This window comes from Altibacter sp. (assembly GCF_019913785.1).
Lineage (GTDB): Bacteria > Bacteroidota > Bacteroidia > Flavobacteriales > Flavobacteriaceae > Altibacter.
In genome coordinates, this window is the sequence record NZ_JAIOHK010000031.1 from 1 (window position 1) to 57,671 (window position 57,671).

General features: G+C 40.0%; 57 protein-coding genes and 2 tRNA genes (1 of these 59 running past the window's edge). 30 read left to right on the top strand and 29 right to left on the bottom strand.

Features of this window, described 5'->3' with window-relative positions; translation table 11 throughout:
- Positions 1-711 precede the first annotated feature (711 nt).
- The 5 genes from thrS (at position 712) to K8F54_RS04360 (ending at position 5,066) form a co-directional block, all read left to right on the top strand.
- On the top strand, positions 712-2,658 hold the full coding sequence (thrS, locus tag K8F54_RS04340; RefSeq protein WP_290787550.1) for a threonine--tRNA ligase: 1,947 nt from the start codon (positions 712-714) through the stop codon (positions 2,656-2,658).
- A gap of 55 nt (positions 2,659-2,713) precedes the next feature.
- Positions 2,714-3,229 (top strand): translation initiation factor IF-3, encoded by a 516-nt coding sequence (gene infC / locus K8F54_RS04345; RefSeq protein WP_290787553.1) that lies wholly within the window; start codon positions 2,714-2,716, stop codon positions 3,227-3,229.
- An 88-nt stretch (positions 3,230-3,317) separates the two neighbouring features.
- Positions 3,318-3,515: a 50S ribosomal protein L35 gene (gene rpmI / locus K8F54_RS04350; protein ID WP_290787556.1), complete on the top strand. Its 198-nt coding sequence runs from the start codon at positions 3,318-3,320 to the stop codon at positions 3,513-3,515.
- Positions 3,516-3,638: 123 nt separating this feature from the next.
- A complete protein-coding gene (rplT, locus tag K8F54_RS04355) occupies positions 3,639-3,983 on the top strand; it encodes a 50S ribosomal protein L20 (protein WP_290787559.1) in 345 nt (114 codons plus the stop codon).
- A gap of 132 nt (positions 3,984-4,115) precedes the next feature.
- Positions 4,116-5,066, top strand: coding sequence for an OmpA family protein (locus K8F54_RS04360; protein ID WP_290787562.1), 951 nt, complete (start codon positions 4,116-4,118; stop codon positions 5,064-5,066).
- Here K8F54_RS04360 and K8F54_RS04365 read toward each other — a convergent pair.
- From K8F54_RS04365 to tgt, 6 genes are all read right to left on the bottom strand, one after another.
- Complete coding sequence (locus K8F54_RS04365; RefSeq protein WP_290787565.1) at positions 5,063-6,322, bottom strand: asparagine synthetase B; 1,260 nt, start codon at positions 6,320-6,322, stop codon at positions 5,063-5,065. The two genes, K8F54_RS04360 and K8F54_RS04365, sit on opposite strands and share 4 nt — an antisense overlap.
- A 108-nt stretch (positions 6,323-6,430) precedes the next feature.
- A complete protein-coding gene (gene dnaB, locus K8F54_RS04370; protein ID WP_290787568.1) occupies positions 6,431-7,987 on the bottom strand; it encodes a replicative DNA helicase in 1,557 nt (518 codons plus the stop codon).
- 166 nt (positions 7,988-8,153) lie between these two features.
- The gene (locus tag K8F54_RS04375) at positions 8,154-9,107 is read right to left on the bottom strand and encodes an acetyl-CoA carboxylase carboxyltransferase subunit alpha (protein WP_290787570.1); all 954 of its coding nucleotides are present in this window, start codon (positions 9,105-9,107) and stop codon (positions 8,154-8,156) included.
- Positions 9,108-9,161: 54 nt separating this feature from the next.
- Positions 9,162-10,064, bottom strand: a complete 903-nt coding sequence (locus tag K8F54_RS04380; protein ID WP_290787572.1) for a DMT family transporter — start codon at positions 10,062-10,064, stop codon at positions 9,162-9,164.
- On the bottom strand, positions 10,051-11,130 hold the full coding sequence (locus K8F54_RS04385; RefSeq protein WP_290787574.1) for an LptF/LptG family permease: 1,080 nt from the start codon (positions 11,128-11,130) through the stop codon (positions 10,051-10,053). The genes K8F54_RS04380 and K8F54_RS04385 overlap by 14 nt, the downstream gene beginning before the upstream one ends.
- A gap of 4 nt (positions 11,131-11,134) precedes the next feature.
- Positions 11,135-12,265, bottom strand: a complete 1,131-nt coding sequence (tgt, locus tag K8F54_RS04390; protein ID WP_290787575.1) for a tRNA guanosine(34) transglycosylase Tgt — start codon at positions 12,263-12,265, stop codon at positions 11,135-11,137.
- 175 nt (positions 12,266-12,440) lie between these two features.
- Here tgt and K8F54_RS04395 point away from each other — a divergent pair, with 175 nt between their 5' ends.
- Complete coding sequence (locus K8F54_RS04395; protein ID WP_290787578.1) at positions 12,441-13,286, top strand: transketolase; 846 nt, start codon at positions 12,441-12,443, stop codon at positions 13,284-13,286.
- A gap of 17 nt (positions 13,287-13,303) precedes the next feature.
- A complete protein-coding gene (locus K8F54_RS04400; RefSeq protein WP_290787581.1) occupies positions 13,304-14,257 on the top strand; it encodes a transketolase C-terminal domain-containing protein in 954 nt (317 codons plus the stop codon).
- Positions 14,258-14,345: 88 nt separating this feature from the next.
- On the opposite strand, the gene K8F54_RS04405 is transcribed toward K8F54_RS04400, so the two are convergent.
- Positions 14,346-15,344 (bottom strand): hypothetical protein, encoded by a 999-nt coding sequence (locus K8F54_RS04405; RefSeq protein ID WP_290787584.1) that lies wholly within the window; start codon positions 15,342-15,344, stop codon positions 14,346-14,348.
- A 79-nt stretch (positions 15,345-15,423) separates the two neighbouring features.
- Here K8F54_RS04405 and K8F54_RS04410 point away from each other — a divergent pair, with 79 nt between their 5' ends.
- Both K8F54_RS04410 and K8F54_RS04415 read left to right on the top strand, forming a co-directional pair.
- On the top strand, positions 15,424-15,798 hold the full coding sequence (locus tag K8F54_RS04410) for an RNA-binding S4 domain-containing protein (protein ID WP_290787588.1): 375 nt from the start codon (positions 15,424-15,426) through the stop codon (positions 15,796-15,798).
- Between the two features lie 38 nt (positions 15,799-15,836).
- Positions 15,837-16,340 carry a phosphoribosyltransferase family protein gene (locus tag K8F54_RS04415; RefSeq protein WP_290787593.1) on the top strand — a complete coding sequence of 168 codons (504 nt, stop codon included), beginning with the start codon at positions 15,837-15,839 and terminating at the stop codon, positions 16,338-16,340.
- Here the strand turns inward: K8F54_RS04415 and K8F54_RS04420 are convergent.
- Positions 16,332-16,865, bottom strand: coding sequence for a shikimate kinase (locus K8F54_RS04420; protein WP_290787596.1), 534 nt, complete (start codon positions 16,863-16,865; stop codon positions 16,332-16,334). The two genes, K8F54_RS04415 and K8F54_RS04420, sit on opposite strands and share 9 nt — an antisense overlap.
- A 118-nt stretch (positions 16,866-16,983) precedes the next feature.
- Between K8F54_RS04420 and K8F54_RS04425 the strand changes: the two genes are divergently transcribed.
- The 7 genes from K8F54_RS04425 (at position 16,984) to K8F54_RS04455 (ending at position 21,994) form a co-directional block, all read left to right on the top strand.
- A tRNA-Lys gene (locus tag K8F54_RS04425) sits at positions 16,984-17,059 on the top strand.
- Positions 17,060-17,141: 82 nt separating this feature from the next.
- A tRNA-Leu gene (locus K8F54_RS04430) sits at positions 17,142-17,224 on the top strand.
- A gap of 308 nt (positions 17,225-17,532) precedes the next feature.
- A complete protein-coding gene (locus tag K8F54_RS04435; RefSeq protein ID WP_290787599.1) occupies positions 17,533-18,444 on the top strand; it encodes a MerR family transcriptional regulator in 912 nt (303 codons plus the stop codon).
- 58 nt (positions 18,445-18,502) lie between these two features.
- Entirely contained in the window at positions 18,503-19,969 is a 1,467-nt protein-coding gene (gene crtI, locus K8F54_RS04440) for a phytoene desaturase family protein (RefSeq protein WP_290787602.1), read from the top strand.
- Positions 19,966-20,808, top strand: a complete 843-nt coding sequence (locus tag K8F54_RS04445; protein WP_290787605.1) for a phytoene/squalene synthase family protein — start codon at positions 19,966-19,968, stop codon at positions 20,806-20,808. Before crtI ends, K8F54_RS04445 begins: the two co-directional genes overlap by 4 nt.
- A 34-nt stretch (positions 20,809-20,842) precedes the next feature.
- Positions 20,843-21,292: a sterol desaturase family protein gene (locus K8F54_RS04450; RefSeq protein WP_290787608.1), complete on the top strand. Its 450-nt coding sequence runs from the start codon at positions 20,843-20,845 to the stop codon at positions 21,290-21,292.
- A 3-nt stretch (positions 21,293-21,295) separates the two neighbouring features.
- Positions 21,296-21,994, top strand: coding sequence for a lycopene cyclase domain-containing protein (locus tag K8F54_RS04455; protein ID WP_290787611.1), 699 nt, complete (start codon positions 21,296-21,298; stop codon positions 21,992-21,994).
- Here the strand turns inward: K8F54_RS04455 and K8F54_RS04460 are convergent.
- Positions 21,980-22,540, bottom strand: coding sequence for a TlpA disulfide reductase family protein (locus K8F54_RS04460; protein ID WP_290787614.1), 561 nt, complete (start codon positions 22,538-22,540; stop codon positions 21,980-21,982). The genes K8F54_RS04455 and K8F54_RS04460 overlap by 15 nt on opposite strands.
- A gap of 220 nt (positions 22,541-22,760) precedes the next feature.
- Here K8F54_RS04460 and K8F54_RS04465 point away from each other — a divergent pair, with 220 nt between their 5' ends.
- From K8F54_RS04465 to K8F54_RS04480, 4 genes are all read left to right on the top strand, one after another.
- Complete coding sequence (locus K8F54_RS04465) at positions 22,761-23,429, top strand: hypothetical protein (protein ID WP_290787617.1); 669 nt, start codon at positions 22,761-22,763, stop codon at positions 23,427-23,429.
- Between the two features lie 123 nt (positions 23,430-23,552).
- On the top strand, positions 23,553-24,914 hold the full coding sequence (locus K8F54_RS04470) for a Gfo/Idh/MocA family oxidoreductase (protein ID WP_290787619.1): 1,362 nt from the start codon (positions 23,553-23,555) through the stop codon (positions 24,912-24,914).
- A gap of 24 nt (positions 24,915-24,938) precedes the next feature.
- Positions 24,939-26,018, top strand: a complete 1,080-nt coding sequence (locus tag K8F54_RS04475) for a galactokinase family protein (RefSeq protein WP_290787622.1) — start codon at positions 24,939-24,941, stop codon at positions 26,016-26,018.
- Positions 26,011-26,841 (top strand): sugar phosphate nucleotidyltransferase, encoded by an 831-nt coding sequence (locus K8F54_RS04480; RefSeq protein ID WP_290787625.1) that lies wholly within the window; start codon positions 26,011-26,013, stop codon positions 26,839-26,841. The genes K8F54_RS04475 and K8F54_RS04480 overlap by 8 nt, the downstream gene beginning before the upstream one ends.
- A gap of 47 nt (positions 26,842-26,888) precedes the next feature.
- Here the strand turns inward: K8F54_RS04480 and K8F54_RS04485 are convergent, their stop codons facing one another.
- From K8F54_RS04485 to K8F54_RS04510, 6 genes are all read right to left on the bottom strand, one after another.
- Entirely contained in the window at positions 26,889-29,153 is a 2,265-nt protein-coding gene (locus tag K8F54_RS04485; RefSeq protein WP_290787628.1) for an aconitate hydratase, read from the bottom strand.
- Between the two features lie 172 nt (positions 29,154-29,325).
- Positions 29,326-30,468 (bottom strand): acyltransferase, encoded by a 1,143-nt coding sequence (locus K8F54_RS04490; RefSeq protein WP_290787631.1) that lies wholly within the window; start codon positions 30,466-30,468, stop codon positions 29,326-29,328.
- A gap of 37 nt (positions 30,469-30,505) precedes the next feature.
- Complete coding sequence (locus K8F54_RS04495) at positions 30,506-31,459, bottom strand: MoxR family ATPase (RefSeq protein WP_290787633.1); 954 nt, start codon at positions 31,457-31,459, stop codon at positions 30,506-30,508.
- A 14-nt stretch (positions 31,460-31,473) separates the two neighbouring features.
- Positions 31,474-32,922 carry a peptidylprolyl isomerase gene (locus K8F54_RS04500; protein WP_290787637.1) on the bottom strand — a complete coding sequence of 483 codons (1,449 nt, stop codon included), beginning with the start codon at positions 32,920-32,922 and terminating at the stop codon, positions 31,474-31,476.
- Positions 32,900-33,754, bottom strand: a complete 855-nt coding sequence (locus K8F54_RS04505; RefSeq protein ID WP_290787640.1) for a peptidyl-prolyl cis-trans isomerase — start codon at positions 33,752-33,754, stop codon at positions 32,900-32,902. Before K8F54_RS04505 ends, K8F54_RS04500 begins: the two co-directional genes overlap by 23 nt.
- Positions 33,754-35,715: a peptidylprolyl isomerase gene (locus K8F54_RS04510; RefSeq protein WP_290787644.1), complete on the bottom strand. Its 1,962-nt coding sequence runs from the start codon at positions 35,713-35,715 to the stop codon at positions 33,754-33,756. The genes K8F54_RS04505 and K8F54_RS04510 overlap by 1 nt, the downstream gene beginning before the upstream one ends.
- A 129-nt stretch (positions 35,716-35,844) precedes the next feature.
- On the opposite strand from K8F54_RS04510, the gene K8F54_RS04515 reads away from it, so the two are divergent.
- From K8F54_RS04515 to K8F54_RS04530, 4 genes are all read left to right on the top strand, one after another.
- Positions 35,845-36,423 carry an SRPBCC family protein gene (locus K8F54_RS04515; RefSeq protein ID WP_363299264.1) on the top strand — a complete coding sequence of 193 codons (579 nt, stop codon included), beginning with the start codon at positions 35,845-35,847 and terminating at the stop codon, positions 36,421-36,423.
- The gene (locus K8F54_RS04520) at positions 36,420-36,662 is read left to right on the top strand and encodes a hypothetical protein (RefSeq protein WP_290787647.1); all 243 of its coding nucleotides are present in this window, start codon (positions 36,420-36,422) and stop codon (positions 36,660-36,662) included. Before K8F54_RS04515 ends, K8F54_RS04520 begins: the two co-directional genes overlap by 4 nt.
- Positions 36,659-37,102 (top strand): DinB family protein, encoded by a 444-nt coding sequence (locus K8F54_RS04525; protein WP_290787650.1) that lies wholly within the window; start codon positions 36,659-36,661, stop codon positions 37,100-37,102. The genes K8F54_RS04520 and K8F54_RS04525 overlap by 4 nt, the downstream gene beginning before the upstream one ends.
- A gap of 94 nt (positions 37,103-37,196) precedes the next feature.
- A complete protein-coding gene (locus K8F54_RS04530) occupies positions 37,197-37,709 on the top strand; it encodes an OmpH family outer membrane protein (RefSeq protein ID WP_290787653.1) in 513 nt (170 codons plus the stop codon).
- A 35-nt stretch (positions 37,710-37,744) separates the two neighbouring features.
- Here K8F54_RS04530 and guaB read toward each other — a convergent pair whose 3' ends face one another.
- The 5 genes from guaB to K8F54_RS04555 all read right to left on the bottom strand — a co-directional run bounded on the left by guaB (position 37,745) and on the right by K8F54_RS04555 (position 42,069).
- The gene (gene guaB / locus K8F54_RS04535; RefSeq protein WP_290787656.1) at positions 37,745-39,217 is read right to left on the bottom strand and encodes an IMP dehydrogenase; all 1,473 of its coding nucleotides are present in this window, start codon (positions 39,215-39,217) and stop codon (positions 37,745-37,747) included.
- Between the two features lie 81 nt (positions 39,218-39,298).
- The gene (locus K8F54_RS04540) at positions 39,299-39,742 is read right to left on the bottom strand and encodes a hypothetical protein (protein ID WP_290787659.1); all 444 of its coding nucleotides are present in this window, start codon (positions 39,740-39,742) and stop codon (positions 39,299-39,301) included.
- Between the two features lie 25 nt (positions 39,743-39,767).
- Entirely contained in the window at positions 39,768-40,262 is a 495-nt protein-coding gene (locus K8F54_RS04545; RefSeq protein WP_290787661.1) for a hypothetical protein, read from the bottom strand.
- A complete protein-coding gene (locus tag K8F54_RS04550) occupies positions 40,262-40,792 on the bottom strand; it encodes an FMN-binding protein (RefSeq protein WP_290787663.1) in 531 nt (176 codons plus the stop codon). The genes K8F54_RS04545 and K8F54_RS04550 overlap by 1 nt, the downstream gene beginning before the upstream one ends.
- A 101-nt stretch (positions 40,793-40,893) precedes the next feature.
- Positions 40,894-42,069: a porin gene (locus tag K8F54_RS04555; protein WP_290787665.1), complete on the bottom strand. Its 1,176-nt coding sequence runs from the start codon at positions 42,067-42,069 to the stop codon at positions 40,894-40,896.
- 234 nt (positions 42,070-42,303) lie between these two features.
- Between K8F54_RS04555 and K8F54_RS04560 the strand changes: the two genes are divergently transcribed.
- Entirely contained in the window at positions 42,304-42,666 is a 363-nt protein-coding gene (locus K8F54_RS04560) for a hypothetical protein (protein WP_290787668.1), read from the top strand.
- Between the two features lie 108 nt (positions 42,667-42,774).
- On the top strand, positions 42,775-44,220 hold the full coding sequence (locus K8F54_RS04565; protein ID WP_290787671.1) for a T9SS type A sorting domain-containing protein: 1,446 nt from the start codon (positions 42,775-42,777) through the stop codon (positions 44,218-44,220).
- Here K8F54_RS04565 and K8F54_RS04570 read toward each other — a convergent pair.
- The 5 genes from K8F54_RS04570 to K8F54_RS04590 all read right to left on the bottom strand — a co-directional run bounded on the left by K8F54_RS04570 (position 44,217) and on the right by K8F54_RS04590 (position 48,858).
- Entirely contained in the window at positions 44,217-44,693 is a 477-nt protein-coding gene (locus tag K8F54_RS04570) for a heme-binding domain-containing protein (protein WP_290787674.1), read from the bottom strand. The genes K8F54_RS04565 and K8F54_RS04570 overlap by 4 nt on opposite strands.
- Before the next feature lie 3 nt (positions 44,694-44,696).
- Positions 44,697-46,238 carry a bifunctional metallophosphatase/5'-nucleotidase gene (locus tag K8F54_RS04575; protein WP_290787677.1) on the bottom strand — a complete coding sequence of 514 codons (1,542 nt, stop codon included), beginning with the start codon at positions 46,236-46,238 and terminating at the stop codon, positions 44,697-44,699.
- 1 nt (position 46,239) lies between these two features.
- A complete protein-coding gene (locus tag K8F54_RS04580; protein WP_290787681.1) occupies positions 46,240-47,103 on the bottom strand; it encodes a hydroxymethylglutaryl-CoA lyase in 864 nt (287 codons plus the stop codon).
- A 109-nt stretch (positions 47,104-47,212) separates the two neighbouring features.
- The gene (locus K8F54_RS04585) at positions 47,213-47,827 is read right to left on the bottom strand and encodes a LysE family translocator (protein WP_290787684.1); all 615 of its coding nucleotides are present in this window, start codon (positions 47,825-47,827) and stop codon (positions 47,213-47,215) included.
- A gap of 2 nt (positions 47,828-47,829) precedes the next feature.
- Positions 47,830-48,858, bottom strand: coding sequence for a quinone-dependent dihydroorotate dehydrogenase (locus tag K8F54_RS04590; RefSeq protein ID WP_290787687.1), 1,029 nt, complete (start codon positions 48,856-48,858; stop codon positions 47,830-47,832).
- An 88-nt stretch (positions 48,859-48,946) separates the two neighbouring features.
- On the opposite strand from K8F54_RS04590, the gene pepT reads away from it, so the two are divergent.
- Positions 48,947-50,185 (top strand): peptidase T, encoded by a 1,239-nt coding sequence (gene pepT / locus K8F54_RS04595; RefSeq protein ID WP_290787690.1) that lies wholly within the window; start codon positions 48,947-48,949, stop codon positions 50,183-50,185.
- Positions 50,186-50,261: 76 nt separating this feature from the next.
- Here the strand turns inward: pepT and yajC are convergent, their stop codons facing one another.
- The 4 genes from yajC to K8F54_RS04615 form a co-directional block, all read right to left on the bottom strand.
- Complete coding sequence (yajC, locus tag K8F54_RS04600) at positions 50,262-50,552, bottom strand: preprotein translocase subunit YajC (protein ID WP_290787693.1); 291 nt, start codon at positions 50,550-50,552, stop codon at positions 50,262-50,264.
- Between the two features lie 2 nt (positions 50,553-50,554).
- On the bottom strand, positions 50,555-51,040 hold the full coding sequence (locus K8F54_RS04605; protein WP_290787695.1) for a DUF1573 domain-containing protein: 486 nt from the start codon (positions 51,038-51,040) through the stop codon (positions 50,555-50,557).
- 53 nt (positions 51,041-51,093) lie between these two features.
- A complete protein-coding gene (gene nusB, locus K8F54_RS04610) occupies positions 51,094-52,038 on the bottom strand; it encodes a transcription antitermination factor NusB (RefSeq protein ID WP_290787698.1) in 945 nt (314 codons plus the stop codon).
- Between the two features lie 80 nt (positions 52,039-52,118).
- Positions 52,119-53,216, bottom strand: a complete 1,098-nt coding sequence (locus K8F54_RS04615; protein ID WP_290787701.1) for a Glu/Leu/Phe/Val dehydrogenase dimerization domain-containing protein — start codon at positions 53,214-53,216, stop codon at positions 52,119-52,121.
- 119 nt (positions 53,217-53,335) lie between these two features.
- Here K8F54_RS04615 and K8F54_RS04620 point away from each other — a divergent pair, with 119 nt between their 5' ends.
- The 3 genes from K8F54_RS04620 to K8F54_RS04630 all read left to right on the top strand — a co-directional run.
- Complete coding sequence (locus tag K8F54_RS04620) at positions 53,336-55,093, top strand: ABC transporter ATP-binding protein (protein ID WP_290787703.1); 1,758 nt, start codon at positions 53,336-53,338, stop codon at positions 55,091-55,093.
- 65 nt (positions 55,094-55,158) lie between these two features.
- Positions 55,159-55,557: a PUR family DNA/RNA-binding protein gene (locus tag K8F54_RS04625; protein WP_290787706.1), complete on the top strand. Its 399-nt coding sequence runs from the start codon at positions 55,159-55,161 to the stop codon at positions 55,555-55,557.
- A gap of 90 nt (positions 55,558-55,647) precedes the next feature.
- Positions 55,648-57,671, top strand: the 5' portion of a protein-coding gene (locus K8F54_RS04630; RefSeq protein ID WP_290787708.1) for a M14 family zinc carboxypeptidase. 496 nt of this gene lie beyond the right edge of the window; only the first 2,024 of its 2,520 coding nucleotides appear in the window; the start codon lies at positions 55,648-55,650; the stop codon falls past the right edge of the window.

Consider the following 57,671-nt stretch of genomic DNA (forward strand, 5'->3'; position numbering starts at 1 on the left):
TATATACGATTAACCGAAAAGCTCTACCTCAAAAAAATCTCAAGAATTCTTATCTTAGTTTAGTTTCAATATAGATCACAAACGTTTCCATTTGTAATCCATACGCTGTCAATTTCAATATTCCAATGAACTTATTTCGTATTCTTTTCTCACCTTCACGAATCATGTTTTATAGTCACTCATCGTTTTAGCGGGTGCAAATATACAACCTTTTTTTAACCTGCAATAGTTTTTAAAAATTATTTCAAGAAAAATTTCAGATCGTTTTATTTACTGCTTTTTCAAAACCTTATTTGTCCTCCAAAGCGGCTGCAAAGATACGCTGGTTTTCCACTTCCACAAGCTAAATCAATTCTTTTTTTGAAGTTATTTTCCTTCATTATACTAAGTCTTTGAAATGCTCATACTTAACAATAAAAATAATGCTGTCATCTATTATACCTTTATATATATACTATTTTTTTGCGCTAGGGATTGAGCGCATTTTGTATGAGCTCTCCCAATGCTAAATTGGGAAGCGAGAAGCGAAAGCCCGCCGTCCAGTGCTGCCGTCCAAAATACCAATAAACTTGATGAATGTTACTGCAGCATTGGAGGGAGCGCCCCTATTCAAAAAAGAAATATAATCCCCGCCTTCCATATTGTAAAACGCAGAAAGTCGTAGTATCTTTGCACCTGCTTGCCGGAAATGGCAGTTCTAAAAAATAATCTATGATCTCGATTAGCTTACCAGATGGAAGTGTAAAGCAATTTGATGCCGGAGTCACACCTATGGATGTGGCAAAAAGCATTAGTGAAGGCTTCGCAAGAAACGTGATTTCGGCTTCGTATAATTCGGAAACGGTGGAAACTTCAACGCCATTAACAACCGATGGCAGTCTGGTGTTGTATACCTGGAATAACGATGAGGGTAAAAAGGCGTTCTGGCATTCTTCTGCACATATCTTGGCACAGGCATTGGAGGAATTATTCCCGGGTATCAAATTAACCATTGGCCCGGCTATAGAAAATGGCTTTTATTACGATGTAGATTTTGGTGCTGAAATGATTTCTGAAAAAGACCTGCCAGCCATTGAAAAAAAGATGCTGGAAATTGCCCGAGGGAAATTCGAATTTTCCATGCGGGAGGCAACCAAAGCCGAAGCACTTGAGTACTATAAAAAGCAAGGAAACGAATACAAGGTTGAGCTTATTGAGAATCTGGAAGATGGCACTATCACCTTTTGTGATCACGCTACTTTTACCGATCTCTGCCGGGGTGGACACATTCCGCATACCGGTATCGTCAAGGCAGTTAAACTAATGAGTATTGCCGGAGCCTACTGGCGTGGTGATGAAAACAACAAACAGCTTACGCGTATTTATGGGATTAGTTTTCCGAAGCAAAAAGACTTGACCGAATACCTGGAATTATTAGAAGAAGCCAAAAAAAGAGACCACAGAAAGTTGGGGAAAGAGTTAGAATTGTTTACCTTCTCTGCAAAAGTAGGACAGGGATTGCCATTATGGCTACCTAAAGGAGCTGCTTTACGGGAGCGACTTGAGTCTTTTCTGAAAAAAGCGCAAAAGAAAGCGGGTTACGAAATGGTCGTTTCACCGCATATTGGTCAGAAGGAATTATATGTTACCTCGGGACATTTTGCCAAGTATGGGGAGGACAGTTTTCAGACTATAAAAACTCCGAACGAAGGTGAAGAGTTCATGTTAAAACCCATGAATTGTCCGCACCACTGTGAGATATACAAGAGTAAACCATGGTCGTATAAAGATTTGCCGAAACGATTTGCCGAATTTGGCACTGTTTATCGATACGAACAAAGTGGCGAATTACATGGGCTAACCCGAGTACGTGGCTTTACGCAGGACGATGCGCATTTGTTTTGTACGCCGGAGCAATTGGATCAAGAGTTTATGAACGTGATCGATCTGGTTTTATATGTTTTTGGATCCTTAGGATTTGAAAACTTTACAGCGCAGGTCTCTTTGAGAGATCCCGAGAAACCGGAAAAATATATTGGCAGTCTTGACAATTGGGAAAAGGCCGAAAATGCCATTATTAATGCAGCCAACGCCAAAGGCTTGAATTATACCATAGTTCCGGGTGAAGCAGCATTTTACGGTCCAAAATTGGACTTCATGGTAAAGGATGCACTGGGTAGAAGCTGGCAACTGGGTACCATACAGGTGGATTATAACCTTCCTGAGCGTTTTGAACTGGAATATAAAGGTAGTGATAACGAGATGCACCGTCCTATTATGATTCATCGGGCACCCTTCGGAAGTATGGAACGCTTTATTGCCATTTTACTGGAACATACCGGTGGTAATTTCCCCTTATGGTTAATGCCCGAACAGGTAGCTATCTTGTCATTGAGTGAAAAATATGAAAAATACGCTCAAAAAGTTTTAGATTTGCTTGAAAATGACGAAATTCGCGCCCTTGTAGACAATAGAAACGAGACTATTGGGAAGAAAATACGGGAGGCAGAAATGAACAAACTACCGTATATGTTGATTGTAGGAGAACAGGAAGAAAAAGACGGAACGGTTTCGGTAAGGAAGCACAGTGAAGGAGATTTGGGTAGTATGACGGTGGAGGCCTTTTCGGAAATGATAAAAGAAGAAATAAAAAAGAACACTATAGAGTTCAACGTTTAATTAAATATTTTTAGCCATAGCAATACGAAGAAAAAGAAGTCGAGGCCCTGCGAGGGTGATTAAAGAAGATCAGCACAATATTAATAGAAAGATACGTGCAGAAGAAGTACGTCTTGTTGGAGATAATGTAGAAATTGGAGTATATCCTCTTAAAAGAGCATTAGAAATCGCCGATGAGCAAGAACTGGATCTTGTAGAAATCTCTCCCAATGCGAACCCTCCGGTTTGTAAGGTTATGGATTATAAAAAATTCGTCTACGAGCAAAAGAAGCGCGAAAAGGCGATGAAATCTAAAGCGACCAAGGTGATCATAAAGGAAATTAGGTTTGGTCCTAATACCGATGATCACGACTATGAATTTAAAAAGAAACACGCCGAGAAATTTTTGAAAGATGGTGCCAAATTAAAGGCATACGTTTTCTTTAAAGGGCGTTCTATAATTTATAAAGACCAGGGCGAAATTTTATTGTTAAAATTAGCTCAGGAATTGGAAGACTACGGAAAGGTAGAACAAATGCCAAAATTAGAAGGAAAGCGAATGATTATGTTCATCGCACCTAAGAAAAAATAATGCTTCGACTACGCTCAGCAAGCTAGAGCAATATGTGTTGAAGAGAAAGATAATAAGAAAGCGAAGTAATAAATAAAAAGTAGGAAACATGCCGAAACAAAAAACAAAATCCAGTGCCAAGAAGCGTTTTAAGCTAACGGGAACGGGTAAAATCAAAAGAAAGCATGCGTTTAAAAGTCACATCTTAACAAAGAAGTCTAAAAAACGTAAGCTTGCATTGACTCATGATACTTTGGTACATGCAGCCGATGAGAGTAATGTTAAACAAATGCTTCGATTGAAGTAAGGGTTTAACCGGTTAAAACAAATTAATAACCCTGGAGTATGGCAAAATCTTTAAATAACTACGAAAGTAGCCTGAGATTTTAAAAGTGTTGAAAGACCGCCTGCTACAAAAAACAAGTAAATTATGCCAAGATCAGTAAATTCAGTTGCTTCAAGAGCCAGAAGAAAAAAGGTGATGAAGCAGGCCAAAGGTTACTTTGGAAGACGTAAAAATGTATGGACCGTTGCTAAGAACGCAGTGGAAAAAGCAATGTCGTATTCGTACAGAGACCGTCGCACAAAAAAGAGAAACTTTAGATCCTTATGGATTACCCGTATCAATGCGGGTGCACGCCAGCATGGAATGTCTTATTCTCAGTTTATGGGGAAACTAAAGGCTAATGATATCGAATTGAACCGTAAGGTCCTTGCCGATTTAGCCATGAACCACCCGGAAGCTTTTGAAGCTATCGTAAACAAAGTAAAATAAGATAATACTAACAAATTATTTCGCTTAAAAACCCGCTCAAATCGAGCGGGTTTTTTTTATGCACACCAGTCAAGACATTGGTACAACGATACTATACGACAAAGTTTGTGTATCTTAGTTAAAATCTTTACGATGAAACCTACCATCGTTTATATAGCTTGTTTTGTGTTTCTCCTTGGAAGTCCGCTACTGGCCCAAAAAGGAACAGGAAAGATGTATCGCATCGATCGGTACGAATCCATATACCTTCCCTTGGGTAAAATATCCTTTGCCGATACCATTATTCAATTTCGCTTAGGTGATCCAGGTCCGTTGGAAAAATATACCGATAGTCAGCAATGCCTACATGAACCTAATTATACCTATTATAAAAACCCCGACTTTTTGTCCTTGGGTTGTGGCGGAACCGTTACGGTTGGTTTTACCGATAATGGTTTTATGAACCTTCCCGGTAAAGATATTTATATTTTTGAAGTAGGACCATCGCGCGAAGCGGCCAAAGTAGAAATATCACAAGACGGAATCGAATGGATATACGGCGGAAAGATATCCGGTGGAAAATCAAGCATCGACCTGAGCGATGCAAATGTTCCTGCTGAAGTTGTATATTATTATTTACGTGTGACCGACCTGAAAGAGGTATGTAAAAGCAAGAGTGCGGGAGCCGATATCGATGCTATCGGCGCTATTAACAGTGTGATAAAACTAACCATCAATGCCGACGTGCTTTTCGATGTGGCCGAATTCAAACTGAAAGAATCGGCTTTTAAAACGTTGGACTCGCTCAGTAAGACCATTCAACAAGTGGATAAAGCGACTATTTTGATAGAAGGTCATACCGATGATGATGGCTCTGATGAATATAATTTAAATCTTTCGGAAAGCAGGTGTTACAGTGTGGTAGACAGAATCCGCGCTTTGTTGGGTTATGAAGCGCTATATGATTATGAAATCAAACCCTATGGTGAAAGTAGGCCCAGAGTTCCAAATGACACTCCGGAAAACAAACAAATTAATCGGCGGGTTGAAATTACTGTATTGCCTCCAAAAGATTATTTTGAAGGATTACAAAAAAAGAATTAGGTCTTTTGCTTTTTTTTCTTCGCAGCGGGGAATAACACATTGTTTAATATAAGTCGGTAGCCGGGAGAAGTGGGGTGTAAGGCCAATTCGGTTTTGGCATCTCCTACTCTGTGCTGATAGTCTTCGGGGTCATGCCCTCCGTAAAACGTAAAGAATCCCTTCCCCTTAATTCCGTGGATATATCGAGCTTCCCCATTCGATTTATTTTCACCCATGACCAATACGTTCGATTTTACCTGATCGCGATCATACGAAGTAGTTTGCCCCATAAATCCTTTAACGAGCGCTGTGTGATTTTGTACCAACATACAAGGAATGGGATCCCATTTGGCCGAATAATCCATCAACGAAAAATAATCAGTTTCCTTTGGAATACGCCGCTTGGTTGTCATGTCTATGGATGAAAATTCGTACTCCATCGGATTTCTTTCCAAAATAAAATTCTTAAAAGCAAAAGTTCGACTATAGTCAATTTTACTCTGGTAGCCTGGTTCACTTGGATCACCGTCGAACATGGGTTCGCAAATATCAACTCCTTCTGCTGCGAGGGCTATATCAAAACTATCGGTAGCACTACACATCGCAAACATAAATCCTCCGCCTATTACATAATCCCGTATTTTAAGGGCTACATCTCTTTTTGCTTCGGAAACTTTTGCGTAGCCCATTTTTGAAGCAAGTGCTTCGGCATTCTTCTTCTCTTCAATATACCAAGGCGCAAAGCGGTATGCCCGATAGAATTTTCCGTATTGTCCCGTAAAATCTTCATGGTGTAAGTGCAGCCAATCGTATAGTAATAATTGGTCTTCCATTACTTCTTCATCATAGACTATATCATAAGGGATTTCGGCATAGGTAAGTACCATGGTAACGGCATCGTCCCAGGGTTGATTCCCTTTTGGAGAATACACAGCAATTCTAGGTGCTTTTTCCAATGAAACCGCCTCCATATTTTGCGAAGGGCTACTAATTTCAGCTAGAATTTGTGCTGTTTTTGCATCGGAAAGGACTTCGAAGGAGACTCCGCGAATTTGGCATTCCTTACGAATATCTTCAGCATCGGGTAAAAGAAACGATCCACCCCTATAATTTAGCAACCACTGTACCTTTACCTGTCGCTCTAGCGTCCAATAGGTGATGCCATAGGCCTTTAAATGTTCTTTCTGACCTTCGGCATCCATAGGGATTAAAATATAGGAAGCGGAGGCTTGCATAGAGAAACACAGGACAAAAACAAGTAATATGATTTTATTCATTTTATAAATATAACTATTTCAAAAAGATTCCTGCCGTTGCAGGAATACTATAACGGCAAATTTTAAGCCACATTTGAATTGTATTTTTTTTAACGGAAACTTGTGTTTTTAGAAGGGTACATCGTCATCACCATCGGCAGATGATAAATCATCGTTCATAGTACTACCGAAGGCTTCCCCCGGAGAGGGTAAATGACTTGTCTTAAAGGTATCATCATTAGCTGCATCGTTCATACGTGAGTGGATCTCGGTTGGGAAATCGAAGGTTTCTAGGTTTTCAAATCTTCCTAAATGGCCCACAAATTTCAACTTTATTTCGTCCAATCCACCATTACGGTGTTTGGCAACAATAAATTCGGCTTGACCCGCAGTAGGTGTTCGCTCTTCATCATCCCATTCATCAATCTTATAATATTCGGGACGGTAAATAAACGAAACTATATCGGCATCCTGCTCGATGGCGCCCGATTCCCGAAGGTCGGACAATAAGGGGCGTTTGCTGCCACCACGAGTTTCTACCGCACGGGATAACTGCGACAAAGCGATCACAGGGACATTCAACTCCTTTGCCAAGGCTTTTAAGTTTCGTGAAATAGTCGATATTTCTTGCTCACGGTTACCACCTTTCTGACTACTACCCGCCGTCATTAATTGGAGGTAATCGATCATAATGAGTTTGATTCCGTGTTGCGATGACAATCTACGTGCTTTCGCTCGAAGATCGAAAATAGATAATGAGGGTGTATCATCAATAAAAAGCGGAGCCTTTTCCAAGCCCTTCACTTTTACATTGAGCTGTTCCCATTCGTGTTTCTCTAGGTTTCCGGTACGCAGCTTTTCTGAATTTAAACCGGTTTCCGAAGAAATCAAACGCGTGATTAATTGTACAGAAGACATTTCTAAGGAGAAGAATGCCACCGGAATATTATGTTCAACCGCAATATTACGTGCCATTGAGAGCGTTAATGCCGTTTTACCCATACCGGGACGAGCCGCAATAATAATCAAATCACTCGGCTGCCATCCTGAAGTTAATTTATCGACTTTGGTAAATCCTGATGGAATTCCAGAAAGACCTTCTTTATTGGCAATTTCTTCAATTCGCTTTTTGGCTTGAATTACTAAACTTTGTGCTGTTTCGGAAGAGCGCTTAATATTTCCTTGAGTAATATCGTATAATTTCGATTCGGCATTGTCGAGCAGGTCAAAAACGTCGGTAGTTTCATCGTAGGAGTCTTCAATAATTTCATTTGAAATCTTAATTAGACTTCGTTGAATGTATTTTTGAAGAATGATACGGGCGTGGAATTCAATATGTGCCGAAGAAGACACTTTTTGAGTTAATTGAACCAGGTAATATTCGCCTCCAACCCTATCGAGCTTTAGCTCCTTCTTTAATTGGGAAGAAACAGTTAATAAGTCGACCGGTTCGCTATTTTCGAATAAGGTATGTATGGCTTCAAAAATATGTTGGTGGGCTTCTTTGTAGAAGACTTCGGCGTGAAGAATATCGATAACCTCATCTACCCCTTTTTTATCAATCATCATTGCCCCTAACACAACTTCTTCTAAATCAGTAGCTTGCGGGGGTAATTTTCCCTTTTCAAGCGAAATCACTTGGGAAGTGCGCGCAGAATATGAAGTGTGAGGTTTCAATTTTTCCATTAGGCGAATGTAAAGAAAATGTTATGAGGAGCGACACTAAATAATAATTCGATGTTCACCGGTCATTAACATTTGAGCTGTTGACAACTTAATATTTTTGTTAATAAGGTACAAAAAAATCTGAAGCGAACACCTCAGATTTTTGAAAGGGTTGGTATTGCTGAAATTAGGATTTATAAACACCCATTTTCGAATATTTATCCATGCGTTTATCGACCAAATCTTTTGGTGATAAGTCTTTTAATTCGGCATATACTTTAGCGATCGCTTTAGCGACCGTGATATAGGTTTTTTCTCTATCACTGTGTGCACCTCCAAGGGGTTCTTTAACGATCTCATCAATTAATGTCAGCTTTTTCATATCGGTAGCGGTAAGTTTTAACGCTTCTGCTGCTTGCTCTTTAAATTCCCAGCTTCTCCAAAGAATAGAAGAACAACTTTCCGGAGAAATCACCGAATACCACGTATTCTCTAACATCAATACGCGATCTCCTACTCCTATTCCCAAGGCACCTCCACTGGCACCTTCTCCAATGATTACAACAATAATAGGGACTTTCAAGCGGGTCATTTCCAAAATGTTTCGGGCAATCGCCTCCCCTTGTCCGCGTTCTTCAGCTTCTAAGCCAGGAAAAGCACCCGGAGTATCGATCAGGGTAACAACAGGAACTCCAAATTTTTCGGCCGATTTCATAAGGCGAAGCGCTTTGCGATATCCTTCGGGATTTGCCATTCCAAAATTTCGGTATTGACGTGTCTTTGTATTGTACCCTTTTTGTTGTCCAATAAACATATAACTTTGATCACCAATTTTTCCGAGGCCACCAACCATAGCTTTATCATCCTTAAAATTTCGGTCTCCGTGTAGCTCTAAAAAGGAATCCCCACAGATGGCCTTGATATAGTCCATGGTATAGGGACGGTTGGGATGACGAGACAGCTGAACGCGCTGCCAAGGACTCAAATTCTTATAAATATCCTTTTTGGTTTCGGCGAGCTTTTTTTCAATCTGCTTACAGGTGTTTGATACATCTACATCACTCTCTTCTCCAATCTGGCAGGCTTTTTCGTATTGCTCCTGAAGTTCTTTAATAGGTAATTCAAAATCAAGATATTCCATAGGGATCTCTTTGAAAGTTTTTTTGGTCTAGCTCACAAAGATAAAACTTTGTTTTTAGGTATTGGTAAATCGTCTTTTTTTTCTTTCTAACTTCAGCTTGATAAAACCATTAACAATTACGGTAATCACAATAATTGCAGCACCATAATAGAATTGTAGACTCATATTTTCCTTTTCACCCAAGATTAGCAGCGCCAGAATAATTCCGTACACCGGTTCCATATTGATGGAAAGCATTACAGTGTAAGGGCTTATCCACTTCATGACATGTACCGAGGCGATAAAGGCATAGGCTGTACAGACGGATGCAAGTAATAGTAGAAAGATCCAATCGTTTGATGAGAGGATAAAAAATTCGGACGTATAGCTACCACTTAGGGCCAGATATATTGTAATACATAGCATTCCGAAGAACAATTCGTATAAAGAAATAGCTGAGGCTTGATATTTTACAGCAAACCTTCCATTTATCACTGAAAACAGGGCGCCTAAAAATGAGGAAGTCAATGCCAATATAATGCCCCATACATATTCGGTTTCCACATTAAATATGATGTAAAGGCCCAAGACGACTAGGAGTCCGAAGAACACTTCGTACCCAATTATCTTTCTTCGATACAGTAGAGGCTCCAATAAAGAAGTGAAAAAAGCCCCCGTGGACATAATAGCCAATGTGACCGACACATTGGAAGCCTTGATTGCTCCAAAGAAGGCCAACCAATGTAGCGCTATAATCAGGCCTGCGAGAAAAAACCCGGCCAGCGTTCTATACGAGAACCGCAGGTTAATTTTAGTCAGCCTTATATAGATATAAATAAATACAACCGCCAGCAGCATCCTATACCACACCAGGGGAATTGCATCTATGGATATAAGTGCTCCCAGAACAGCGGTAAAGCCCCAAATAAAAATTATGAAGTGTAAATGAAGGTAATTTAAAAGCTTATCGTTTCGCATTTCGAAGCAAGTATATGGCTAGTATACCAAAGATAATGTTTGGAAACCAAGTAGCAACAAAAGGTGAAAAACTACTTTGTTCGGCCATAGTACCAAAGATTTTATCGAAGAAGATAAAAACCATACCAATTCCAATCCCGATAGCTAGATTCACTCCCATCCCACCACGGCGTTTCATAGAAGAAACAGCCACAGCAATAATAGTTAAGATATAAGCCGAAACTGGTAAGCTCCAACGTTTATATCTCACTACTTCGTAACGGTTGATATAGGTAGAACCTCTCGCCTTCTCACGAGCAATAAAATCATTGAGTTCGGTAAAGTTCAAGGTTTCTGCAATGTATTCCACCGGAGTTAGATCTTCCAATTCGAAGCTGAAGGTTGTGTCGAGTTTTGCCTCATTTTGCAGGATATCTTCGTGTTCTCCAATAATTCGTTTGTTGTAGTTGAACAAGGTGTACGTGCTATCTTTCTCGTTATATTTAATACGCTTCGCATCGATTTTATACCTCATTTTGTTGTCTTCAAAATGCTCGAGCGTGAAGTTATTTCCCGACTTTTCGTGTACATTAAAGTAACTTACATAGATATAGTCATTGTCATTGATCTGTCTGTACACATTGTTCTGTTGCCTATCTTTTTTGTTATTCTTCAGATATTTAAAAGTAAACTCATTAAAGCCTTTACTAGCCATGGGTGCGAGATACATGCCCAAAATTAAGGCGCCTATGCACACGATGGTTGCCCCTATCATATAGGGCCGAAGAAATCTATAGTAGGAGACCCCACTACTTAAAAAAGCAATGACTTCGGTGTTATTTGCAAGTTTCGAAGTGAACCAGATGACTGATAGAAATAAAAAAAGGGGAAACAGCAGGTTGGCAAAATAGATGGTAAAGTCTAAATAGTATAAGGCTACTTCAAAAAAAGGAACTTCATTTGCCAATATCTTATCGATCTTTTCGGCCAAGTTCACTGTAATCCCAATAGGTATAAAAAGTAAAAGCAGCAGCAGAAATGTCCCTAAATACTTTCGTAAAATATATCTATCGAGTATACTGAGCATACAATTACAGGCGTTTATCCATTTGTTCGACCATGGTTTTCTTCCAGGAGGCAAAGTCTCCTGCTAAGATATGTTTTCTGGCTTCACGAACCAACCACAAGTAAAACCCTAGGTTGTGGATGGTCGCAATCTGCCGGCCTAGCATTTCATTCACAGTAAATAGATGACGTACGTATGCTTTGCTATAGGCTGAGTCTACCCATGTGATGTTCATTTCATCCAAGGCAGAAAAATCTGCCTCCCATTTCTTATTTTTAATATTTATAGTCCCGTGTGCTGTAAACAACATTCCATTCCTGCCATTTCTGGTGGGCATAACACAGTCAAACATATCTATTCCCAAGGCAATGTTTTCCAAAATATTGATCGGGGTTCCCACACCCATAAGATAACGCGGTTTATCCTCCGGAAGTATTTCGGTAACCACCGCGGTCATTTCGTACATTTCTTCTGCCGGCTCCCCAACCGAAAGGCCGCCAATAGCATTTCCTTCGGCTCCTACCGAAGCAATATATTCGGCAGACTGTTTTCGAAGGTCCTTATACGTACTTCCTTGTACAATTGGAAAAAAAGATTGTGAATAATCATATTTGTACGGCGTTTTCTCTAAATGTGTGATACAACGATCCAACCAACGGTGTGTCATATGCATAGATCGTTTGGCGTAGTTATAGTCACAGGGATACGGTGTACACTCGTCGAATGCCATAATAATATCGGCCCCAATGCTACGCTGTATTTCCATCACATTTTCGGGGGTAAACACGTGGTAGCTGCCATCGATATGCGACTTAAATTTAACGCCTTCCTCCTTTATTTTTCTATTGGCTGAAAGGGAATACACTTGATATCCGCCACTATCGGTAAGCAAGGGCCTGTCCCAATTCATGAACTTATGGAGACCTCCCGCCTTTTCCAGAATGTCGATTTGGGGCCTGAGATAAAGGTGATATGTATTTCCCAAAATAATATCGGGGTTGATGTCTTGGGTCAATTCACGTTGATGTACCCCTTTTACCGTGCCCACGGTGCCCACTGGCATAAAAATAGGGGTTTCGACCGCCCCGTGATCTAATGTAATTGTTCCTGCGCGGGCGCTGCTGTTGACGTCTTTACCTTCTAACTTGAATTGCATTCACTTCTTTTTCTGAAAGGGCAAAGATAAGTTTATAATTCTGAATGCCGCATTCTGATTTTAGAATTGAAACGCATGTTAACTAATATCCGCAATTCGTTAATAACTGCTGAAATTTCAACTTGTACCACCCTTTTAATTGACTTACTTTTGCCACATAAATTTACATTTCGACATGCCAAATACATCCAAGCTTAACGATTTAATAATCCAAGTTCGCAGAGATATTCTAAGACAAGTACATAAAGTGAATTCGGGTCATCCGGGAGGTTCCTTGGGCTGCACCGAATTTTTTGTTGCCTTGTTTCAAGTCCTTATGGACCGAAAAGAAGGATTTCATATGGACGGCATTGGAGAAGATATCTTCTTTTTATCGAACGGCCATATTTCACCTGTCTTTTATAGTGTTTTAGCACGTTCGGGTTATTTCCCTGTTGACGAATTAAACACCTTCAGATTGCTGAATTCACGTTTACAAGGGCATCCCACCACGCACGAGGGCTTGCCGGGTATACGCATCGCATCGGGTTCGCTGGGACAAGGGATTTCGGTATCCATTGGTGCCGCCGAAGCAAAAAAATTAAACAATGACAAGCATCTGGTGTATACACTCTGTGGTGATGGAGAATTGCAGGAAGGTCAGAACTGGGAGGCCATAATGTACGCAGCCGGTAATAAGGTTGACAACCTCATTGTAACTGTTGATCTCAACGGACAACAGATCGATGGGTCTACCGATACAGTGCTCCCACTGGGAAATGTACGAGCAAAATTTGAAGCATTCGGCTGGGAAGTACTCGATATTGAAAAAGGCAATGATCTGGAGGCCATCGTAAGCGGTATGCAGGCGGCAAAGGCAAAATCGGGTCACGGAAAGCCGGTATGTGTATTACTTCATACCATAATGGGGAACGGTGTAGATTTTATGATGCACACACATGCATGGCATGGCAAAGCTCCTAACGACGAACAATTAGCGATTGGATTAGCTCAAAATCCTGAAACAATTGGCGATTATTAATTTCTGAAAAAAATAGCATGAAAAAATATACAGATAGTGGTAAAAAGGATACGCGATCGGGATTTGGAGCGGGTCTTACTGAATTAGGTAAAACCAACGATCAGGTGGTGGCCCTTTGTGCAGACCTGACCGGCTCTTTAAAAATGGACGACTTTAAAGCCAACCATCCGGAACGCTTTTTTCAAGTGGGTATCGCCGAAGCCAATATGATGGGAATAGCTGCAGGAATGACGATTGGTGGAAAAATTCCTTTTACTGGAACCTTTGCTAATTTTTCTACCGGAAGGGTTTATGATCAGATTCGCCAAAGTATTGCCTATAGTCACAAGAATGTAAAAATATGTGCTTCGCATGCCGGACTCACCCTAGGTGAGGATGGAGCCACACATCAAATTCTTGAAGATATTGGCCTAATGAAAATGCTGCCCGGCATGACAGTGATCAATACCTGTGATTACAATCAGACCAAGGCAGCAACCATCGCTATTGCAAAACACAAAGGTCCGGTATATCTCCGCTTCGGGAGACCAAAAGTTGCCAACTTCACGCCCGAAGATCAATCCTTCGAAATTGGAAAAGCCGTTCATTTACAAGAGGGAACTGATGTAACCCTAATCGCCACCGGGCATTTGGTTTGGGAGGCATTGCAGGCTGCTGAAACACTTCAGAAGCAGGGAATCTCTGCCGATGTTCTAAACATTCATACCATAAAACCGTTAGACAATAAAGCGATTCTATCAAGCGTTAGTAAAACAGGATGCGTTGTCACCGCCGAAGAACACAATTATTTAGGCGGCCTTGGTGAAAGTGTATCCAGAGTTTTAGCCGAAAATACCCCGAGTCCACAAGAATTTATAGCTACACAAGACACCTTTGGCGAGTCCGGTACACCCGAACAGCTAATGGAAAAGTATGGTTTAAATGCCGAAGCAATCGTGAAAGCGGCACTAAAAGTGATTGCACGCAAGTAAATCTTTTTTTGCCATTGCCTCCGGTAAATCCAAATCAAAAAAAAGCCTCGCAGTTGCGAGGCTTTTTTATTTCAATTTAGTAAAGCGATTATATATTTTCATCTAAATAATCTGGTATACCATCGTTATTGGCATCCGTAAAAGTCACGGTGGTTATCGTAATTTTTCCGGTTGAATCATCGACTTCTCTTTTTACTTCTACTTCATCTTCGCCCAAAATTGGCTCAGGCTCTCCCTCATCTATAGTATACACAGTGACAACGATTTCATCTTTGGTAAGTCGTCCATCATTGTCGTCATCTACATCGGCAAAATTCGGATTTAAATCATTATCGGTATCATCGTCCTCTTCAAGTCCGTTCCCATTAATGTCTTCATATATCGAAGGAACACCATCGCCGTCTTGATCCCCTTGTTCGGCCTTGTAAAGTCGGAACGTAAATATTAATTGTGCATAAACGCCTATGCCGCTTCCAGGAGGAGGGCTTGAAAAGTATCCCAATCCCGAGGGAATAAATACGGCTCCTGCTCCATAATCTTCAAAGTCTACCGTTCCATCGGCATTGATTATTGGATCTCCAACTGCGGTTTTAAATTCAATCAGTGCATCCTGTAAACCATCAATAATTCCGGTTAGGTCAAATCGAACAGGTTCAACAGAGCCGTCAAACAGCACATTATCTAACTGCCTTCCCTCATAGGACATGGTCCCAATATCCGGAAACTGAATTTGCTTTCCTCCACCTTGTTTCGCTATTAAATAGTACAACGTATAGGTAACATCATCGTCTACTCTGTCTTGAACCGTTTTAGTTAAAACTTGATCTATTAATGGAGTCTTATTCGCATTGTCACCAATAAGGCTATCGAATCGAATAATATAATCGAAATCGGCCGATGGGTTTTCAAATTCTTCATAATTATAAAAATGGGTTTCCAAAAAGGCTTCAATACTGGCGGTAGCATCTATTGACTCTTCTCCCCGGTCCCTGGGCGGAATTCGTTCTACGCCATCATCTTTCTTACACGAATAGACAACTATTGCTAACAAAAATACCAAGGGCAATAAAAAATATGCTTTCTTCATTCTAAATTTTTTGATGGCGCAAGATACAATTTTCCGCTATTTTTGCTTTAAAGATTAACGTACTTTTAATGTTATTGGTATGAGAATAGATAAATACTTGTGGTGTATACGTTATTATAAAACCCGAAGTATTGCTACACAGGCATGCAAGAAAGGTGCAGTGCGTGTAAACAATGAAATTGTGAAGCCCTCCAGAGATGTCTATCCGGGAGATGCCATAGGTGTGCGTAGAGATCAGATTAATTATTCGCTCGAAGTCTTAGACCTTCCTGAAAGCAGATTAGGAGCCAAGTTGGTAGATATCTACCGAAAAGATACCACTCCAAAAGAAGCCTTTGAAAAATTGGATTTATTGAATTATTCTAAGGACTACTACCGCAAAAAAGGAATTGGTCGTCCTACCAAAAAGGACCGACGGGATCTGGAAGATTTTACAGACACTACAGATTCGTAAAAGCAACGGTATTTACTATCTTTGAAAAAACTTTCTTTATGACACAGACAAGCACTGTAATTTTAGACAAAAAGCAAATTGATCACAAGATCAAACGAATTGCCTATCAGGTCTATGAAACCAATGTCAATGAAAAAGAAGTTATTATTGCCGGAATTAGGGAAAATGGTTACTTGTTTGCCAAAAAATTGAAAGAAGCGGTCGAACATATTTCTCCTATCACAGTGCGCCTATGTGAAGTGATTATCGATAAAAAAAAACCTACCAATCCGATTATAACTTCTTTAAGACCGGAGGAATATCAAAATAAGTCACTGTTACTTGTGGACGATGTTTTGCATTCAGGCACCACGTTAATTTATGGAGTAAAACATTTTTTAGAAGTTCCATTAAAGCAATTTAAAACGGCAGTGTTGGTAGATCGAAATCACAAGAAATATCCTGTAAAAGCAGATTTTAAAGGTATTTCGCTGTCTACTTCCCTAAATGAGAATGTTTCGGTCATTTTTGAAAAGCATAAGGATCGCGCCGTTTTAGAATAATTTTACCACTATTTTTTCTATAATTTCTGAGACCGAGGCATGGTCTGTGTGAATGACGTAAGTCGCTTGATTGTAAAAGTGAGCCCGCTCGAATAGGTGTTTTCTAACAAAGTCTTTCATTTCATTTTCTGTTTCCAAATGACTAAGTAACGGCCGTTTTAATTTTTCATCAAAAAGTCGATGGGTAAGCGTATCCAATGAAGCCTTCAGGTAAACAATGATCACATGATCCTGTTTTAACAAAAATGCTAGGGTATCGCCATAACAAGGTGTCCCTCCACCGGTAGCGATTACGAGTTTTTCATCCGAATTGACAAGTTGCTTAATGAGTGTGTTTTCTTTTTTTCTGAAATATATCTCGCCCTTTGTTTGAAATAATTCCGGAATGCTACAACCTTCTCTTTTTTCTATTTCTGTATCCAGGTCTACAAAAGTGAATTGAATTGCTGAAGCTAATTCTACTCCAACAGAAGATTTTCCACTTCCCATATATCCAAATAACACTATTTTCAAGCCAGTTTCCATTGTACAAATATCTAAAAATACTGATACTTAGCAGGATTCTTTTTTTTTTACAATTAAATTATAAATTGGTTTGAAAAATAAATTTAATGATAGTATATTTGCACCCGCATTCAAGGAAGACCTGGTAGCTCAGTTGGTAGAGCACCTCCCTTTTAAGGAGGTGGTCCTGGGTTCGAGCCCCAGCCAGGTCACCAAAAAAAGTTAAACCCTTGGTTTAGCTTTTTTTTTGGCTTTATAATAGCTTATAAAAGCAGGTAAAGTAAGGTCAACACACCTACCCGGGTGCTGGAATTGGTAGACAGGCATGGTTGAGGGCCATGTGTCCTTTGGGCGTGTGGGTTCAAGTCCCATTCCGGGTACTTACAAAGTCATCTATTCACGGATGGCTTTTTTTGTACGCTTAAGTAAGCCCAAAGCGGGCGTGGCGAGCGGACAAAAGGCGTAAATTTTAGCACGCCTTTTGGCAGGGAGCCGTCTCTAAAAAACTGTCACAGCAAGGGATACAAGCTAATCATCAACACGGATGGCTTTTTTTGTACGCTTAAGTAAGCCCAAAGCGGGCGTGGCGTGCAAATGGATAATTCTGTTGAGTATTTTCAACTTCTTCTTCAACAGTTTAGCTCTTATTACATTTTTTTTAGTACTTTCCCCTCTATTTTGAACGCAAATGTCTGTAAAAACGCAGTTTAGTATAAAGGATCTGGAAAACCTCAGCAATGTCAAAGCACATACCATTCGTATTTGGGAAAAAAGATACAATCTACTGACTCCGAGTAGGACCGACACCAATATTAGAACGTACAATTTAGAGAATCTAAAAAAGCTACTTAACGTTACTTTTCTTTATAACAATGGTTTTAAGATCTCTAAAATTGCACAATTAAGCAACCTTCAACTTCAGGAACTTATTCAAAAAGAAGCCGTTGAGAGAGAAGGCGAAATTGCACAAAAAGTCTTTAAAATGGCTATGTTCGATTTTGATTATTTACGCTTTAACACAACTTTTCATCAACTTGCTGAAACCAAATCGTTTAGAGAGATTTTCTTTGATGTGTTCTTGCCCTTACTTTCTGATATTGGTTTACTATGGCAATCGGGCAGCATCGATCCGGCACACGAACGGTTTATTTCTGAATTGATCAAACAAAAGGTGATCCTTCAAATAGAAACGGCCCAACAAGAATTTCAGCAAAAAAATGATAGGATATTCGCCCTGTACTTGCCCTATCAGGAAATTCACGAAATAGGTTTGTTGTATTGTAATTTCGAAATCCTTTCAGCCGGATTTAAAACGATCTACTTAGGAAACAACATTCCAATGGACAGTCTGCATTATGTGCTTAAACACCATGAAAATGTAACCTTCCTGTCCTACTTTACAGTAGAACCACAATTGCAATCGCTCCAGGACTATTTGCACACCTTCGATACTGAGGTTTGTGGACACAAAAGCTGCTCGCTGTGGGCCATGGGAAACAAGACCAGAGAAATGGAATCAATCAAGTTGCCAAAATGTGTTCGGCTAATCCCAAATCTGAATACGCTTATCGATGCCCTAGAAACACTAAAATTTTCCTAAAATACAGTACTCTTTGCATTTTTGTTTAAATATATTCTATATTTGTTAAACAATTTAAATGAAAAATATCTCCATCATAGGATCCGGATTTTCTTCCCTTGCTGCTGCCTGCTATCTCGCGCAGGCAGGGCATAAGGTGACCGTATTCGAAAAAAACAACACTGTGGGTGGTCGTGCACGCCAATTAACACGCGATGGGTTTACTTTTGATATTGGTCCCTCCTGGTATTGGATGCCCGATGTTTTTGAACGTTTTTTTTCAGATTTCAATAAAAAAACAACCCATTATTACAAACTCACCAAGTTGAATCCGGCCTATACCGTTTTTTTCGGGAAGGATGAAACAATCACAATAGAAGACACGCTCGAAAAAATTTGTATCGCGTTTGAAAAAGAAGAATCCGGAAGCTCCATAAAGCTACGGAAATTTATGTCAGAAGCTTTGGACAATTATCAAATAGCCATCAAGGACCTTGTGTACCGCCCCGGAGTCTCACCTCTTGAATTGATCACTCCCCTAACCGTTAAAAAGATAGGGCAATTCTTTAGTACCGTCAGTAAGGAAGTCCGAAAAGAGTTCAAAAATCCAAAATTGATTTCTATTCTTGAATTCCCTGTACTTTTTTTAGGAGCAAAGCCATCTAAGACTCCTGCGTTCTACAGTTTTATGAATTATGCCGACTTCGGCTTAGGCACATTTTATCCGGAAAATGGCATGTATAGTGTCATTCAAGCCATGCAAGCCCTAGCAGAAGAACTGGGTGTTACGATTAAAACCAATCAAAAGGTCGAAAAGATTGTAGTGGAAGATAGAAACGCGGTAGGTCTAGTTATAAATGGAGATAGTTTGGCTTCAGATATAGTCGTGAGTGGCGCCGATTATCATCATACCGAATCCTTATTGGAGCCAAAATACCGGCAGTATTCAGAAGCTTATTGGAGCAGGAGAACCTTCGCTCCTTCTGCATTGCTCTTTTATGTAGGGTTCAGTAAAAAATTAAAAAATGTATCACATCACAGCCTGTTTTTTGATGTAGATTTTGAAGCGCATGCCAGAGATATTTACGATGCGCCTCAATGGCCGGAGGCTCCCTTATTCTACGCAAGCTTTCCGTCAATAACCGATACACATTGTGCCCCGGCCGATAACGAAGCTGGAATTTTTCTTATTCCCTTGGCTCCCGGACTAACAGACATCCAGGAAATACGAGAAGAATATTTCGAGAAAATTATGTCTAGATTCGAAAATATCACCAACCAAGAAGTAAATAATTACGTTATATTTAAGGAGTCTTTTTGTATAAATGACTTTATAGCCGACTATAATTCATATAAGGGAAACGCATATGGATTGGCAAACACACTAATGCAAACTGCTTTTTTACGCCCCAAGTTAAAAAGTAAAAAAGTACGTAATATGTTTTTTACCGGTCAGTTGAGCGTTCCCGGCCCAGGCGTACCACCTTCGCTCATATCGGGAAAGTTGGTAGCCGGATTAATACAAAAAGAAATAACAACATCGTGAAAGCATTATTCGACATCGTATCTCAAACTTGTAGTAAGAAGGTGACGCACACCTACAGTACATCCTTTTCGATGGCTACCAAAATGTTGGCACCATCGATCCGGCAGGATATTTACAATATTTATGGATTCGTGCGTTTGGCAGATGAAATTGTGGATTCGTTTCATGATTATGACAAAGAAACGCTCTTTAATCGTTTTGAAAACGATCTTCAATTGGCGCTTTCAGAAAGGATAAGCCTGAATCCTATTTTAAATTCATTTCAACATACAGTACATACGTACGAAATAGGAGATGAATTGATCAACGCCTTTATGCGAAGCATGCGTTTCGATCTTACTAAAAATGAATACCACACCGATGCAGAATACAACGAGTATATTTACGGCTCGGCAAATGTAGTAGGACTTATGTGCCTCAAAGTATTTGTAAAAGGCGATCTCAATAAATATGAACAATTAAAGGAAGCGGCCATGCATTTGGGGTCTGCTTTTCAGAAAGTAAACTTTTTACGAGACCTCAAAGAAGACTTCGAAGGACTAAGCAGAACCTATTTCCCCAACACAAATTTGGCTGCCCTAGATGAAGCGTCCAAAGAAGCTATCATCCAGGATATAGAAACCGATTTTAAAATTGGGTACCAAGGTATCTTACAGTTACCCGCTGAAGCAAAGTTGGGAGTATATATGGCCTATCGTTATTACCGGCGGTTACTTAGAAAATTACATCGCACACCGGCCATCGATATTAAAAACACCCGGATTAGAGTACCTAACTACGAAAAGGTGGGTCTCTTAACCCGAAGTTATGTAAAATATCAGTTGAATTTGGTGAAATAATAGTGCTCTAAAAAATTTGATTTAAGAAAACAGTATGACTACTTTTTTTTGGATATTAATCTTTTTAACCACCTACTGCGTGATGGAGTTTATGGCGTGGTTTAGTCATAAATATATCATGCACGGATTTTTATGGAAATTACACAAGGACCACCATCATAAAGGGCACAGCAGTTGGTGGGAACGCAATGACCTGTTTTTTGTCTTTTATGCTGCCGTAAGTATTGGCTGTTTTATAGGATGGAATTACTATGGATTCTGGGCGGGATTGCCCATTGGTTTAGGTATTTTTGCGTACGGAAGCACCTATTTTATAGTACACGATATTTTTATCCACCAGCGGTTTAAGTTTTTTAGAAATGCAAACAATTGGTATGCAAGGGGAATAAGACGTGCACACAAAATGCATCACAAGCATCTCGGAAAAGAAAATGGTGAGTGCTTTGGAATGCTGTTTCCTCCTTTAAAATATTTCAAAAAATAATTCATGAAATATCTATATCTGTATATAAATATAGGTTCGATTATAATCCCTTTTCTTTTTAGTTTTCATCCAAAACTTAGGTTCTATAAAAAATGGAGGTCACTGTTTCCGGCGATTGCCATTATGATGGTGATCTTTATCGCATGGGATGTTATATTCACGCAGCAAGGTATTTGGGGGTTTAATGAAGATTATATTTCGGGAATCTACGTATTCAACTTGCCATTGGAAGAATGGCTTTTCTTTATTTGTATTCCCTACGCCTGTATTTTTACACATGAGTCTCTGCAACAAATATTTCCAAACTTTTTATTTTCTGAAAAGAGTACAAATATAATCTACATAACGCTCCTTACCACGCTGATACTAGTATTATGGTATGTATACGATCGTTGGTATACGCTTGTTAATTTCGCGTATGCCATTATTTTATTGGGAATTGTTTACAACATAAATAGGAAATTATTGCAAGTATTTATTCCAACTTTTTTAATCATACTGCTGCCCTTTTTTATTGTAAATGGCATCCTTACCGGAAGTGGTTTAGAAGTTCCTGTTGTTTGGTACAACAATGCCGAAAATCTTGGCATACGATTGGGCACCATTCCAATTGAAGATGCCATCTATGCCTTTAGTATGTTACTCACCGTTTTAGTATTGACCGAATACTTTGAGAAGAAAAAGCAATCACTGAAGCAGTAGGTTATCTATCGTCTTCAAGACTTTTTCACTAGACCAATTGGCCACACCGGTTTTTTTAATAACAATTTCCCCCTCTTTAGAAATTAAATAGGTAGTAGGAAGTGTTTGTGTTTGCAACTCCTTTGGAGGCCAGTGGGACGATATGTATACCGGAAAAGTATATCCCGTATTCTGAAGAAATTTTTTGGCCACCACCGCTTCTTCCGATGTGACGAAGTAGAAATCAACGCGATCTCCATACCTTTCATACAAGGTTTGAAGCGACGGCATTTCAGCTACGCATGGCGGACACCAGCTAGCCCAATAATTGACAAGCACCACCCTTCCTTCAGATTGAGAAAAAGCTACCTTGTTTCCCTCCAAAGATGCCAACTCCCATGTGTAATTAGCAATAGTCTCTCTTTCATCCTTATCAATTTCGGAAGGAGCCATAGAAATAAAGCGCTGTAAGAACACTTGTACGGGTACTCTGATTTGAGGAATCAAAACAACCAGTAGTATCACAACAAATACAATATCAATCCAATTCTTTTTTAGAAAATTCATCTATTTATTGAATTTGAAAATAGCCTTGAAAAGATATGAAATCTCTGCCCAACTCTGCGGTAAATTCATTTTAGAATTCAACAATAGTATTGAAAGCACTTAACAAAATAATAAGTCAAAATTTAAAAAAATGTGTCTTTCGTCGATATAATTTGTTTTTTGTAGTATTATTCTTACTTTTATCCCACTCCCCAAATTTATATACGTAAATCTATGTATTATGAATTTGAAATTTTGTTACCTACTTATGCTCCTATCAACTACCATCTATTCACAAGTTGGAGTTGGGACCACCGCACCTACGTCAACTCTCGACATCAATGGTAATCTAAAAATAAGATCCGTTACAGAGGAAACCACTTTAAGCAATATTAAAGACTCTATTCTTGTTGTTAGCAGTAGTTATGTAAAATCCATTCCTGCTACTTCCGTGATTGACGTCGCTCTTCCTACAACCGTAAAAGGATCATTTTCAAGCGCCGGTCTTATCAATTTATCGTTGTTAAGTGGGACACAAATAATTCCTTTTGACAGTGAGGATTTTGATACAAATAATGAATACAATACCACCACCTATACCTATACAGCAAAACAAGATGGAATCTACCAAATTGATGTTCAGATTGAAGCAAATAGCACGATTGGAATAGCCACAAACTTTGGGGTAATGATTCTTAAAAATGGAACTACCATTAGCAGAAACAGTTTCGCCAATATTGGCGTATTAGGGGTCAATGTAACACCACCCGTGCGACAGAACAGTACCCTTGTAGCACTTACCGTAGGTGATACCATTCAGTTTCAGATAGAGGGTAGTATTGCTCTTGGATCGGTGGATCTCTTGGGATCCTTTGAGGATAGTTCGTTCAGTATCTATCAGATTCGATAACTGCGCGATTCAAATTTTAAATGGCAAAACCTTTCGGAGAATTCCGGAAGGTTTTTAATTTTTAATACAATTCTTTACGTCATTTATTTGGTTAATTTTGTAAGACAACTAAATTAGAAACCCATGAGCTCAAGACGAGATTTTGTAAAGAAAACTGCAATTCTAGGAACCGGTATAGCCTTATCGCCACAACTTACCTTCGGCTCAGGTTTTAACACTTCAAAGGAAAAATTAAATATAGGACTAATAGGTGTTGGTCTAAGGGGGACAAACCACTTAAACAATGTTCTACTTCGCGATGACGTAAACGTAGTGGCTATATGTGATATCGATGAACGCAGAAACACCATAGCCCTCGAAATGATATCGAAGGCCGATCAAAAAAAACCAAAGGTATTTAGCAGTAATGAATATGCGTACAAAGACCTCTTAGCACTAGCCGAAGTCGATGCTGTGATCATTTCTACACCCTGGCTTTGGCACGCCCGTATGGCCAAGGATGCCATGGTTGCAGGAAAATACACCGGATTGGAAGTTTCGGCCGCTAATACCATGGAAGAGTGTTGGGACTTGGTGAATCTTCACGAACAGACCGGTTCTCATCTAATGATCCTCGAAAATGTTTGCTATCGAAGAGATATTATGGCGGTGCTCAATATGGTGCGCCAAAATATGTTTGGAGAATTGCTACATTTCAGATGTGGCTACCAACACGATCTGCGCTTTGTAAAATTTAATGATGGTAAAACGGCCTACGGTCTTGGCGTAGAGTTTGGTGAAAAAGGAATCTCCGAATCGGCCTGGAGGACACAGCATTCCCTACTTCGAAATGCCGATGTCTATCCTACACACGGAGTGGGACCCATCGCTGTTATGTGTGATATCAACAGAGGTAACCGTTTTGTCTCTATGACCTCCATGGCGACCAAAGGAGTTGGTTTACACAACTATATTGTAAAGCACGGCGGGAAGGACCATCCCAATGCCAAACTAAAGTTTAAACAAGGTGATATCATCACTTCGATGATCGAAACGGCCAAGGGTGAGACCATCATCGTCACACACGATTGCAACTCCCCTCGCCCCTATTCACTAGGCTTCCGAGTACAAGGAAGTGAAGGCATCTGGGAAGTGGATGGAAACCGAATTTATATAGAAGATAAAACCTCGAAACCCCATCAATGGGACGAAGCCACCGAATGGCTGACAAAATACGACCATCCGCTTTGGCAGAAATATGGCAAAAAGGCCATGGGTGCCGGACATGGAGGAATGGATTTCTTCGTAATTCACGCCTTTGTGGAATCGGCCAAGCAGAATATTGCGCCACCCCTAGACGTGTACGACGCAGCAGCCTGGAGTGCCATAACACCTTTATCCGAAGCATCCATAGCCAACAATGGAGAACCACAGGATTTTCCCGATTTTACACGTGGAAATTGGGTAAAACGCAAGCCTTATAACTGGATCAAAGACAGCTATTAGATTTTGACCCCTTCTGAAAAAAAAGTGATTGCTATTACCGCTCCCGCAAGAATTTGTCTTTTTGGCGACCATCAGGATTATCTAGGGCTTCCAGTCATTGCCGGTGCAATTGACAAGCAGATTACACTAACCGCAGCACCAAATTTAAAAGATGAGATAGAAATTTCGATGCCCGATATTGATGCCTATAGAATTATTCCAATTTCTGAAACTTTTGAAAACCTAGCGCCCAGAGATTATTTTGCTTCGGGTATTCGTGTTGTACAGCGCTACGGATGTGTACCTTCCCATGGATACCACATAACTATTACCGGAAACGTACCTATAAATTCAGGCGTTTCCAGTTCGTCCGCCATGGTGGTTGCCTGGATTCATTTTTTGCTGAAGGCTTTTGGAAGCGACCAAACTTTTTCTCCGGCTTTCATCGCCAAACTGGCACATGAAGCCGAAGTCCTTGAACACAACGAACCCGGGGGTAAGATGGATCAGTACAGCATCAGTCTTGGCAATATTATCTATATGGAAACAGGGGTTTCCTTTACACACAAAACAATTGGACATTCGATGGAAGGACTTATTTTGGCCGATTCCGGTGTTAAAAAGGAAACCTTGCAGGTCCTTTCCGAAGCAAAGAACAACGCTTTAGCTGCGATTGATCTGGTGCGTCAAAATGTACCCGACTTTCAGTTAGAAAAAATAAAACCGGAAGAAGTGCTCGCCTATAATGCGTTTATACCAAATCACTTACAGCCGTACTTTTACGCCGCAGTACAGAATCATGCCATCACTCAAAATGCCTTGATCGAATTTGAAGAAGAAACCATCGATTTAAAAAAAATAGGGCAACTTATGTCGCAACACCATGACATTCTAAAAGATATTTTACACATTACGGTGCCCAAGATCGATGCCATGATCGATGCGGCTTTGAAGGCCGGCGCTTACGGAGCTAAGATTGTAGGTTCAGGTGGAGGCGGCAGTATCATTGTTTTGGCGGCTCCTGAAAACATAAGCCCTATCTGCAATGCCATTCTAAAAACCGGTGCCAAAGCAGCCTATCCGGTTAGGGTTTCTGAAGGCACTCAATTTAAGGACCATGACTGAAACACTAATCATACTAGCGGCAGGGGCTTCTTCGAGAATGAAGCAATCACTCAGCGATGCCTCTCTTGGGAATATAAAAAGTAAGGCATTAATCTCACTGGGGAAAGACAACCAACCCCTGTTAGATTATTTGTTGCTGAATGCACAAAAAGCCGGATACAGCACCATTTATTTGGTCGTTGGGGAAGCCGCCGAGGCGTTTAAAAAATACTACGAAAACAACTCATATTTTTCTGAATTGACCATCCGCTTTGCTACGCAACATATTCCGAATGAGCGATCAAAACCCTTCGGCACGGCTGATGCGGTCTTGCAAACACTGGAGCAATTTCCGGAATTACAGCGACAAACTTTTTCGGTTTGTAATGCAGATAATTTGTATTCTTCCGAAGCGCTTGAGGCAGTTCGAAGAACGGACAGCCCTCAGGCCTTTATTAGCTATGATCGCAACGGATTGCAATTTTCTACTGAGCGAATTTCGGCATTTGCCTTGGTAATTTTAGATCCCGGAAGTTATCTGACACATATTGTTGAGAAACCAAATCCTTCAGAATTAGAACCGTACCGACAGCTAGATGGCAGCTTTCGGGTGAGCATGAATTTGTGGAAGTTGGATGGTGCAAAAATATATCCCTTTTTGAAGAATTGCCCCGTACATCGGGAACGGAATGAAAAAGAATTGCCAACTGCCATTTTAAATATGATTCGTGATTATCCGAAATCAGTCTTGGCGATTCCTTTTAACGAACATGTCCCCGACCTTACTTCAATAGAAGACATCGCAGTTTTAAAAAAATACATAGACGATCACTTTTCTTCATAAAAAAACCCCTGTGAAAACAGAGGCTTTTGTCTCGATGCGATTTCAGGTTACGCATTTTCCTTTTTAATCAGATTCAAGGCGGAACCTTCTCTATACCATTCAATTTGAGATAAATTATAGGTATGATTTGCCATAATGGTATCCTTACTTCCGTCCTTATGCACCACTTCTATAGTCAATGGCTTATTCGGTGCAAAAAATGCAATATCCACAAAGTTAAAGGTATCGTCTTCCTGAATCTTGTCGTAGTCGGCCTCATTGGCAAAGGTGAGTCCGAGCATCCCTTGTTTCTTTAAATTGGTCTCATGGATACGTGCAAACGATTTTGCCAAAACAGCAGCCACTCCTAAGAAGCGCGGTTGCATGGCGGCATGCTCTCTGGAAGATCCTTCCCCATAGTTATGATCACCCACAACAATGGTTTTAATTCCCTTGGCCTTGTATTCACGTTGCACATCGGGAACACCGCCGTATTCACCCGTCAACTGATTCTTCACAAAATTTGTTTTCTTATTATAGGCATTAACGGCCCCAATAAGTGTGTTGTTGGCAATATTGTCCAAATGACCTCTAAAACGCAACCAGGGTCCGGCCATAGAGATGTGATCTGTGGTACATTTGCCGAAGGCCTTTATAAGTAATTTCACTCCTTGCAATTCGGCATCTTTGATGGGAACAAAAGGCGCTAATAACTGTAACCGCTCCGACGTGGTACTTACCTTCACTTGGATACCGCTTCCGTCGGCTACAGGTGCTAGATAACCGGCATCTTCAACTTCGAAACCTTTTGGAGGTAGTTCGATTCCACGAGGTTCCTCCAGCTTCACTTCCTGTCCGTCTTCGTTTAACAATGTATCGTTCATAGGGTCGAAATCCAATCGCCCAGAAATTGCAATAGCTGCCACCATTTCGGGCGAACCTACAAAGGCATGGGTGTTAGGGTTTCCATCGGCACGTTTGGAAAAGTTTCGGTTAAAGGAATGCACAATGGTATTCTTTTCATCTCCCTTTCTATCACTTCTGTCCCACTGTCCTATACAAGGTCCGCAGGCGTTGGTAAAGATGGTCGCACCTAAATTTTCGAATACGTCCAACAAACCGTCACGCTCGGCTGTAAAGCGAATCTGTTCAGATCCCGGGTTAATACCGAAATCACTTTTCGGCTTTAGTTTCTTATCAATGGCCTGTTGCGCAATAGACGCGGCACGTGTTAGATCTTCATACGAAGAATTGGTACAGGATCCTATCAATCCCCAATCCACTTTTAAAGGCCAATCGTTTTTACGGGCCTTCTCGCCTAATTGCCCTACCGGAGTTGCAAGATCGGGCGTAAAAGGTCCGTTTAAATGTGGTCGTAATTCGGAAAGGTTGATCTCGATCACCTGATCGAAATAGGTTTCAGGATTTGCATATACTTCGTCATCACCGGTCAAGTATTTTCTAATTTTATTGGCTTCATCGGCAATTTCGGCTCTATCGGTAGCGCGTAAAAAACGTTCCATCGCATCGTCGTATCCGAAGGTGGAAGTGGTCGCTCCTATTTCGGCACCCATATTACAAATCGTTCCTTTTCCGGTACACGACAAGTTTTTTGCTCCTGGGCCAAAATATTCGACGATAGCTCCGGTTCCCCCTTTCACGGTTAGTATCCCTGCTACCTTGAGTATAACATCCTTGGAGGCCGTCCAGCCGCTTAATTCTCCTGTCAATTTAACCCCAATGAGCTTCGGGAATTTCAATTCCCACGCCATACCAGCCATTACATCTACAGCATCTGCACCTCCAACTCCAATCGCTACCATTCCGAGACCACCGGCATTTACCGTATGCGAATCGGTTCCTATCATCATGCCCCCCGGAAAGGCGTAATTCTCCAACACTACTTGGTGGATAATTCCTGCTCCCGGTTTCCAGAAACCAATTCCGTATTTGTTGGACACTGATTCCAGAAAATCGAAGACTTCATTGCTCGTTTCATTGGCGCGCTTTAGATCGGCAGTGGCCCCTTGCTTCGCCTGGATTAGGTGATCACAATGTACAGTGGTGGGTACGGCTACCTTATCTTTTCCGGCCTGCATAAATTGCAGCAAGGCCATTTGAGCCGTCGCATCCTGACAGGCAATTCGATCAGGGGCAAAATCTACATAGTCCTTCCCTCGTGTAAATGCCTTGGTTGGCATTCCATCCCAAAGGTGATTATACAGTATTTTTTCTGAAAGCGTAAGTGGTCTCCCAACAATTTCGCGTGCCTTATCTACTCGCTCGGCCATTTGGGCGTAGACCTTTTTTATCATGTCAATATCGAATGCCATAGTTGAATTTTTATGTTTTTAAGGTTCAGCGAAAGTACAAAATTTTAGATTAATTCAAAAATGTTTAATAAATATCCGTAATCACTGATTATATTTTATTAAATATCAATTTTTATTGCATTTTTTTAATGATTATTTAATTTTTGATATGCTAAATTATGAAATTCTGAATTTAGCTTCTTCCCAATAATCGCTTCATTTTGGGTGAATCGCGCAAATCGGTTAGGGGTTTCTCAAAGTAGACATACAAAAGGTAGGATAGTAGGATGGTAATACCCCAATACAAGAACGTATAGGCCCATAAGGACAGTCCGCGCAATTCTTCAGAAGGAAAGATCGCTTTTAACGAATGTAAAATAATGGTATAGTGTAATAAATACAATGAATAAGATATAAGACTGATGGTCGTGATAAACTTTACAAGCGGCTTGAAAGTCATTTCCAAAGTATCTAAATACGGGATAAGGCATGCAATTGCAATTGAATTCAGCGGTAAATAAAAGATAATCATAAAGGCGGGAGCTTCTCCTACTGTTAAACCTAAGGGAACTCTGAATATATGGAGTACGAAGATACATACAAGCCCCACCAGTAGTATATGTCGCTTATGATCGATAAGCCAAGCATGGTATTTATCATACAAATAGCGTAGCAAAAAGCCATAATACACCACGTCCAACCGGTAGATTAAAACCTTTCTAATGGACTCGTTCCAGTCCACAATATCGGTTAAGGTATCATTATAGTAGAAATGTATTTTTGTAAGTATAAAACAAAGAATGATAAAAAGGGTCACATACAAAAAGAAGGCCTCTCTGTTTTTCTTCGGAAATAATTTAATCAGCCCATACAGCAGGAACGGCCCAAGTATATATGAGAATTGTTCTACTGCCAAACTCCACGATACTCTGTAGAAAGGCAAAGAGGTGTCTGTTACATTCTGAAGATATAAAAAATACTTGTACAGCTTTTGCGGTAATTCTCCATATATACTGTACCACACAACAACATTCACTATGAGTAAAAGATAGTAATTTGGAAAGGTGCGAAACCAACGTCGGAAAAGAAATGTTTTAATTGACGAAAATGAAAAATCGGGCTTTTGGATTTCCCGAAGGATGATCTTCCCAATTAAAAATCCACTTATTATAAAAAAGACCTCAACCCCTATGGTTCCACTTAGCCGCATCGCATAATCGACCACTTTTGGATAGTGATCACTAATCCATCTTGTATGTGCAAACAATACCAATAAAATAGCAATGGTTCGGGCTAGATCAAGACCAACGTTGCGCTTTTTATTGCTAATGTTCATATACTGAAACTAGTTTACAGCAGATGAAGTTACTAAATTAATACAAGCTTTGGATAATTTCTTCGATGGTCAAGCCTTCGGCTTCGGCCTTGTAGTTTTTAATGAGTCGGTGGCGAAGAATCCCAATGGCTACTTTTTGAACATCGGCAATATCTGGTGAAAATTTGCCGTGCAATGCTGCATGCGCTTTTGCCCCTAAGATAAGGTTCTGCGAAGCCCGCGGACCAGCGCCCCAATCGATATAATTTTTAACCATTTCGGGTGCGGCCTGACTCTTAGGTCTGGTTTTACCTACCAGGGTCACAGCGTATTCTACCACATTATCGGCTACCGGTATCCTTCGGATTAGTTGTTGGAATCTGATAATTTCTTCAGAAGAAAATAATGGATTTACAGTCGCCGTCTCCCCTGAAGTAGTTGTTTTAACCACTTCAACCTCTTCCGAAAAAGAAGGGTAATCCAAATTCACGGCAAACATGAATCTATCTAGTTGTGCTTCGGGCAAGGGGTAAGTTCCCTCCTGTTCAATAGGGTTTTGGGTAGCCAATACAAAGTAAGGAAGGTCCAGTTTATAGTGATTCCCCGCAATGGTCACCGCGCGTTCCTGCATGGCTTCCAATAAGGCGGCCTGTGTTTTAGGGGGCGTACGGTTTATCTCATCGGCCAAGATAATATTGGCGAATATGGGCCCTTTAATAAATTTGAAATGTCTGTTCTCATCCAGAATCTCAGATCCTAGGATATCACTGGGCATGAGGTCGGGAGTAAATTGAATTCGTTTAAACTTGAGCCCCAGTGCCTCAGCCACCGTATTGACCAAGAGCGTTTTTGCCAATCCGGGAACCCCAATTAGAAGAGCATGTCCGCCCGAAAAAATTGAAAGCAATACCTGTTCGACTACGTCGTCCTGACCAACAATTACCTTTTTAATTTCCTGCCGTAGGGCATTGTATTTTTCGACTAGTTGTTCGACTGCTGCTACGTCTGACATAGGGTATGAATTTATTATTTTTTAAGCCAATTGCTAGAAAACTCGCAATCCTGATAATCTTCGTTTACGTTGATGTAGGTATCTTTAATTTTCTTATCCTGCCAGATCCCAATGGCCTTAATTTGTTTTTCCTTTAATGCCAGTTCTTTAATTTTTTCATAGTCCTTCACATAGTCGGATGGATGCTCTTCCAATCGGTTGGTCACGGTTAAGATCTTAAAACTGCTTTTTCCCGTATAGTCCCTGTCTGTATAAATTTTTGTGACTTCCCCTGGCTTTAAATTGTATACCTGGCCACTAAGCGTAGGATCCATTTTGGTAAGATCGAATTTGGTATCTCCGGTAACGGGGTTCACCAACTGTCCTCCATTGTTACGGGTTTCTATATCATCGGAATTCATTTTGGCAGCTTCGGAAAACGTAATTTCACCACTTACAATCTTTTCGCGAAGCTTTTCCACTTTAGTCCGAGCTGCATCAATTGATTCTTGGGAAACTTCAGGAAAAATAATCACGTGACGCACATCAATCTCCTGACCTCTAATTTTTTCGACGTACACGATATGCCATCCAAATTCGGTTTCGAAAGGTTCGCTCACTTCTCCTTCTAACAATGAAAATGCCTGGTCTTTAAACTCTTTGGCAAAGGGTGAATTTCGGCGAATGCCTGCTATCAATCCTCCTTTTGCTGCGCTCCCGTCTTTCGAATACAAAACGGCCTTGGTCGCAAAGCTGGCCCCATTTTCTACCACATCGGCCCGCATTTGGCTGAGTCGATCGATTACTTTTTTCTTTGCTTCTTCGGTCACTTCGGGTTCAATAACAATTTGCGCCACTTCCACCTCGGCACTAAATACAGGACGGTCGTCTTCGGGGATAGAGTAAAAGAACTCGCGCACCTCTTCGGGGGTAACCTCTACATTTTCAACAACTTTACGCTGCATCTCACTGGCGAGTCGGAGCGTTTTATTCACATCAAATAAATCCTTCCGAAGTTCATCTATATTGTCTTTTCTATAGTAACTAGCTACTTTTTCTTCACTGCCCAACTCACTTATCATATACTGAAGCTGTTGCTCGATCTGTGAATTAATTTCGGCATCCGGCACCAAGATACTATCTATCTTGGCCTGATGTGCGTACAGTTTATCCTCCAACAACTTTCCGAATAATTGACACCGCGTAATACCGTCGGTTGAAATGCCCTGGGCATCCAATTCTAAATAACTCTTATCGATATCGCTATCCAATATTACATAGTCCCCCACTACAGCGCTCACCCCTTCCGCTTTATAACGCTTAAATGGCAATATCGTGTCTTTCTGAACCACACTGTCCATTTCGGCTTCATTGCCTTTGGCAACACCCGTACTGTCAACAACAACTACCTCTTGCGATAAACCGACTAAGTGAGTAGCAATACATAAAAGGAAAAGGAAACTAGTGCGGTGTATAGGTTTCAAACTTCTTATTTTTAATAGCATCTTTTGTAATATCTTTTTCTAGTTTTTTTATAAGTTCCAGCTTTCTTTTGTTCAGAATAATCTGTTTTATAGTAGGTTCTATATGCGAAAGCGGGGCAATATCGTTTGGTTTAAGGATATCTTCAATTTTCACCAAATATACTCCTAATGAATCTTGTAATTGTGTAAAATTAGATTTTTTTAACACTTGGTCACTGTTGTCTTTTAATACAGTTAAGGTGCTTACCAGCGCCTCTCTTTTTACCCAAATGGAATCGTTGAAATTGAATTCTTTAAACTGAATACTAAGGGTGCTTAATTCGGTTTTGTCCTTATCGTTAAAGCGATCTAACAGTTGCCTAGCTTTCGCAATATTCGAATAGTTTGGATCCACCCATATGTAACGCACCTTTACCAGATCATCTCTCAATTTAAAATTCTCCTTGTTTAAATCGTAGAAATCTTGCAATTCACGAACAGAAACAGTGCTATCCAATTGCTTGGAAACAATGACTCCTTTATAGGCTTCGGTATACAGATCGTCCTTGTATTCCTTTACCAATTTATCGTAGGCGGCTAATTTTTCCTCCGAAAGATTTATTCTCGCCTGATCAATAAGTAATTGCTGAGTCGCCCAACGATTTATAAAATTGTTGATAATCAGAGTGCTGTCCTCTTTGGTGGTGTTTTCAGAAATGAGCGATTTTATATCATCCTCATACAAATAACTGTCATTGACCCTGGCAATTGGAGTCTTCTCCGGATCCTGTTTAAAATACTCACAGGAGCATAAGAATAGCAGACAGCTAATGTATGTGAGTACATACCGCATTAGGAATTCAATTCTTTAATTACTTTTTTCAAAACTTTTTTGTGCACTTCTACCTGATGTTTATTACGCAAATCCTGTATCCAGTTTTCTTCCAGATAATTTTGGTAGTTGCTTAGTACCTTACCTCGCACTTCGTCCAGTGTTTTCAAGCTTGGTGGAATCACTTCCCGTACTTGAACAATGACAAAGGAGTCTCCTACCGTATGCATTTTTGAAACGCCGCTAACTGCCTGAAATTCTTCCGGCAATTCCTTGCTGTCAATTTCAAACACACCATTCGAGATAATAACGTTTACCTTGTCTGAATTATTTAATTGTTTCTTGATCTCTTCTTCGGTCTTGCCCTGCTTTAATAATTCGGACACCTGATTTGCCATACTTGCATCGGTGGTCGAGACGATCATGGCATCCACTCGTTTTTTCCAGGTGTATTGATCCTTTATTGAATTGTAATAGGTCTGTAATCCTATGGAGTCGTTCTTGGCCTTATTCCAAATATTTTTATTCATCACATCGAAAATGAGTAAGCCATCACGATACTCGCTAATGATGGCCGCATAGTCTTCGTTCTCAAATTCCAATCGATCTCGATAGTATTTTTTTAGCTCCAAAGTTTCAAACTCATCGAACATTCCTGCAATCAAACCTTCCTTGGTTTTATACACTTGAGATTTACGTTGACGGTCACTTATATAAGCCGCAAAATCACTAAATTTAAGAGTGCGATCCCCTATTTTAAAAAGGGTCTTGTCTTTTGAAGGCGTTAAGGTGTCATAGACCCATTTTCTCTGAAGTACTTCATCACTTAAAAAAGCTTGAAAAAATGACTTGTAGGCTTCGTTTACCTGATATCCGTATTTTTCTTTAATCTTCTTATTTACCTTACTCGTCATTACCTTAGAGCGAGTGGCATCCTGAACTCGTTTCAGCAACATGTCCTTTTGCGCCTCATAGGTTGGCTCACTATGAAGCTCATCTAAGCGAATAATATGCCAGCCAAAACTGGTTTTTATCGGTTTGGATAACTCTCCCGGCTTTGTCAGTTGGTACGCTGCCTCTTCAAACTCGGTAGAACGCAAGTCTCCCTTACGGAATTTGCCCAATTTTCCGCCAACCTTACCCGAATTTTTATCGTCCGAATATTGTTGCGCCAAGTTTTCAAACGACTCCCCCTGTTGAATCAGTGCATATATTTCCTTAATGCGTTCTTCAGGATTAAAGGTGCGGGTGTCGTCTTCTTTATCGGAAATCATAATGTGTGAAACCGAAATCTCGGGAGCTCGCATTCTGCGATCGTTCACTTTGATGATATGGTAGCCGAATTGAGTTCTAACAATTTCTGAAATTTCACCCACCGGCGTATTGTACGCCATGGTTTCGAAGGGATATACCAATGCAAAAACCGAAAAATACCCCAATTCCCCGGCATGTTCCTTGGCGGTGGGTTCCTCGGAAGTTTCCTTAGCAAGCTTCGTAAAGTCCTCTCCTTTTAGCGCTCTATCACGAATGACCTTAATTTTATTATACGCCTTCAGGGTGTCCTGAGGCAAATCATCGTAGGTAGACAACACCAAAATATGCGAAGCATCTATCTCTTCCAAGCCTCTTTGGTAAGCTTCCAGAGCTAAATCTTCGGCTACTTTGTCTTCGTATAGGTAATTTCGGGACAACTGTTCCTGATATTGTGAAAACTCCTTTTTGTAATTTGCATCTTGATGGAGATTCTGCGCATAGGCCTCGGCAATTTTCAATTTATAGTCTATGAAAAGTTGTAAATAACTCTCCACATTCTTTTGAGACTCATCTTGCACCAAATTGAGGTTCTTTTTGTACACTCGTTTAAACTCCGATGCATATACAGGAGTATCATTTACCGTTAGTAAAACATCTTTTTTCTTTTGTGCAACCGCAGCAAACGAAATGGTAAATAACAATAGAAGGGACGCTATTTTCTTATACATTTTTGAATTTGTTTTTTTTTAAAGGATTCTGGCAAAAATAACAAAAACCAATCGTTAAACAAGTGTGTTGCGTTAAGGTTTTTAGCTGCTCTATAGTGTGTAATTTGGCTTCGGAAATACTCCAGAAAAATGTACCTTGCATATATAAAAGAATTTAATTCTGAAATGAGCCATTACAAAAAGATGGCGGTCACCAATATATTCCATGGCGAATCACAGCTGATGGTTTTATATATTCAAAAAGAACTGATGAAATATACCTGCGAAATGAGCATAAACCTGCCTCGCGAAGAAGTTATCAAAAAATTGGACAATCCAGAAAACATGAAACACTGGCAACGCGGACTGGTAGGTTATGAATTTTTAAGTGGCACTCCTGGAAGTGAGGGAGCCAAAATGAAGCTCGAATACAAGATGGGAAAACGTGAAATGGTACTAACAGAGACCATTATTAAAAATAAATTCCCGGAAGAATTTCACGCCACCTATGACACCAAAGGAGTCCACAATATTCAATACAATTATTTTCACCCTACCGAAAATAATACCACCAAATGGGTTTCGGAAGCCGAATTCCACTTTAAGGGGCTTGGGATGAAATTGATGTCGTGGCTTATGCCTTCTGCCTTTAAAAAGCAATCGATGACGTATTTAAAGGACTTTAAAAATTTTGCTGAAAATGGAACTTCTGTATTAGATAGTAAATGAAAGAACGCGTAAAACTAATTTGGGATTTTCGCGGACCGAATGCCTTTCCCATTGCACAGCATCACGCCAAGCATTTGGGAGAATTCGCCCAGGCCGAGGGTTTGCAACATTCGATTACGGGCAGCGAACAACTTGCCGAAATGTACGCTATCGCTTTTCTGGTCGTAGAAAAAGTACATATGCATGCCTTGAGAGAAAAATTAAAACCCAATAGAGGACAATTATATACCGAGAAATGAAAGACTTCTTTATTGAAAAATTTCAATATAATTTCGACAGCAATCAGCGTATGATTAACTGTATGGAAGCCAACTCAAAGGCCTATACCCAAAGAGCACAAGATTTAATAGGCCATACCTTCAATGCACATCATATATGGAACTGTCGTATTTTAGGGCAAACACCCAAACAAACAGTTTGGGAGGTGTTTCAACTTAAAGATTTACACCAAATGAATACGGCTACCAATAATCAAAGCATGGATATTCTTTCCTCCTTTGAGCTTACAAAGATAACCGAGTATACAAATACCCGCGGACAATCCTACTCAAATAGGGTTGATGATATCCTCTATCATATAATTAATCATAGCACCTATCATCGCGGACAGCTTATGACCGAACTAAAGCAACATGGCGTCATTCCTATTAGCACCGATTATATATTTTTTAAGCGGTAATTTCTGTTCAAAAATGCTAACATCTTGTTATATAGTGAACTAATTTTGATATTTTTTTGTAGTATTGCAGCCCAATAAAACAACAAGAGAACTCATGAGAATTTTAGCGATTTTATTTTTATTTATTTCTTTTTCAGCATTTTCACAAACAAAGGTAGGTACGGTAGATGTGGATTTTATTCTGTCTAAAATGCCCGAAATACCCTCGGTTCAAAAACAGGTAGAAGATTATGGAAAAGAACTAGATGCAGATTTCAAGAAGAATTTGGAAGCTTACGACGCACTGGTAAAGGCGTATACCGAAGGAGAGGCCGGACTTACTATTGCCCAGAAAAAGACCAAGCAAGAAGAAATTATTGCTGCTGAAAACGATTTAAACAAAATTCAACAAAACGGGTCAAAACTGATGAACATCAAACGAGATGAATTGTTGCGCCCGTTGTATCAAAAAATAGGGGTTTCCTTAGAGAAAATTGCCAAAGCCGAAGGATATACACAGGTGCTTCAGTTGGACAATTCGGTTGTATATGCCGATAATACCTACGACCTTACCCTAACGATATTAAAAGATTTGGGAATTACCATAGAAGAAGAGACAAAACAGTAATTCTTTGTTAAAAAAAAGCCAGATAGGAGCGCCAATTATCTCGAATAATTTGGTGCTTCTTTGGTTATGGTCACATCGTGTGGATGACTCTCATGAATACCGGAAGCGGTAATCTTAATGAATTTTCCGGTCTCTTTTAAGGTATGGATATCCTTGGCTCCGCAATAGCCCATTCCGGCACGTAAACCACCGATAAACTGTGTCATGCTTTCTACGAGGTCTCCCTTATAAGGAACACGACCCACAATCCCTTCAGGAACCAACTTTTTAATGTCGTCTTCCACATCTTGGAAATAACGATCCTTTGACCCTTGTTTCATGGCCTCAACCGATCCCATTCCTCTATACGACTTAAATTTACGTCCTTCATAAATAATGGTCTCTCCGGGTGATTCTTTGGTACCGGCTAAAAGAGAACCCAGCATCACACAATCGGCTCCAGCTGCAATGGCCTTTGGAATATCTCCTGTATACCGTATACCGCCATCGGCAATTACCGGCACTCCACTCCCTTTAATCGCTGCGGCGACTTCAAGTACCGCAGAAAATTGTGGAAACCCAACTCCGGCAACAACACGGGTGGTACAAATAGATCCGGGACCAATCCCCACTTTTACCGCATCGGCTCCCGCTTTTACGAGATATTTTGCCGCTTCGGCCGTGGCTATATTTCCTACGATCACATCTAATTTTGGGAATTTCTTTTTCACTTCTTTGAGTACGCTCACTACTCCTTTGGTATGACCATGCGCTGTATCGATAATCACGGCATCCACCTGTGCATTTACTAGAGCTTCGGCTCGCGCGACAGCATCACCGGTAACTCCCAAAGCCGCAGCCACTCGTAACCTACCGAATTCATCCTTATTGGCTATAGGCTTTTGCGTGATTTTTGTAATATCTCGAAACGTAATCAAGCCTAAAAGCATTCCTTCTTCATTTACAACAGGAAGCTTTTCAATCTTATTCTTCTGAAGAATGATCTCTGCTTCTTTCAATGAGGTTCCCTGGGCAACTGTGACCAGATTTTTTTCGGTCATAACTTCACTCAAGGGCCGACTGAAATTCTTTTCGAAACGAAGGTCTCTATTGGTGACAATACCTATTAACTTTCCTTTGCCATCGGTAATTGGAATACCGCCGATGCTATATTCACGCATGGTGCTTTGCGCATCGCCAACCGTAGCTGTTTTTGGCAAGGTAACCGGATCTTGAATCATACCGCTTTCGGCGCGTTTTACCTTACGCACCTCGGCAGCCTGATTTTCGATGCTCATGTTCTTGTGCAATACTCCAATGCCGCCTTCGCGTGCCATTGCAATGGCCATAGCGCTTTCGGTCACCGTATCCATTGCCGCTGAAGCAATAGGAACATTGAGCCAAATATTTCGGCTAAACTGAGTTTTGATAGAAACTTCGCGTGGTAATACTTCAGAATAGGCAGGCACTAAAAGTACGTCGTCGTAAGTAAGGCCTTCTCCAAGAATTTTGTCGATGTGTGCAGTCATTGCAATTAAAATTAACTTCCGAAGCACCGAAAGTGGTTACTGTTTAATTGCGTGCAAATGTACAACTATTAAATGAGACCTTTATAAGTTTCTTTTGGTAAAACCTTTCGGAATAAATAGTTTTTCTGAATCGTAAAAACTAATATAGACCAAAATAGGTTGTTTCAAATTGCCGTATACCACCTCGTATACATCGACCAAGGCCACGCCGTCAAAGCCATTTTCACTGTCGTATTCACAACAACTCCCTCTCCTGTGAAATGTAACCACTTCCCCCCTGGGTCCGGCCAATGATGATAAATACCTTCGCTGATTTTCGGCACTGCGTCCGCCTACCATCACCGGATATTCACCAGATAGACCATAAGCCTCGTTCTCAGCATATTCGGTGACATCAAAAAAGGGTTCGTAATGATCAGAGGTTTCGGTGGCGTTGGTACTACTGCTTAAAATGACCGGGCTTTTTTTTGCACCACAAGAAGTTAACAGGAGCCCAAGTACTAGTGTAGATATTAGTTTTTTCACGGGATGGCTTTTCCCAAAGTTAGGGTTATTTCTTCTTTCGAAAAAACAATTGTTGTAAAACAGCCCCGGCTCCAATAAAATAAACAGCCGTCATCAAAATCCCCGATATCACAACAACATATTTCATCCACAGCATCCCCTTCCACATCAAATAAATACCACCAAAGGTTAAAACAATCGAAAAGAAAGGTTCGATCATTAAAAAGGATTTCAGTTTTTGAGGTAAAGAAGTAATGGCCAGTAATCCCCCTAAAAAAAAGAAGATAAAGGAAACTGAGAGCACATGCGTATGTAATATGGTGAGCATCTCACGATCTCCTTTTTCAAATTTCATCACTTGTACATCCTCCATATCCTCATTCCCCAGATAGTTTTCTACAAGTCCGTCGGGGGTAGCCGATTCTGTTTGACGCACAAATAAAAGTCCGGTAATGTATCCTATTGTTAGTACAATAACAAAGGCGGCAATAAACAGTTTTATATGCTTCGGAAAACTATGGATGAGGCCATGCAATTGCATTATAAGACGTTTTGTTGTTGCAGTATGGCAACACTTTGAAGCAAATCATTCATCGCCTTGGTCATGGATCGAACAGAGATCGTTGCGCCACTGATGGGTATGATATCCTGATTGTATTTCAGTTCCTTCGAACGCGTTGTAACACCTTCAAATTGTTGTAACCATCGTCTGCTACTAATCTCACCTCCGTATTCCTCACGGTAGACCAATACTTTACTTTTGGTGATGATAAGGTCTTTGTCGAACAATACCAAATAATCGAAGGTGGCAGTTTTACTGGGTGCATTCCCAATATAGGCATAGCCCAAAAAAGTTCCTTTGGAGGTAATCTTGATGAGATTTCCATCGCTAAATTCAGATAGTGTTTTAGCATTTAATTCTTTCGAAATAAGAATTGTTTCTTTTTCAAAATGATCGGTGCCGTAAAACGCAGCAATTACTTTATCCGCCTTTTTTACAATGTTGGAGGGAATTGTAAAGGCCGAAGCTAAAACTCCGATTACTAAAAGGATACTAATTTTGCGAATCATATTGCAAAGGTATTTATTTGGGTTGGTTCTTCATGAAAAAATACCCAAAACCTCTTGCGATTCCACAAGAGGTCTTGTGGCTAACTAACACTTATGGTTTCTTAAAACCATACTCCTATTCCAAAATTGAGTTGGTCATCGACATTACCGCCTTCAACTTTGTTATCTTTAAATTGATAATCTCCTTTTATTACAACGCCAGGTGCTATATGATAGCTCAGGCCGGTGGTGATGTCGGTTCTGTTATAGGCATCATTGGCTACTAGATTGCCATCGGTATTGGCATGGGTATCGTAATTCTCATAACGCGCGAAGGCGAATAATTTTTGCTTTGCTGAAAGCGGTAAGATATTATAGGCAACTTCCCCGTAATACCCCATTAGCGCGCTTCCCAAATCTTTTCCGGTCAATGCGTTGTACGCCTCTGTGTCATTCAAGGCAGCATAGATAAACTCGGCTCTTGCTGTAAATTTCTTAAAGGCATAACGCGCATCGAAACCTACCATGGAGATCCCGATTACGGCGCCGTCTAATGCCTCTATCTCATCTTCTGCCTGTGTCTTACCAAAATACCCCGCCAATCCGAAGCGAAAACCCGGAATTCCGTAATAGTCAACCTTGGTAGAAAGCGTAGGTGTATCAACTGTAGATTGAATCCCTTTTTGACGTCCCCCACGTAGCCCACTAGAACCACTTAATTTTCCAACAGCACCACCTTCGCCGTCGGAAACGGTCGATTTAAAACCATTGAAGATATAGGCTTGATATCCCAAAGAAAGGTCGGGAAACCGTCCGGTAACCCCTACCCCAATTTCTCTCCATGTAGTAGGAACGATACTATTTGCGACCGCAGGTCGCTCTGTACCGTTAAAAGTGGTTGGTTCGTGGTATTCATTGATAATCCCCATAGGCACCAACATCAACCCTCCTCGAAGGCTCACATTATCACTTACAGCATAATTTACAAAGGCTTGTTCTACGAACACCTCTTCTACATGTTCAATTTCAATTTCTGAAACAAACTGAGTTCGTTCATTGAATTTATACCCTAAAAGCAGCACTAAGCGTTGTACGTCTAACTCGCCGTTATCTCCTTCGGGTTGGTTGTAAGTAATTTCGCCATAGGCACCTATGGTCACTGCATTACCGGTACTATTAGAAAGAATTTTTTGAGCTGAATTTTGTTGTTGTGAACTTGAAGAAATGGAGTCCTTGGCTGTCTGTGCAAAGGAAAAAGTTGCAAATAACAAGGCAGAAATAATTGATAGTTTTTTCATGTATTTTTATTTAGACTGAATATAAATAGTTGATTAATTCGGCGTCAAAAGTAATACTGAAAACAGATTCTGACAAGTTTATTTAGAACAATTTCAAATAAAATTAATATCTTTCTGAAGCACAATTATTTAGAAGACATATTTAGCTGTCCTTTATATTGAAGTCGAGGTACCGTGTCCCATTTGATGGGACATGTACTAAATTTGTGGCATACTCACTTTGGGAGTCCATAAATGAATGAAGGAGGGTTTGCTGAATATGTAAATGGCTCAAACGGTCATACTTGTGGAGATTATATTAATGATACTCCTGCAGCTCCTGGATTATATATTGGGCCATATGGATTTAATGTAGATGAAGATTGTAATTATGATCCACAATATTTTCCTGTAAATCCACCATTAGATCCACTTGGAATGGAATATAATCCTGACACCTACAACTATATGAGTTTTTCAAATTTCTCTTGTATGGGTAATTTTACATATGGACAATCCAAATTAATGAAAGGAGCAATATTATTCTTACCTCATTTTAGTACTATAAAATTAACTGATTTTAATTATAAATCATTAGATAGATTATTCAGTGGATAGTTGCGGTCGTACATATACCTCTTTACAGTACTGATCCAATTTAATAGAAAAAATGTATAACTTTAGCATACAGTGTTTTTAGCGTTGTATGTTATTAAAAGTAAGATTATGAAACAAATTATACTTATTTTTTGTTTTTTGTTTCTGAAATATGGTTTCGCCCAATACACTCAAATTCCCGATACTAATTTTGAGCAGGCTTTGATTGATTTAGGGATAGATAATGATGGGTTGAACGGACAGTTTTTAACGGCTAACGCCATTGGGATTACTACTCTAAACGTAGATGAAAAGAACATTTCCGATCTAACAGGAATTGAAGCTTTCATAGATTTGGAACAACTTTTTGCAGCTAGCAATAATTTAGAGAGTATAGATTTGTCATTAGTGCCTATTGACTTATTCACGCTAGATTTATTCAATAACAATTTATCAGAAATCGATTTAAGTTATGTTCCTCAAATAGTCAACTTATATCTTGGGAGTAATAATTTTACTAGTATCGACGCTTCAAATTTGTCCAATCTATTTATTTTTCATCTTTCTAATCAAAATATTACCAATTTGAATTTAACAAATTGTACAAATTTATTCTCTTTGGGATGTGTTGAAACATCACTCCAATATATAGACCTTACAACGTGTAGTAATTTGGCTTATCTTACGGCACATAGTTCTCAACTAACTTCTCTGGATTTATCAGGCAATCAAGAAATAGAAGAAATTCATTGCTATAATAATCCTTTAACCAGTATCAATCTTCCAAATAATCCAAATTTGGAATATTTGGGAATTGGCGACACATTGCTTACTTCTTTGGATTTAACAAATTGTCCTGGATTGATTGATCTAAGGTATGCAAATATGTTATTTACTCAGCTGGATCTTAGTAATAATGGTAATCTGGAGGTATTATTGGGACCAAATTCACAGCTTACATCTTTAGATACGTCGCAAAACCCTAGTTTAAGAAATATATGGTTGGCAAACAATAACATTGGCGGATCGTTGAATTTTAATAATAATCCCCTATTAGTGGACGCCATATTGGATCGAAATGTATTTGAAGAAGCTGATTTTTCACAAAACCCATTGCTTGAACATGTAGCAATTGATGATAATCCGAATTTACAGTTTGTAAATATGCAAAATGGGTTTAACGAAGATTTAATTGTTTTTGTAGCAATTGATTGTCCGGCCTTAAGCTGTGTAGTTGTTGATGATCCTTTGGCGGCTAATGATAATATGTATGTAGACCCTCATACCACGCTTGTTGGGAATATAGAAGATTGTGACAATCTCTCAATAGGTGAGAATGAACTCCAAAACCTTTTTAGCATCTACCCAAATCCTGTGAAAGATGTACTTACTATTAAAAGTGATTCATCTCATGAAATAACTTTTCTTACTATCTTTAATTTGTTAGGAGAAATGATTCTTTCTAAAACTGAGAACTTCAATCAAATTGACCTCTCATCTTTAAGAAGCGGCGTTTACTTTCTAAAAGTGAATACTGATGCAGGGATTATTACTATGAAATTGGTAAAAAATTAGTTAGAAGACATATTTAGCTGTCCTTTATATTGAAGTCGGGCAACCGTGGCCCATTGTAGGAGCAGCACCTTATCATCCTCGGCTAGATCTCCGTGAATCCAGGTATACGAATCCAATGGCATGTTTCCTTTCTTAACCTCTTCGATTAATTCTTCTAATTTATGGTCCTTCTTTTTAATCGAATAACTCTCCCATTTAGACACATTAAATTTGCCGCCCGCGTGTTTGATATGATCGGCCAACCAATATGAAAAGGGTGCAATTTCAGCATACCAAGGATATTGGGTTTGATCACTGTGACAATCATAACAATTCTCCTTTAATATGGAGGCCACATGTACCGAAGGCTTTGTTTCATTTTCAAAGGCCATGACTGTTTCATAGCCCGCGTTGTTCTTTTCGGGTCGGATGAACTGCATTACCACTAGTGCTAAAAGACCCAGTAGTAATATAAATTTGATTATTTTTTTCATAGGTTACTTTTTTAGGGATTTCAGATATAAAATTACCGCTTTTCTAATATCATACGCCGCTTCTTCTTTGGTAGGCTCATATACTTTTAAGATTCCTTCATTCTCCTGTGTTAAAAATGGGATATCGTATCCCTTCAGTAAAAAATCACTAAATGCCACGGTGTAGGTTTGTGATGCATCAATTGGAATTCCATCAATTAACCAACGACCTCGCGATCCTTCCCTAATATTAAATCGTTGCAAATAAGCCCCTGTTCCACTGCTTGCCTTTCCAAAATCCAATACTCTTATCAATAAGTCACCGGTAATATCGGCATGTACCACCGTACCTCCAAAAGGGAGTACTCGAAAGATATCGAGACTCGTGACTTCACCTTCCAACATATCATCCAAACGAATGGACCCGCCGTTTACTACGGCAGCAACTACATTTTTATCAAATGAAAGTGCCATGGCGTGGGTAATGATATCGCCAAGATTGGTTTGTATTCCTCTGTTCGCACTATCAGTTCCATCCAAAGGCGGATCTGCATAATAAATCACCTCATTGGGATCGGAAATCACCTCTTCAATCTTGCTTGCCAAAATCGAATTCCATCGTTTCACAATGGCATCGATCTCAGGCTGAGAAGCAATTCGCTCGTCAATAGGCATTAGGTGAGAATCTATCGCCAACTCCTTTGTAAGCGTATTATATGTAAGGGTATGAATATAAATAGTCTTCGCATTGGCATCGGCTTTTGCAATCACACCTTGCTCCGTAGGGATCAACATACTGTTGTGTTCATGCCCCCCCATGATGAGTTGAAGACCGGGTAATCGCTTTGCCAACTCCTTGTCTTCCGATACTTTAATATGAGTTAGCCCTATGACCACATCGGTGTTCAATTCCAGCAGATTGTAAGCTCTGGTGGCCTCAATATATATATCCCCATAGTGCACAAAATCCTGAGGATTTGAGGGTAAGGTAACACTAAAAAAACCGAGGTTTATCTGGGTTCCATCTGCATCTTCCAGAGATATGGTATACGTATCGGGTATATAAATATGTCCCTTATTATTCTGAATTGTAAACGGCACGATATCTTCTTCCACAACCCGCCTCACATTGGCCGAAGTCCATGGAAACTTCGATTCGTCCAATCTTTTTTGAAGCGCCTCTTCCCCAATATCAAATTCGTGATTCCCGAAAGTGACCAAGTCAAAATTCATGGCGTTCATCACCTCGATCATTTGACGTCCTGCTATTCGCTCTCCTTGATATTTTATAGTACCCAATAAGGACGGATTTAAAAAATCACCTGCCATAAAAAGCAGGGTGTTCGGATTCTCTTTTGCAATAGAATCTCGCACATGAGCCACCCGTGCCATCCCGCCATATTTACCACCACTTAAGGGGGCTATTTCATAAACATCGTTTAATTGAATTAGTTTAAGCGTGATAATACCATCCTCCTTGTTGGGGTTTTCTACAACAGCTTGTTTGGGTTTACAACCTGTTATAAAAAGGACAATTAGCAATGTAAGTTGAAGTATTCGTTTCATATTAATGGTATTTGGTAAATATTTTTGTAGCCTCATTATGGGCACTTTCAAATGACATGGAGTTGATATTACTTGCTACTTTCTCGGCAGTAAAATAACTCAGCATTTTTTCGGTGGGCATGTTCCCCGTGAGTTCATCCTTTGCCATGGGACATCCTCCAAATCCTTGAATAGCGCCATCAAACCTTCTGCAACCCGCCTTGAAGGCTGCATCTATTTTTTCATGCCAGGCAGTTGGGGTTGTATGTAAATGTGCCCCAAATTCGATATGTGGATACTTCGGAATTAAATTCGAAAATAAATACGTAATTATTTCGGGTGTTGAAGTGCCAACCGTATCACTTAATGACAGGATCTTAACACCCATGTCCGAAAGCGTTTCGGTCCATTCGCCCACAATATTGACATTCCAAGGGTCGCCATAGGGATTCCCGAATCCCATGGACAAATAAGCCACCACCTCTTTACTATTTTTTTCAGCTAGGTGTAAAATCTCATGAAGCACCTCTATTGACTGTGCAATCGTTTTATGAGTATTTCGCATCTGAAAGTTTTCAGAAATTGAAAAAGGATATCCCAAATAATGAATTTCGGGGTGTACAACCGCCTCCTCTGTTCCTCGTACATTTGCCACAATGGCCAATAATTTACTTTCGGTGGCAGACAAATCCAACTGAGACAACACTTTTGCTGTATCCTGCATTTGTGGAATGGCCTTGGGAGACACAAAGCTACCAAAGTCAATCGTGTCAAAACCACAGCGCAATAGTGCCTGTATGTATTGTACTTTTTCTCCGGTAGGAATCCAATCCTTAATGCCTTGCATGGCATCTCTGGGACATTCTATCAGTTTTACTTTTTGCATTAGCGTAAAGATAGTATTTCTCTGTTTACTTCTGAAAGCTTTTTAAGGCTTCTAAATCGCTCTTTTTATCCATAGATCCCCAAACATTGCGTACGGTATAGTGCCGCCTTTAGGGAATTAAGATATACACGGCGATGCCCACAAAGACCAAAATCTGAAGCCATTTTAAAACAACACCCACCGATTTACGGGTCTTCAAATAATTAGAAATACTGCCCGCCAACAAGGCAATGGAACTGAAGGTTATAAAAGAAACCACCATGAATGTCCCACCGAGAATATAAAATTGAAGTATCGTATTTCCATTGGGATCCCATAAAAAAGCAGGGAAAAAAGCGAGAAAAAAGATGAGTACCTTCGGATTTACCAAATTCATGATCACACCGATTTTGTACAATTCCCAATATGTTTTTTTATGGGTATTGCCCCCTATTGAAATCGTGGCGTCGCTTCTAAAAACGCTATAAGCCAGATATAATAAATACAAGGCCCCCAGTACTTTTAAGGCGTAAAACAAGCCGTCTGAAGCGGCAATTAACGCAGACAGTCCGAAAGCCAAGAGCGTGGTGTGCACAATACAACCGCTTATCAATCCTGCGGTAGTGGCAATCCCACTTCTACTCCCGTTTGCTAAGGATTGGGTAAGGACATAAATATTATCGGGGCCGGGAGATAGCGCCAATGCCAAAGTTGCTGCCATGAATAAGTAAAGACTTTCGAGCATTCTTATTCCTTTTTCAACAGTGCCTTATTAATATTTTTTATAAGTTTCGGGCCTTCATAAATAAACCCTGTGTATAATTGTACCAAACTCGCTCCTGCGTGCAATTTTTCCAAAGCATCCTCAGGACTGTGAATGCCACCTACCCCAATAATAGGAAAGGCATGGTTACTTTTTTCAGAAAGAAACCCAATTATTTCGGTGGCGCGATTTGTTAACGGTTTACCGCTTAGCCCCCCCATTTCATCTCTATTTTCAGAAACAAGGCCGTCTCGAGTGATGGTGGTATTAGTAGCTATTACACCGTCAATTTTTGTTTCTGAAACAATTTCTATAATATCTAGTAATTGCTCATTGGTCAAATCGGGAGCAATTTTTAAAAGAATGGGCTTCCTTTTTAATTTCTCGGCGTTTTTATTCTGAAGTGTTTGTAGCAATTTGGTAAGTGGTTCCTTATCCTGAAGCGCTCGCAGGTTGGGAGTATTGGGGGAACTCACATTAACCACAAAATAGTCCACATGGTCAAATAGCGCTTCAAAGCAGATGAGATAGTCGTTCACCGCGGCTTCGTTGGGCGTAGCTTTGTTCTTGCCAATATTGCCCCCTATAAGCACATGCCCTCTTCCTTTTGTATTTTTTTTCAAACGTGCAACGGCTTCAACAACGCCGCCGTTATTAAAACCCATACGGTTTATCAAAGCCGAATCCTCCTTCAGCCGAAACAATCTTTTTTTGGGATTCCCGGCCTGTGGCTTCGGCGTCAACGTTCCTATTTCAATAAACCCGAAGCCAAAATTGGATAATTCCTTGAACAATTTCGCATCCTTGTCGAAACCTGCGGCAAGACCTACCGGATTTGGAAATTTAAGTCCGAAAAGTTCGCGTTCCAGTTTTGGATTGTTAACTTTATACAGTTTTCTGAAAAGTCCCCCAAAACCAATTTTATGTAAAAAACGAAGCATCGAAAATGTGAAGTAATGGATCTTTTCCGGGTCGAAAAGGTATAGGATAGGTCTAATTATTACTTTGTACATATGCTTCTGAAATCTTTTGCAAAAATAGTATTAAACTGTGTAATTGTTATTTTGAATATGTTTTAATTTGTACCGAAATTGATTTATTATGATCGAAAAACAACACCTTATAGACCGATTTGTACGCTACGTAACCGTGGATACCGAGAGCGATCCCGAAAGTGACACTACGCCAAGCAGTGCAAAACAATGGGATCTGGCCAATGCTTTGGTCGAAGAGTTGAAGCAAATTGGGATGCAGGAAGTCACTATTGATGAGAACGCATACATCATGGCCACCTTACCCAGTAATATAGCAGATGAAGTTCCTGTAATTGGTTTTATTTCACACTTCGACACTACCCCCGACTTTACGGGTGCCAATGTAAAGCCGCAGATTATAGAAAATTACGACGGCAAGGACATTGTCTTAAATGAAGCCGAAGACATCGTACTATCACCCGATCTTTTTGAAGATCTATTACTCTATAAAGGTAAGACCTTAATTACCACCGATGGCACTACTTTATTGGGAGCCGATGATAAGGCAGGGATCGCCGAAATTATTTCGGCTATGGAGTACCTTATCAATCATCCGGAAATAAAACACGGAAAAATTAGAGTAGGCTTTACGCCCGATGAAGAAATTGGCCGCGGGGCGCATAAATTCGATGTGAAAAAATTTGGTGCCGATTGGGCTTATACCATGGATGGTAGCCAGATTGGCGAATTGGAATATGAAAATTTCAATGCGGCCGGAGCCGTTGTAACCATTAAAGGCAAGATCGTGCATCCGGGATATGCCAAGGGCAAGATGATCAATAGTATGTATATCGCGACCGAATTTATTAACTCCTTACCCCGATTGGAAACCCCGGAACATACCGAAGGTCGCCAAGGTTTCTTTCATCTCTACAGCCTTAACGGAGGTGTTGACAATACCAAATTGCAATATATTATTAGAGATCACGATAAAGGTCATTTTGAGGCGCGTAAAAAAATGATACTACAATTGGCTGAAGAACTAAACGAACAATATGAAAAGGAGATCATCACGGTTGAAATAAAGGACCAGTATTATAATATGCGCGAAAAGATTGAACCCGTGATGCATATTGTTGATATAGCTGAAAAAGCGATGAAAATGGCCGGAATAGAACCTATCATTAAACCCATTAGAGGAGGAACTGATGGTTCTCAATTGAGTTTTATGGGCTTACCCTGCCCAAATATTTTTGCCGGGGGCCATAATTTTCACGGTCGCTACGAATATGTCCCGGTAGAAAGTATGCAAAAAGCCATCGAAGTAATTGTAAATATTGCACAATTAGTTGCTTTAAAAAAATAGCGTTTTGCTAAAAGTATTTGTATAAAAAAAGCCTTCAGATATTCTGAAGGCTTTTTTATGCTGTTTAAAAATACAACTATTTTTTGGCAGGAGCGTTTGCCTTATTTGTCATTTCCATAGAAAGAGCAGAACGTTCAAATTTCACCTTTCCGGCTCCCGTTTCTATTATACAGGTGCCATCGTCATTGATTTCCAATAACTTTCCGTGTAATCCACTTTTGGTTACTATTTTATCTCCTTTGCTAAGTCCCTTGTCAAAGTTCTTTTCCTGCTTCATTTTTTTTCGTTGTGGTAATACAATGAAAAATATAATAAAGACCGCAAAGAGCAAAAGGGGTCCTAAAAATTGTTGCATATCTCCACCCATCCTTATTGGGTTTTAATAACGTTTGCCTGTCCTCCGGCTGCGCCTTCAGGTGCATTTACAAACGCCTTTATTTTAATAGTTTCAGTTCCAGCAGCAGTATTGGCAGTAATAGTAACTGTCTTACTCACTTGATTCTTCCCACTACCGTTAAATTTCACCAACATTTCTCCTTTTTCACCGGGAGCAACTGGCGCTTTAGTGTATTCAGGTACAGTACATCCACAGCTACTTTTTGCATCCACAATTACTAGAGGTGCATTTCCTGTATTTGTAAACTTAAAGATATGCTCTACAGGAGTTCCTTGTGCGATAGCTCCAAAGTCATGTTCAACCTCATCAAAAGTCATGACAGGAACCTCTCCTGCCTTAGCATTTGTTTCTGCAGCAGCAGCAACATTTTCCTCATTTACTTTGTCAGCAGCGTTTTCTTTACATGAAGTAAAAGCGAAAACAGATAAGACTGCTACAATTAAAATTGATTTTTTCATAGAATTAAAAATTTTAGGTTTTAAGCGTGGCTAAAATACTTATTTTTTTGGTTTTATGTAAGGCCTCGCCCGATTTTCTTTATTTTATTAGCTTCGGAAAAATCCTTCACCAATTTATCGAGTATTCCATTAATAAACAGGCTGCTTTTAGGGGTAGAGTATTCTTTCGAAATCTCCAGATATTCGTTTATAGTTGCCCGCACAGGGATGGAAGGAAAATTTAAAAACTCCGAAATACCCATCTTTAAAATAATCATATCTATTTCGGCGATCCTTTCGGTATCCCAATTAGGTGTTTTTCCTTCTATTTCCTTACTCAATTTTTCATTATTCAGAATTACTTTTCGGAATAATTGAAGTGCATAGTCGCGATCCTCTTCATTTTTGTACAATTCAGGAATTAACGTAGCACCACTATTCTTCTTGCTAATCTTCGAAAGCACTTTAATCAGTACCGTATTCACGATAGGAAAATCATCTATCCATGTCAACCGCCTGTCTTCTAAATATTCATACAGCTTGTCGTTGGGAGCAATTACCTCTTTATACAATCGGATTACAAAATTTTTATCATCGGCAAAAGTAGTATCCACGTTGCCTAAATATGTAACATACCAATCTTGTTCGAGTAAAGATTTAAATATAATACGCACGTATTCGTCATCGTCCTTCCAGTAATTCAGCTTTTTATTTTTAATAGCTTGTGCTAAGAATGGGTTTTTTGAAATAAGTTCCAGAAGTTGATTATCTACAAAGGCGCGACTGGGATTTTTTTCTGTGGCTGTCGCCAAATGTTTTTGCTGCGAAATCTCCATGTAGACTGCGGCATGTTCCTTCAGTGCGACCAATAACTGAAGCATTAGCAAATACAGGTCGAGCATTTGGTCTATGCTATACCATAAGAATTTTTCCTGCTTATCAAGGTCTTGATGGTCGCTCTGATTAAAGGCGTAAATAGACTGTAACACTTTTACCCTAATATGTCTTCTTGTAAGCATAATTGTATAAAGAACATTTGAAAAAAACAACGCACAAGTAAAACCTTGTGCGCTGCAAAGATACTATTTAAATGTAAAAACTATTGGTTATTTTTTTTTGCATCAATTCGTGATTGTGCAATATCCAATGCTGCTTGGTGGGTAGTTACTCCATTGGTTTCGGCATTGGTAAGAATTTCTAAGGTAGTGTTATAGATATTCTCAGTCTTACGTATTATCTCTTTACGACCGTAATTCTCCAATTCGGCATAAACATTAATAATTCCACCCGCATTGATCAAGAAATCCGGTGCATATACAATACCTCGATCCCGAAGCATCAGACCGTGTTTCTTCTCGTCTGCCAGTTGGTTGTTTGCCGCACCGGCGATGATTTTAGCCTGTATTTGATTAATGGTAGTATCGTTTATTGTAGCCCCTAAAGCACAAGGCGCATAGATATCCATTTTTTCAGCATACAAATTACTCCCGCCATAGATTTCAACACTGTACTTATCGCGAATTTCTTCCAATCGCTTCTGATTGATGTCTGCGATATAAACCTTCGCTCCTTCATTGGTCAGGTTTTCAACTAAGGCTTCACCAACGTTTCCAATGCCTTCAACATAGATTACTTTGTCCTCGAGTAAATCGCTTCCGAAGGTGTATTTGGCGGCCGCCTTCATTCCCATAAATACGCCATAAGCCGTGATAGGAGATGGGTTTCCGGCGCCACCGTTTGCTTCAGAAATTCCGGTTACATAGGGAGTTACCGTTCTCACTAGGTCCATGTCGGAAGTTTCCATTCCCACATCTTCAGCAGTGATGTACTTTCCGCTTAACGAATGTACAAACTCACCAAATTTTTTCATTAATTCCGGCGTTTTCTCCGTTTTGGCATCGCCAATAATTACTGCTTTTCCACCTCCAAGATTCAATCCGGTGATTGCCGATTTAAAGGTCATACCACGTGAAAGTCTTAAAACATCGTTCAGGGCATCCCATTCACTTTGATATTTCCACATTCTGGTGCCTCCTAAAGCAGGTCCCAAAACCGTATTGTGGATTCCAATTATTGCTTTTAATCCTGTATCTTTGTCGTTGCAAAAAACAACTTGTTCGTGATTATCGAAGGACAACTGCCCAAATACCGGGTCTATTTTGTGAAGTTCATTTGATTTTACTACTTCCGTCACCATGCTTTTTTTATATTTTTATACATCCCTTAAAAAGGACGTGCAAAAGTAGTTGAATACTAACAATATCACAAATAAATTGTTGTTAAAATAAGGATATGTTAATAAATTATATCTTCTAAATGAAAGAGCTCCAACACCTTAACCGTTATTTCCTTAAATACCGCGGGCGGCTGCTTTTGGGACTCTTCATCACCATCATTGCAAGGATTTTCGCCCTACTCACTCCAAAATTCATAGGAGATTCTGTCGACGTTATCGAAAAATACATAAGTGGATCTATCACCGATCTCGCATTGGTTAAAGCCGAGCTACTAAACAACATACTTCTCATATTAGGTACCACATTACTGGCGGCGTTCTTTACCTTTTTAATGCGACAAACGTTTATTGTAGTTTCACGGTATATAGAATACGATCTTAAGAATGAGATCTTTCAACAATACGAAAGGCTGTCGTTGAGTTTTTATAAGCAAAATCGCACCGGTGACCTTATGAATCGAATTAGTGAAGATGTTTCTAAGGTTCGTATGTATGTTGGACCGGCCATAATGTACAGCACCACGACCATCACCCTCTTTGTAGTCGTAATCAGTTATATGTTCTATAAAGCTCCATTGCTCACTTTATACGCTATTGCACCCTTACCCATACTGTCCATTGCTGTGTATAGATTAAGTGTTGCTATTCATAAGCGTAGCACGATTGTACAACAATACCTCTCTAAACTTACTACCTATACCCAAGAGAGTTTTAGTGGTATTTCGGTGATTAAAGCCTATGGTATCGAACCACGCACCAACGATGGTTTTGTCAGCCTTTCGGAAGCGAGTAAGGAAAAAAACATCGATCTGGTAAAAGTACAGGCTCTTTTTTTTCCATTGATGGTGCTCTTAATTGGAGTAAGTAACGTACTGGTGATTTATATAGGAGGAAAGCAGTTTATCAGTGGACAAATCGACGACCTCGGAACAGTAGTCGAATTCTTGATTTATGTGAATATGCTTACGTGGCCTGTGGCCGTGGTCGGTTGGGTGACTTCTATGGTGCAGCAGGCGGAAGCTTCGCAAAAGCGCATCAATGAATTTTTAAAAGAAAAACCCGCGATCACGAATACAGTTGCAGAAGCCACTCCAATTTCGGGTAAAATCGAGTTTAAAAACCTTTCTTACACCTATCCAGACACTAATATTACAGCCTTAAAGAATGTTTCTTTCAGCGTGAACCCGGGAGAGACGTTGGCTATTATTGGTAATACAGGATCCGGTAAATCGACTATACTCGAATTGATTGGCAGATTGTACGATGTAGAAGAGGGGCAATTATGTATTGATCAAAAGCCTATTACGCAAGTCAACCTCAACTCACTCCGCAGTAGTATTGGATACGTTCCTCAAGATGCATTCTTGTTTAGCGATTCCATACGTAATAATATAAAATTCGGGAAGGCGGACGCTTCGGAAGAAGAAGTAATCGAAGCCGCCACCAACGCAGCGGTACACCAAAACATTCTGGGTTTCAACAAAGGGTACGATACTATTTTAGGAGAACGCGGAATTACGCTAAGTGGCGGGCAGAAACAACGGGTCTCCATTGCACGGGCCATCATCAAGGATCCTAAAATATTGTTGTTTGACGACTGCCTTTCGGCCGTTGATACCGAAACCGAAGAAGAAATCCTACAAAGCCTAAACAAAATCTCCAAAAATAAAACTACTATTATCGTGAGTCACAGGGTCTCATCTGCTAAGAATGCCAGTAAAATCATTGTATTGGACGAAGGGAGCATCATTCAACAAGGGACTCATAATGAGCTGGTAAACACAGAAGGTTACTACAAAGAGCTATATGCAAAACAGCTCTTGGAAAAAGAAATGTAAGGTTTACTTTGGCATATTTATATTTTTTTTAGATTTTTGGCTGAACCTAAACAAAATTGAAAACTATGAGTGATCAGTACATGATGGAGAAAGAAGAAATATTCTCAAAGGTAATGCGTGCCGGAAGACGCACCTATTTTTTCGATGTGAGATCCACAAAAGCAGGAGATTATTACTTGACAATTACGGAAAGTAAAAAATTCACCAACGACGACGGTTCTTACCATTACAAAAAACATAAGATCTATTTGTACAAGGAAGATTTTTCTGAATTTCAGGAGAACATAAATGAAATGATTCAATACATAATCGATGAAAAGGGTCAAGAAGTGATTAGTGAACGCCACCAAAGCGATTTCAAAAAGGAAGAGCAACCGGAGACAAACACAAGTCCAAAAGTAGACGAAGAGACAGGCGAACCTTCTGCCTCCAACTTCACCGATGTTGAATTCGACGACATATAGGTAGCCGAAATCAAATTCTAAAATTATATAAACCGCTTCAATGTTTCGAAGCGGTTTTTTTTATCTTTAGACTTCAGTTAAAAAATATTTATGAAAAAATTATTCGTTCTTTCCTTAGTTTTCATTTCAGCAATAAGCCTTGCACAAGAGTATCAAGTAGATCTGAGCTATTATTTGCCCAACGATGTTTCTTATAACAAAAACATTCCAACACCTAAGAACGTCGTAGGACATGAAGTGGGCGATTGGCATATAACGCATGACAAGCTTGTTCAATATATGTACGCCCTGGCCAATGCGAGCGATCGTATAACCATTGAAAACCGAGGTGCCACCTTTGAAGGACGCCCATTGCTACTCCTCACCATTACGTCGCCATCCAATCATGCCAACATTGAAACGATAAAAAAGAACCATGTTGCTTTGACCGAAAGCAATGCAGCTTCACTGAATACAGCCGCCATGCCCATTGTAGTATACCAAGGGTTTTCAATTCACGGAAACGAACCCAGTGGGTCCAATGCTGCCTTGGCCGTAGCCTATTACCTTGCCGCGGCACAAGGTGCAAAAATTGACGAACTGCTGAACAATACCGTAATTTTATTCGATCCCGCTTTCAACCCCGATGGCTTACAGCGTTTCGCATATTGGGCAAATATCCATAAAGCGAAAAACATCAACCCCGATCCAAACGATCGAGAATATAGCGAAGTCTGGCCGGGTGGGCGTACGAATCATTATTGGTTCGATATGAATAGGGACTGGCTGCCGGTACAGCTGCCCGAAAGCAGAGGACGCATTACTACTTTTCATGACTGGTATCCCAACATATTGACAGACCATCATGAAATGGGCACCAATTCCACCTTTTTCTTTCAGCCTGGAATTCCGTCGAGAACACATCCACTCACCCCTAAAAAAAATCAGACTCTTACGGCTGCTATTGGAAAGTACCATGCAAAGGCGTTGGATAAAATAGGTAGTTTCTATTATTCGGAAGAAGATTACGACGATTTCTACTACGGAAAGGGATCTACCTTCCCGGATATTAATGGAAGTATCGGAATTTTATTTGAACAGGCTTCATCTCGTGGTCATGCGCAGGAAAGTGACAACGGTATACTCACCTTCCCATTCACCATACGAAACCAATTTACAACGGCACTCTCCACCTTGGAGGCGGCTGTGGGATTGCGTCAAGAAATATTGGAGTACCAACGCAGTTTCTTTGCAGATTCACGTAAGGAGGCTTCGGCTGGGGGCGCCATCATTTTTGGAGATGAAAAAGATGCTTCGAAAGTGTATCACTTGGCTGAAATTCTTCAGCGGCACAAGATCAAATTTCACGAATTGAACTCAGATTTCACTGTCCAAGGGAAAACCTACAAGAAAGGGAACAGTTATGTAATTCCGAAGAATCAAAAACAACACCGATTGATAAATGCTATGTTTGAAAAACGGACGCAATTTCAGGATAGTTTGTTTTATGATATAAGTGCCTGGACTTTTCCGCTGGCATTCAATCTGGATTACACAGAAGAGGCCGGGATGAGTATGGCCGGGATGGAGGTCGCCAATTTAAAAATGAAGCCTGTACAAGCAACGGGAACAAGTAACTATGGCTATTTAATGGAATGGCATGATTACTACGCTCCCAAGGCATTATACAAGATCCTTAAAAAAGGACTTCGGGCCAATGTAGCCATGAAGCAACTAGAAATGAACGGAAAGGAATATGACTACGGAACCATTTTAATCCCTGTTCAAAACCAAAGTCTCTCTGCATCTGAATTAGCTGCGTTTATAAATAAAGTTGTTTCAGAAACCAATGTGACCATCACGGGCGTAAGTTCGGGATTAGCAACAGGAATTGATCTGGGTAGTGGTGAGTTTCGTGCTTTGGCACTTCCTAAAGTGGCCATTGTTATAGGCGATGGGATTTCCTCCTATGATGCAGGAGAGATATGGCATTTGTTCGACCAACGTTTCGATATGCTACTCACAAAGATTGATTCCCGAGATTTTGGACGTACCGACCTGAGTCGCTATACAGATATTATCCTCACTAATGGTTGGGGCAGCGCACTGGACAAGGGAGATGCCGAAAAGTTAAA

What these genes read in the sequence shown, in the direction of transcription:
- K8F54_RS04485 (WP_290787628.1), bottom strand. Translation starts at nt 29,153, where the DNA reads ATGGCATTCGATATTGACATGATAAAAAAGGTCTACGCCCAAATGGCC.
- K8F54_RS04580 (WP_290787681.1), bottom strand. Translation starts at nt 47,103, where the DNA reads ATGCAAAAAGTAAAACTGATAGAATGTCCCAGAGATGCCATGCAAGGC.
- tgt (WP_290787575.1), bottom strand. Translation starts at nt 12,265, where the DNA reads ATGCAATTCAAGTTAGAAGGTAAAGACGTCAACAGCAGCGCCCGCGCA.
- K8F54_RS04450 (WP_290787608.1), top strand. Translation starts at nt 20,843, where the DNA reads ATGACTACTTTTTTTTGGATATTAATCTTTTTAACCACCTACTGCGTG.
- K8F54_RS04480 (WP_290787625.1), top strand. Translation starts at nt 26,011, where the DNA reads ATGACTGAAACACTAATCATACTAGCGGCAGGGGCTTCTTCGAGAATG.
- crtI (WP_290787602.1), top strand. Translation starts at nt 18,503, where the DNA reads ATGAAAAATATCTCCATCATAGGATCCGGATTTTCTTCCCTTGCTGCT.
- K8F54_RS04560 (WP_290787668.1), top strand. Translation starts at nt 42,304, where the DNA reads ATGAATGAAGGAGGGTTTGCTGAATATGTAAATGGCTCAAACGGTCAT.
- K8F54_RS04510 (WP_290787644.1), bottom strand. Translation starts at nt 35,715, where the DNA reads ATGTATAAGAAAATAGCGTCCCTTCTATTGTTATTTACCATTTCGTTT.
- yajC (WP_290787693.1), bottom strand. Translation starts at nt 50,552, where the DNA reads ATGGGTGGAGATATGCAACAATTTTTAGGACCCCTTTTGCTCTTTGCG.
- thrS (WP_290787550.1), top strand. Translation starts at nt 712, where the DNA reads ATGATCTCGATTAGCTTACCAGATGGAAGTGTAAAGCAATTTGATGCC.
- pepT (WP_290787690.1), top strand. Translation starts at nt 48,947, where the DNA reads ATGATCGAAAAACAACACCTTATAGACCGATTTGTACGCTACGTAACC.
- K8F54_RS04365 (WP_290787565.1), bottom strand. Translation starts at nt 6,322, where the DNA reads ATGAATAAAATCATATTACTTGTTTTTGTCCTGTGTTTCTCTATGCAA.
- guaB (WP_290787656.1), bottom strand. Translation starts at nt 39,217, where the DNA reads ATGACTGCACACATCGACAAAATTCTTGGAGAAGGCCTTACTTACGAC.
- K8F54_RS04380 (WP_290787572.1), bottom strand. Translation starts at nt 10,064, where the DNA reads ATGCGAAACGATAAGCTTTTAAATTACCTTCATTTACACTTCATAATT.
- K8F54_RS04530 (WP_290787653.1), top strand. Translation starts at nt 37,197, where the DNA reads ATGAGAATTTTAGCGATTTTATTTTTATTTATTTCTTTTTCAGCATTT.
- K8F54_RS04565 (WP_290787671.1), top strand. Translation starts at nt 42,775, where the DNA reads ATGAAACAAATTATACTTATTTTTTGTTTTTTGTTTCTGAAATATGGT.
- K8F54_RS04465 (WP_290787617.1), top strand. Translation starts at nt 22,761, where the DNA reads ATGAATTTGAAATTTTGTTACCTACTTATGCTCCTATCAACTACCATC.
- K8F54_RS04400 (WP_290787581.1), top strand. Translation starts at nt 13,304, where the DNA reads ATGAAAAAATATACAGATAGTGGTAAAAAGGATACGCGATCGGGATTT.
- K8F54_RS04575 (WP_290787677.1), bottom strand. Translation starts at nt 46,238, where the DNA reads ATGAAACGAATACTTCAACTTACATTGCTAATTGTCCTTTTTATAACA.
- K8F54_RS04545 (WP_290787661.1), bottom strand. Translation starts at nt 40,262, where the DNA reads ATGCAATTGCATGGCCTCATCCATAGTTTTCCGAAGCATATAAAACTG.
- rplT (WP_290787559.1), top strand. Translation starts at nt 3,639, where the DNA reads ATGCCAAGATCAGTAAATTCAGTTGCTTCAAGAGCCAGAAGAAAAAAG.
- K8F54_RS04515 (WP_363299264.1), top strand. Translation starts at nt 35,845, where the DNA reads ATGTACCTTGCATATATAAAAGAATTTAATTCTGAAATGAGCCATTAC.
- K8F54_RS04525 (WP_290787650.1), top strand. Translation starts at nt 36,659, where the DNA reads ATGAAAGACTTCTTTATTGAAAAATTTCAATATAATTTCGACAGCAAT.
- K8F54_RS04455 (WP_290787611.1), top strand. Translation starts at nt 21,296, where the DNA reads ATGAAATATCTATATCTGTATATAAATATAGGTTCGATTATAATCCCT.
- K8F54_RS04520 (WP_290787647.1), top strand. Translation starts at nt 36,420, where the DNA reads ATGAAAGAACGCGTAAAACTAATTTGGGATTTTCGCGGACCGAATGCC.
- K8F54_RS04505 (WP_290787640.1), bottom strand. Translation starts at nt 33,754, where the DNA reads ATGCGGTATGTACTCACATACATTAGCTGTCTGCTATTCTTATGCTCC.
- K8F54_RS04570 (WP_290787674.1), bottom strand. Translation starts at nt 44,693, where the DNA reads ATGAAAAAAATAATCAAATTTATATTACTACTGGGTCTTTTAGCACTA.
- K8F54_RS04405 (WP_290787584.1), bottom strand. Translation starts at nt 15,344, where the DNA reads ATGAAGAAAGCATATTTTTTATTGCCCTTGGTATTTTTGTTAGCAATA.
- K8F54_RS04615 (WP_290787701.1), bottom strand. Translation starts at nt 53,216, where the DNA reads ATGGTGACGGAAGTAGTAAAATCAAATGAACTTCACAAAATAGACCCG.
- K8F54_RS04495 (WP_290787633.1), bottom strand. Translation starts at nt 31,459, where the DNA reads ATGTCAGACGTAGCAGCAGTCGAACAACTAGTCGAAAAATACAATGCC.
- K8F54_RS04410 (WP_290787588.1), top strand. Translation starts at nt 15,424, where the DNA reads ATGAGAATAGATAAATACTTGTGGTGTATACGTTATTATAAAACCCGA.
- dnaB (WP_290787568.1), bottom strand. Translation starts at nt 7,987, where the DNA reads ATGGAAAAATTGAAACCTCACACTTCATATTCTGCGCGCACTTCCCAA.
- K8F54_RS04395 (WP_290787578.1), top strand. Translation starts at nt 12,441, where the DNA reads ATGCCAAATACATCCAAGCTTAACGATTTAATAATCCAAGTTCGCAGA.
- K8F54_RS04625 (WP_290787706.1), top strand. Translation starts at nt 55,159, where the DNA reads ATGAGTGATCAGTACATGATGGAGAAAGAAGAAATATTCTCAAAGGTA.
- K8F54_RS04555 (WP_290787665.1), bottom strand. Translation starts at nt 42,069, where the DNA reads ATGAAAAAACTATCAATTATTTCTGCCTTGTTATTTGCAACTTTTTCC.
- K8F54_RS04585 (WP_290787684.1), bottom strand. Translation starts at nt 47,827, where the DNA reads ATGCTCGAAAGTCTTTACTTATTCATGGCAGCAACTTTGGCATTGGCG.
- K8F54_RS04590 (WP_290787687.1), bottom strand. Translation starts at nt 48,858, where the DNA reads ATGTACAAAGTAATAATTAGACCTATCCTATACCTTTTCGACCCGGAA.
- rpmI (WP_290787556.1), top strand. Translation starts at nt 3,318, where the DNA reads ATGCCGAAACAAAAAACAAAATCCAGTGCCAAGAAGCGTTTTAAGCTA.
- K8F54_RS04360 (WP_290787562.1), top strand. Translation starts at nt 4,116, where the DNA reads ATGAAACCTACCATCGTTTATATAGCTTGTTTTGTGTTTCTCCTTGGA.
- K8F54_RS04385 (WP_290787574.1), bottom strand. Translation starts at nt 11,130, where the DNA reads ATGCTCAGTATACTCGATAGATATATTTTACGAAAGTATTTAGGGACA.
- K8F54_RS04415 (WP_290787593.1), top strand. Translation starts at nt 15,837, where the DNA reads ATGACACAGACAAGCACTGTAATTTTAGACAAAAAGCAAATTGATCAC.
- K8F54_RS04460 (WP_290787614.1), bottom strand. Translation starts at nt 22,540, where the DNA reads ATGAATTTTCTAAAAAAGAATTGGATTGATATTGTATTTGTTGTGATA.
- K8F54_RS04605 (WP_290787695.1), bottom strand. Translation starts at nt 51,040, where the DNA reads ATGAAAAAATCAATTTTAATTGTAGCAGTCTTATCTGTTTTCGCTTTT.
- K8F54_RS04470 (WP_290787619.1), top strand. Translation starts at nt 23,553, where the DNA reads ATGAGCTCAAGACGAGATTTTGTAAAGAAAACTGCAATTCTAGGAACC.
- K8F54_RS04420 (WP_290787596.1), bottom strand. Translation starts at nt 16,865, where the DNA reads ATGGAAACTGGCTTGAAAATAGTGTTATTTGGATATATGGGAAGTGGA.
- K8F54_RS04490 (WP_290787631.1), bottom strand. Translation starts at nt 30,468, where the DNA reads ATGAACATTAGCAATAAAAAGCGCAACGTTGGTCTTGATCTAGCCCGA.
- K8F54_RS04550 (WP_290787663.1), bottom strand. Translation starts at nt 40,792, where the DNA reads ATGATTCGCAAAATTAGTATCCTTTTAGTAATCGGAGTTTTAGCTTCG.
- K8F54_RS04375 (WP_290787570.1), bottom strand. Translation starts at nt 9,107, where the DNA reads ATGGAATATCTTGATTTTGAATTACCTATTAAAGAACTTCAGGAGCAA.
- K8F54_RS04620 (WP_290787703.1), top strand. Translation starts at nt 53,336, where the DNA reads ATGAAAGAGCTCCAACACCTTAACCGTTATTTCCTTAAATACCGCGGG.
- nusB (WP_290787698.1), bottom strand. Translation starts at nt 52,038, where the DNA reads ATGCTTACAAGAAGACATATTAGGGTAAAAGTGTTACAGTCTATTTAC.
- K8F54_RS04435 (WP_290787599.1), top strand. Translation starts at nt 17,533, where the DNA reads ATGTCTGTAAAAACGCAGTTTAGTATAAAGGATCTGGAAAACCTCAGC.